Source organism: Zeimonas arvi (assembly GCF_008039575.1).
In the GTDB taxonomy this organism is placed as follows: Bacteria; Pseudomonadota; Gammaproteobacteria; order Burkholderiales; family Burkholderiaceae_E; genus Zeimonas; species Zeimonas arvi.
Genome location: NZ_VDUY01000004.1, coordinates 222658 through 276038, shown reverse-complemented (window position 1 = coordinate 276038; position 53381 = coordinate 222658). Strand labels below are relative to the sequence as shown.

General features: G+C 70.3%; 60 protein-coding genes (2 of these 60 only partly in view). 23 read left to right on the top strand and 37 right to left on the bottom strand.

Annotated features, from left to right (window positions below; translation table 11 throughout):
* Together FHP08_RS11620 and FHP08_RS11615 are read right to left on the bottom strand one after the other, a co-directional pair.
* A protein-coding gene (locus FHP08_RS11620; protein ID WP_147704799.1) for a M16 family metallopeptidase crosses the window boundary here: on the bottom strand, positions 1–776 show its 5' portion. 583 nt of this gene lie to the left of the window's left edge; 776 of the gene's 1359 nt are visible here — the first part of the coding sequence; it begins with the start codon at positions 774–776; its stop codon lies beyond the left edge, outside the window.
* Positions 777–808: 32 nt separating this feature from the next.
* Positions 809–2236: a M16 family metallopeptidase gene (locus tag FHP08_RS11615; RefSeq protein ID WP_225879115.1), complete on the bottom strand. Its 1428-nt coding sequence runs from the start codon at positions 2234–2236 to the stop codon at positions 809–811.
* A gap of 38 nt (positions 2237–2274) precedes the next feature.
* Here FHP08_RS11615 and ftsY point away from each other — a divergent pair, with 38 nt between their 5' ends.
* Together ftsY and FHP08_RS11605 are read left to right on the top strand one after the other, a co-directional pair.
* A complete protein-coding gene (ftsY, locus tag FHP08_RS11610; RefSeq protein ID WP_147704615.1) occupies positions 2275–3462 on the top strand; it encodes a signal recognition particle-docking protein FtsY in 1188 nt (395 codons plus the stop codon).
* A gap of 248 nt (positions 3463–3710) precedes the next feature.
* Positions 3711–4940, top strand: a complete 1230-nt coding sequence (locus FHP08_RS11605; RefSeq protein WP_147704614.1) for a GGDEF domain-containing protein — start codon at positions 3711–3713, stop codon at positions 4938–4940.
* Here FHP08_RS11605 and maiA read toward each other — a convergent pair.
* The gene (maiA, locus tag FHP08_RS11600) at positions 4891–5538 is read right to left on the bottom strand and encodes a maleylacetoacetate isomerase (RefSeq protein ID WP_147704613.1); all 648 of its coding nucleotides are present in this window, start codon (positions 5536–5538) and stop codon (positions 4891–4893) included. The two genes, FHP08_RS11605 and maiA, sit on opposite strands and share 50 nt — an antisense overlap.
* Positions 5539–5660: 122 nt before the next feature.
* On the opposite strand from maiA, the gene rpoH reads away from it, so the two are divergent.
* Entirely contained in the window at positions 5661–6557 is an 897-nt protein-coding gene (rpoH, locus tag FHP08_RS11595; RefSeq protein WP_147704612.1) for an RNA polymerase sigma factor RpoH, read from the top strand.
* 91 nt (positions 6558–6648) lie between these two features.
* Complete coding sequence (locus FHP08_RS11590; RefSeq protein WP_225879114.1) at positions 6649–7518, top strand: DMT family transporter; 870 nt, start codon at positions 6649–6651, stop codon at positions 7516–7518.
* A gap of 35 nt (positions 7519–7553) precedes the next feature.
* Here FHP08_RS11590 and FHP08_RS11585 read toward each other — a convergent pair whose 3' ends face one another.
* The 5 genes from FHP08_RS11585 to FHP08_RS11565 all read right to left on the bottom strand — a co-directional run bounded on the left by FHP08_RS11585 (position 7554) and on the right by FHP08_RS11565 (position 11604).
* Positions 7554–8111 carry an SCO family protein gene (locus FHP08_RS11585; protein ID WP_147704797.1) on the bottom strand — a complete coding sequence of 186 codons (558 nt, stop codon included), beginning with the start codon at positions 8109–8111 and terminating at the stop codon, positions 7554–7556.
* A 115-nt stretch (positions 8112–8226) separates the two neighbouring features.
* Positions 8227–9126, bottom strand: coding sequence for a heme o synthase (cyoE, locus tag FHP08_RS11580; protein WP_147704610.1), 900 nt, complete (start codon positions 9124–9126; stop codon positions 8227–8229).
* Positions 9127–9130: 4 nt separating this feature from the next.
* Positions 9131–10177 carry a COX15/CtaA family protein gene (locus tag FHP08_RS11575; RefSeq protein ID WP_147704609.1) on the bottom strand — a complete coding sequence of 349 codons (1047 nt, stop codon included), beginning with the start codon at positions 10175–10177 and terminating at the stop codon, positions 9131–9133.
* Position 10178: 1 nt separating this feature from the next.
* Positions 10179–10805, bottom strand: a complete 627-nt coding sequence (locus tag FHP08_RS18635; RefSeq protein WP_225879113.1) for a cytochrome C oxidase subunit I — start codon at positions 10803–10805, stop codon at positions 10179–10181.
* A 7-nt stretch (positions 10806–10812) separates the two neighbouring features.
* Positions 10813–11604: an SURF1 family protein gene (locus tag FHP08_RS11565; protein WP_187272274.1), complete on the bottom strand. Its 792-nt coding sequence runs from the start codon at positions 11602–11604 to the stop codon at positions 10813–10815.
* Between the two features lie 72 nt (positions 11605–11676).
* On the opposite strand from FHP08_RS11565, the gene FHP08_RS11560 reads away from it, so the two are divergent.
* The gene (locus FHP08_RS11560) at positions 11677–11898 is read left to right on the top strand and encodes a twin transmembrane helix small protein (RefSeq protein WP_147704607.1); all 222 of its coding nucleotides are present in this window, start codon (positions 11677–11679) and stop codon (positions 11896–11898) included.
* Between the two features lie 148 nt (positions 11899–12046).
* Here the strand turns inward: FHP08_RS11560 and FHP08_RS11555 are convergent, their stop codons facing one another.
* The 8 genes from FHP08_RS11555 to FHP08_RS11525 all read right to left on the bottom strand — a co-directional run bounded on the left by FHP08_RS11555 (position 12047) and on the right by FHP08_RS11525 (position 18233).
* Positions 12047–12913, bottom strand: coding sequence for a cytochrome c oxidase subunit 3 (locus FHP08_RS11555; RefSeq protein WP_147704606.1), 867 nt, complete (start codon positions 12911–12913; stop codon positions 12047–12049).
* A 31-nt stretch (positions 12914–12944) separates the two neighbouring features.
* Positions 12945–13157 (bottom strand): DUF2970 domain-containing protein, encoded by a 213-nt coding sequence (locus tag FHP08_RS11550; protein WP_187272273.1) that lies wholly within the window; start codon positions 13155–13157, stop codon positions 12945–12947.
* Complete coding sequence (locus FHP08_RS11545) at positions 13157–13750, bottom strand: cytochrome c oxidase assembly protein (protein ID WP_147704604.1); 594 nt, start codon at positions 13748–13750, stop codon at positions 13157–13159. The genes FHP08_RS11550 and FHP08_RS11545 overlap by 1 nt, the downstream gene beginning before the upstream one ends.
* 1 nt (position 13751) lies before the next feature.
* The gene (locus FHP08_RS18565) at positions 13752–13865 is read right to left on the bottom strand and encodes a cytochrome oxidase small assembly protein (protein WP_222707875.1); all 114 of its coding nucleotides are present in this window, start codon (positions 13863–13865) and stop codon (positions 13752–13754) included.
* Positions 13866–13903: 38 nt separating this feature from the next.
* On the bottom strand, positions 13904–15493 hold the full coding sequence (ctaD, locus tag FHP08_RS11540; RefSeq protein ID WP_147704603.1) for a cytochrome c oxidase subunit I: 1590 nt from the start codon (positions 15491–15493) through the stop codon (positions 13904–13906).
* Between the two features lie 70 nt (positions 15494–15563).
* A complete protein-coding gene (gene coxB, locus FHP08_RS11535; RefSeq protein WP_407704021.1) occupies positions 15564–16721 on the bottom strand; it encodes a cytochrome c oxidase subunit II in 1158 nt (385 codons plus the stop codon).
* Between the two features lie 25 nt (positions 16722–16746).
* On the bottom strand, positions 16747–17241 hold the full coding sequence (locus FHP08_RS11530; RefSeq protein WP_147704602.1) for a DUF2244 domain-containing protein: 495 nt from the start codon (positions 17239–17241) through the stop codon (positions 16747–16749).
* Between the two features lie 107 nt (positions 17242–17348).
* Positions 17349–18233, bottom strand: a complete 885-nt coding sequence (locus FHP08_RS11525) for a methyltransferase domain-containing protein (RefSeq protein ID WP_147704601.1) — start codon at positions 18231–18233, stop codon at positions 17349–17351.
* Positions 18234–18255: 22 nt separating this feature from the next.
* Here FHP08_RS11525 and FHP08_RS11520 point away from each other — a divergent pair, with 22 nt between their 5' ends.
* Together FHP08_RS11520 and trmL are read left to right on the top strand one after the other, a co-directional pair.
* Positions 18256–19062, top strand: a complete 807-nt coding sequence (locus tag FHP08_RS11520) for a ComF family protein (protein ID WP_187272272.1) — start codon at positions 18256–18258, stop codon at positions 19060–19062.
* On the top strand, positions 19050–19520 hold the full coding sequence (gene trmL, locus FHP08_RS11515) for a tRNA (uridine(34)/cytosine(34)/5-carboxymethylaminomethyluridine(34)-2'-O)-methyltransferase TrmL (RefSeq protein WP_147704599.1): 471 nt from the start codon (positions 19050–19052) through the stop codon (positions 19518–19520). Before FHP08_RS11520 ends, trmL begins: the two co-directional genes overlap by 13 nt.
* 1 nt (position 19521) lies before the next feature.
* Here the strand turns inward: trmL and FHP08_RS11510 are convergent, their stop codons facing one another.
* From FHP08_RS11510 to FHP08_RS11485, 6 genes are read right to left on the bottom strand one after another with little or no spacing between them, the layout of a single operon-like run.
* On the bottom strand, positions 19522–20088 hold the full coding sequence (locus tag FHP08_RS11510; protein ID WP_147704598.1) for an LOG family protein: 567 nt from the start codon (positions 20086–20088) through the stop codon (positions 19522–19524).
* Entirely contained in the window at positions 20081–21094 is a 1014-nt protein-coding gene (locus FHP08_RS11505) for an NAD(P)H-dependent glycerol-3-phosphate dehydrogenase (protein WP_147704597.1), read from the bottom strand. The genes FHP08_RS11510 and FHP08_RS11505 overlap by 8 nt, the downstream gene beginning before the upstream one ends.
* A gap of 7 nt (positions 21095–21101) precedes the next feature.
* Complete coding sequence (locus FHP08_RS11500; RefSeq protein WP_147704596.1) at positions 21102–21548, bottom strand: SH3 domain-containing protein; 447 nt, start codon at positions 21546–21548, stop codon at positions 21102–21104.
* A gap of 2 nt (positions 21549–21550) precedes the next feature.
* Entirely contained in the window at positions 21551–22036 is a 486-nt protein-coding gene (secB, locus tag FHP08_RS11495; protein WP_147704595.1) for a protein-export chaperone SecB, read from the bottom strand.
* Positions 22037–22088: 52 nt separating this feature from the next.
* Complete coding sequence (gene grxC / locus FHP08_RS11490) at positions 22089–22346, bottom strand: glutaredoxin 3 (RefSeq protein WP_147704594.1); 258 nt, start codon at positions 22344–22346, stop codon at positions 22089–22091.
* 46 nt (positions 22347–22392) lie between these two features.
* Complete coding sequence (locus FHP08_RS11485) at positions 22393–22794, bottom strand: rhodanese-like domain-containing protein (protein WP_147704593.1); 402 nt, start codon at positions 22792–22794, stop codon at positions 22393–22395.
* Between the two features lie 90 nt (positions 22795–22884).
* Between FHP08_RS11485 and gpmA the strand changes: the two genes are divergently transcribed.
* From gpmA to recQ, 4 genes are all read left to right on the top strand, one after another.
* Entirely contained in the window at positions 22885–23634 is a 750-nt protein-coding gene (gene gpmA, locus FHP08_RS11480; protein ID WP_147704592.1) for a 2,3-diphosphoglycerate-dependent phosphoglycerate mutase, read from the top strand.
* A 112-nt stretch (positions 23635–23746) separates the two neighbouring features.
* Positions 23747–25165 (top strand): S41 family peptidase, encoded by a 1419-nt coding sequence (locus FHP08_RS11475; protein WP_147704591.1) that lies wholly within the window; start codon positions 23747–23749, stop codon positions 25163–25165.
* A gap of 4 nt (positions 25166–25169) precedes the next feature.
* Entirely contained in the window at positions 25170–25922 is a 753-nt protein-coding gene (locus FHP08_RS11470) for a HesA/MoeB/ThiF family protein (RefSeq protein ID WP_147704590.1), read from the top strand.
* Between the two features lie 35 nt (positions 25923–25957).
* Positions 25958–27838 (top strand): DNA helicase RecQ, encoded by a 1881-nt coding sequence (gene recQ / locus FHP08_RS11465; protein ID WP_147704794.1) that lies wholly within the window; start codon positions 25958–25960, stop codon positions 27836–27838.
* Here recQ and FHP08_RS11460 read toward each other — a convergent pair.
* The 4 genes from FHP08_RS11460 to argB all read right to left on the bottom strand — a co-directional run bounded on the left by FHP08_RS11460 (position 27807) and on the right by argB (position 32316).
* A complete protein-coding gene (locus FHP08_RS11460) occupies positions 27807–29201 on the bottom strand; it encodes a DEAD/DEAH box helicase (protein ID WP_147704589.1) in 1395 nt (464 codons plus the stop codon). The two genes, recQ and FHP08_RS11460, sit on opposite strands and share 32 nt — an antisense overlap.
* Before the next feature lie 259 nt (positions 29202–29460).
* Complete coding sequence (gene slmA, locus FHP08_RS11455) at positions 29461–30111, bottom strand: nucleoid occlusion factor SlmA (RefSeq protein WP_147704588.1); 651 nt, start codon at positions 30109–30111, stop codon at positions 29461–29463.
* A complete protein-coding gene (locus FHP08_RS11450) occupies positions 30108–30806 on the bottom strand; it encodes a pyrimidine 5'-nucleotidase (RefSeq protein WP_147704587.1) in 699 nt (232 codons plus the stop codon). Before FHP08_RS11450 ends, slmA begins: the two co-directional genes overlap by 4 nt.
* Before the next feature lie 604 nt (positions 30807–31410).
* A complete protein-coding gene (argB, locus tag FHP08_RS11445; RefSeq protein ID WP_147704586.1) occupies positions 31411–32316 on the bottom strand; it encodes an acetylglutamate kinase in 906 nt (301 codons plus the stop codon).
* 114 nt (positions 32317–32430) lie between these two features.
* On the opposite strand from argB, the gene FHP08_RS11440 reads away from it, so the two are divergent.
* The 11 genes from FHP08_RS11440 to FHP08_RS11390 all read left to right on the top strand — a co-directional run bounded on the left by FHP08_RS11440 (position 32431) and on the right by FHP08_RS11390 (position 42292).
* Positions 32431–32688, top strand: coding sequence for a cysteine-rich CWC family protein (locus FHP08_RS11440; RefSeq protein WP_147704585.1), 258 nt, complete (start codon positions 32431–32433; stop codon positions 32686–32688).
* Between the two features lie 23 nt (positions 32689–32711).
* Positions 32712–34211 carry a M81 family metallopeptidase gene (locus FHP08_RS11435; RefSeq protein WP_147704584.1) on the top strand — a complete coding sequence of 500 codons (1500 nt, stop codon included), beginning with the start codon at positions 32712–32714 and terminating at the stop codon, positions 34209–34211.
* Between the two features lie 31 nt (positions 34212–34242).
* Entirely contained in the window at positions 34243–35361 is a 1119-nt protein-coding gene (locus FHP08_RS11430) for a 4-oxalomesaconate tautomerase (protein ID WP_147704583.1), read from the top strand.
* Positions 35358–36386, top strand: a complete 1029-nt coding sequence (locus FHP08_RS11425; RefSeq protein WP_147704582.1) for an amidohydrolase family protein — start codon at positions 35358–35360, stop codon at positions 36384–36386. Before FHP08_RS11430 ends, FHP08_RS11425 begins: the two co-directional genes overlap by 4 nt.
* 70 nt (positions 36387–36456) lie before the next feature.
* Positions 36457–37140: a 4-carboxy-4-hydroxy-2-oxoadipate aldolase/oxaloacetate decarboxylase gene (ligK, locus tag FHP08_RS11420; protein ID WP_147704793.1), complete on the top strand. Its 684-nt coding sequence runs from the start codon at positions 36457–36459 to the stop codon at positions 37138–37140.
* 7 nt (positions 37141–37147) lie between these two features.
* A complete protein-coding gene (locus tag FHP08_RS11415) occupies positions 37148–38077 on the top strand; it encodes an NAD(P)-dependent oxidoreductase (RefSeq protein WP_187272271.1) in 930 nt (309 codons plus the stop codon).
* A gap of 11 nt (positions 38078–38088) precedes the next feature.
* A complete protein-coding gene (locus FHP08_RS11410; protein WP_147704581.1) occupies positions 38089–39021 on the top strand; it encodes an amidohydrolase family protein in 933 nt (310 codons plus the stop codon).
* Positions 39022–39032: 11 nt separating this feature from the next.
* On the top strand, positions 39033–39422 hold the full coding sequence (gene ligA, locus FHP08_RS11405; protein WP_147704580.1) for a protocatechuate 4,5-dioxygenase subunit alpha: 390 nt from the start codon (positions 39033–39035) through the stop codon (positions 39420–39422).
* On the top strand, positions 39422–40279 hold the full coding sequence (locus FHP08_RS11400) for a class III extradiol dioxygenase subunit beta (protein WP_147704579.1): 858 nt from the start codon (positions 39422–39424) through the stop codon (positions 40277–40279). The genes ligA and FHP08_RS11400 overlap by 1 nt, the downstream gene beginning before the upstream one ends.
* Before the next feature lie 58 nt (positions 40280–40337).
* Positions 40338–41297, top strand: a complete 960-nt coding sequence (locus FHP08_RS11395; RefSeq protein WP_147704578.1) for a Gfo/Idh/MocA family oxidoreductase — start codon at positions 40338–40340, stop codon at positions 41295–41297.
* A complete protein-coding gene (locus tag FHP08_RS11390) occupies positions 41297–42292 on the top strand; it encodes a Bug family tripartite tricarboxylate transporter substrate binding protein (RefSeq protein ID WP_147704577.1) in 996 nt (331 codons plus the stop codon). Before FHP08_RS11395 ends, FHP08_RS11390 begins: the two co-directional genes overlap by 1 nt.
* A gap of 39 nt (positions 42293–42331) precedes the next feature.
* Here FHP08_RS11390 and minE read toward each other — a convergent pair whose 3' ends face one another.
* From minE to FHP08_RS11360, 6 genes are all read right to left on the bottom strand, one after another.
* Complete coding sequence (gene minE, locus FHP08_RS11385) at positions 42332–42601, bottom strand: cell division topological specificity factor MinE (protein ID WP_147704576.1); 270 nt, start codon at positions 42599–42601, stop codon at positions 42332–42334.
* A 4-nt stretch (positions 42602–42605) separates the two neighbouring features.
* Positions 42606–43421 (bottom strand): septum site-determining protein MinD, encoded by an 816-nt coding sequence (gene minD, locus FHP08_RS11380; RefSeq protein ID WP_147704575.1) that lies wholly within the window; start codon positions 43419–43421, stop codon positions 42606–42608.
* A gap of 26 nt (positions 43422–43447) precedes the next feature.
* The gene (gene minC / locus FHP08_RS11375) at positions 43448–44200 is read right to left on the bottom strand and encodes a septum site-determining protein MinC (protein ID WP_147704574.1); all 753 of its coding nucleotides are present in this window, start codon (positions 44198–44200) and stop codon (positions 43448–43450) included.
* Positions 44201–44284: 84 nt separating this feature from the next.
* Positions 44285–45607: an ATP-dependent protease ATPase subunit HslU gene (gene hslU, locus FHP08_RS11370; RefSeq protein WP_222707884.1), complete on the bottom strand. Its 1323-nt coding sequence runs from the start codon at positions 45605–45607 to the stop codon at positions 44285–44287.
* A 5-nt stretch (positions 45608–45612) separates the two neighbouring features.
* Positions 45613–46149, bottom strand: a complete 537-nt coding sequence (gene hslV, locus FHP08_RS11365; RefSeq protein WP_147704572.1) for an ATP-dependent protease subunit HslV — start codon at positions 46147–46149, stop codon at positions 45613–45615.
* 52 nt (positions 46150–46201) lie between these two features.
* Positions 46202–47647, bottom strand: coding sequence for an STAS domain-containing protein (locus FHP08_RS11360; RefSeq protein ID WP_147704571.1), 1446 nt, complete (start codon positions 47645–47647; stop codon positions 46202–46204).
* A gap of 138 nt (positions 47648–47785) precedes the next feature.
* Between FHP08_RS11360 and FHP08_RS11355 the strand changes: the two genes are divergently transcribed.
* Positions 47786–49864 (top strand): TonB-dependent receptor, encoded by a 2079-nt coding sequence (locus FHP08_RS11355; protein ID WP_147704570.1) that lies wholly within the window; start codon positions 47786–47788, stop codon positions 49862–49864.
* A gap of 26 nt (positions 49865–49890) precedes the next feature.
* Here the strand turns inward: FHP08_RS11355 and dksA are convergent, their stop codons facing one another.
* From dksA to FHP08_RS11330, 5 genes are all read right to left on the bottom strand, one after another.
* Positions 49891–50319 (bottom strand): RNA polymerase-binding protein DksA, encoded by a 429-nt coding sequence (gene dksA, locus FHP08_RS11350; RefSeq protein WP_147704569.1) that lies wholly within the window; start codon positions 50317–50319, stop codon positions 49891–49893.
* Between the two features lie 68 nt (positions 50320–50387).
* Entirely contained in the window at positions 50388–51365 is a 978-nt protein-coding gene (locus FHP08_RS11345; RefSeq protein ID WP_147704568.1) for a CobW family GTP-binding protein, read from the bottom strand.
* Positions 51366–51384: 19 nt separating this feature from the next.
* Positions 51385–51912 carry a Fur family transcriptional regulator gene (locus FHP08_RS11340; RefSeq protein WP_222707874.1) on the bottom strand — a complete coding sequence of 176 codons (528 nt, stop codon included), beginning with the start codon at positions 51910–51912 and terminating at the stop codon, positions 51385–51387.
* An 80-nt stretch (positions 51913–51992) separates the two neighbouring features.
* Positions 51993–53036, bottom strand: coding sequence for a tyrosine recombinase XerC (locus FHP08_RS11335; RefSeq protein ID WP_147704567.1), 1044 nt, complete (start codon positions 53034–53036; stop codon positions 51993–51995).
* A 41-nt stretch (positions 53037–53077) separates the two neighbouring features.
* On the bottom strand, positions 53078–53381 hold the 3' end of the coding sequence (locus tag FHP08_RS11330) for a DUF484 family protein (protein ID WP_147704566.1). Its footprint extends 371 nt past the window's final position; 304 of the gene's 675 nt are visible here — the last part of the coding sequence; its start codon lies beyond the right edge, outside the window; the stop codon is at positions 53078–53080.

Genomic DNA, 53381 nt, shown 5'->3' with positions numbered 1-53381 from the left:
TCGACCTTGGGCAGCGCCGGCCGCGCGGCGCCGGCCGGCAGGTTGCGGGTGACCCGCTCGGCGATCGCCTCGGCCTTCGCGCGGTCGATCGCGCCGATCATCGCGACCACCGCATGGGCGGCGTCGTACCGCTCGCGGTAGAAGCGCACCAGGTCGTCGCGACCGATCGCGGCCAGCGTGAGGTCGGTTGCCTCGCGCCCGTAGGGGTGCGCGCCGTAGGCCAGCTCGCCGAAGGCGCGCCGAGCGATCGTCTCGGGCCTGGTCTGCGCCTCGCGGGTCGCCTGGATCCAGCGCAGCTTCTCGCGCTCGAGCACCTCCTGCGGGAAGCTCGGCGCGGCCAGGATGCGTGCGAGCAGCGAGACCGCCTCGTCGAGCTCGGGCTGGCTGGTCAGCGTGCGCAGGGTCAGGCCGGCGCGGTCGTCGCCGGCCCCGCCGCCGCGCTGGGCGCCGATCCGCGCGAAGCGCTCGGCGATCTCGGCCTCGTCGAGCGCCGCGTCGCCGTTGGCGGCCTCGGTGCCGCGGGCCAGCATCGCGTTGGCGAAGGAGGCGAGCCCGGCCTTGTCGGCGGGATCGAAGCGCGAGCCCGCGTCGAACTCGACGCTCACGTCGAGCATGGGGATGGCGTCGGCCCGCACGAAATAGACGCGCGCGCCCGAGGAGGTCGTCCAGTGCTGGATGGGCAGCTCGGCCTGCGCGGCGCCCGCCACGAAGGCGAGCGCGAGCGCGGCCAGGCGGATCAGGCGCCAGGGCCCGGGCGACAGTCGAGCCGGCTGCATGGAGCGGAACGTCTGCATCGTGGCCTCCCGCCTCAGTGCCGCGTGGCCGGCGGCGGCCGGCGCTGCGCGTTCGGGTCGATCGGCTGGGGCAGCAGCGTGACCACGGTGAGCGAATCCTCGTCGAAGTACTTGCGCGCGACCGCCTGGATGTCGCCGGCCGTCACCGCGCGAATGCGCGCGAGGATACGGTCGGCGTCGCGGTGCGAGTAGCCGGAGACCTCGAGCCCGCCGATCTCCATGGCCTGGGCCATCACCGAGTCGCGCTTGTAGATCTGGCCGGCCACGTATTGCGCGCGGATGCGCTGCAACTCGTCCTCGCGCACGCCCTCTTCGGCGATGCGCCCGATCTCGGCCCGCAAGGCCTTCTCGAGCGCCGCGGTGTCCTGCCCTTCCGAGGGCGTGCCGTCGAGCACGAACAGCGCCGGCCCGCGGCCGGTCATGTCGTAGCCCGCGCCCACCTGATTGGCGACCCGGGACCCGCGCACCAGGTTGCGGGTGAGCCTGCCGTTCTCGTCGGCGTCCAGCACCGCCGCGAGCATCTCCAGCGCGTAGGGCTCGGTGTCCCGCTCGACGTCTTCCAGCCGCGGCACCTTGAAGCCCATCATCAGGTAGGGGTTCTCCGCAGGCGCCTTCACCGCCACCCGGCGCACGCCCCGCTGCGCGGGCTCGCGTTGCGGCTTGCGCTCGGGCAGCGGGGACGCCGCGATGCGGCCGTAGGTCTCCTGGGCGAGCTTCCAGACCTCGTCGGCGGACACGTCGCCCGCGACGACCAGGATCGCGTTGGATGGCGTGTACCAGCGGCGATACCAGTCGCGGACGTCGGCCGCGGTCATCGACTCCAGGTCGCTCATCCAGCCCACCACCGGCCGGCGGTAGGGCGAGGCGGTGAAGGCGGTGGCCATCAGCTGCTCGTAGACCAGCGACGGGGCCCGGTCCTCGGTGCGCCAGCGCCGTTCCTCCATGACCACCTTGATCTCGTTGGCGAACTCCTGGTCGTCGACGACCAGGTTGGCCATCCGGTCGGCTTCCAGCGTCATCATCTCGGCGAGATGGGCGCGGTGGATCTGCTGGAAGTAGCCGGTGTAGTCGCGCGAGGTGAAGGCATTCTCGCGGCCGCCGCGCTCGGCCACCCGGCGGGAGAACTCGCCCACCGCGAGCGTCTTCGTGCCCTTGAACATCATGTGCTCGAGCACGTGCGAGATGCCGGTCAGGCCGTTGATCTCGTCGACCGCACCGATCCGGTACAGCACCAGGTGAACCACGGTCGGCGCGCGGCGGTCCTCGCGGACCAGCACCTTCATCCCGTTGGGCAGCGTGCGCTCGAAGGTGGCGGCGACGGACTCGGCGGAAGCGGCAGCGGGCGCCGCCACGGCCGGCGGCGCCGGCTCGCGGGCCGCCAGCGGGGGAGACAGGGCCAGCATCGCCGCAGCGACGAGCGGGCGAGCGATCCGATGGGGCATCGTGTCCACAGGTAGAATCCGGGGCGCTGAGTGTAGCCATGTTCGGATTCCTTCGTCGAAAAAGACCCGTCCCGCCTCCCGGGGTCCCCGAGACACCGGAGGATCGCCCGTCGGCCGTCGAGCGGCCGGAGACGGTCGCGCCCGAACCTGTCGTCGCGCCCGAACCTGTCGTCACGCCCGAACCTGTCGTCACGCCCGAACCTGTCGTCACGCCCGAACCTGTCGTCGCGCCCGAGGCTGCCGCGGCTCCCGAACCTGCGGCAGCCCAGGAATCTTCCGCGGCGCCTGCGCCCGCCGCCGAGCCGCAGCCCGCTCCGGCCCGCGCCTCCTGGATGGCCCGGCTCAAGCAGGGTCTCTCGAAGACCCGCGGCAACCTGGCAGGACTGTTCTCCGGCGCGAAGATCGACGAGGCGCTCTATGAGGAGCTCGAGACCGCGCTGCTGATGAGCGATGCAGGCGTCGAGACCACGCAATACCTGCTCGAGTCGCTGCGCCAGAAGGTGCGCCGCGAGCGGATCGAGGACGCCGAGGGCGTGCGCAAGGCCCTGCGGGCCCTGCTCGCCGACCTGCTGCGGCCACTCGAACGCCCGATCGACATCGACGCGGCCCAGCCGCTGGTGATGATGATCGCGGGGGTGAACGGCGCCGGGAAGACGACCTCGATCGGCAAGCTGGCGCGCCACCTTCAGCGCGAGGGCAAGTCGGTGCTGCTGGCGGCCGGCGACACCTTCCGCGCGGCCGCGCGCGAGCAGCTGGTCGAGTGGGGCTCGCGCAACGGCGTCCAGGTCATCTCGCAGCAGGGCGGCGACGCGGCCGCCGTGGCCTTCGACGCGGTGAATGCCGGCCGCGCGCGGGGCATGGGCGTGGTGATGATCGACACCGCGGGGCGCCTGCCCACCCAGCTGCACCTGATGGACGAGCTGAAGAAGATCCACCGGGTGATCGGCAAGGCGATGCCCGGTGCGCCGCACGAAGTCATGATCGTCCTGGACGGCAACACCGGCCAGAACATGCTCGCCCAGGTGCGCGCCTTCGACGACGCGATCGGCGCCACCGGCCTGGTGGTCACCAAGCTCGATGGGACCGCGAAGGGCGGCACCCTGGCCGCGCTGGCCTACACCCGGCGCGACCGACCGATTCCGGTCTGCTTCATCGGCGTGGGCGAAGGCATCGACGACCTGCAAGGCTTCTCGGCCGACGAGTTCGCCTCCGCCCTGCTCGACTGACGGGCGGCGGCCCGCGGGACCCCGAAGGGCGCCCCGGGCCGACGAACGGCGGCCCGAAGGCTTGCCGGCGCCCGCCCTCCCCCCTGGTGGACCGGCGCCCGTGAACCCCTTCACGGCCTCCCGGCCTTTCGTCGGCCGCAACGACCGCCGGTTCCCGGCCGACTGCCCCCGGATCAAGCCCCCCCTAGCCTCGCAGTGACCGCCCAGCCCGCGTCCCGCGCGATGCGTATCCGCCCCGCTTGCCCAGCATGACAGGCTCCCTGAGTCTTGCCCTTCCCACGCTGTTCTTCACCGGTGCCGTCGCCGGCCTGCTGGCCGCGTTCATCGTGCTCGGATCGCGCGCGACCCGCGGCGAGGAGCGGGGCGCCACCCGGCTGTTCGGCTGGTCGATGGCAATGGGCGCCGCGTCGGCGGGCATCCTCTGGCTGGAGAGCCGGGACGCGGGCGGTCCGGTTCCCTTGGCGGGCCTGTTCGCGCTGGGCCAGGCCGCGCTGCTGCTGCAGGCGAGCCTGCGCCTGTTCGGGGGCCGGCAGCCGGACTGGCTGATTCCGGCAGTGCTCAGTGCCTCGGTGCCGGCCTACCTGGCCGCCTCGGCCTTCCTGCCCTCGCCGGCACCCTTCGTGGTGGCCGCCAGCGTGCACGCCGCCCTCAACGGCCTCGCGGCCTTCCACGCGTGGCGCGCCCGCGGCCGGACGGGCGCAGGCTTCAGGAACGCCTTCGCCGCGCTGTACGCCTTGCTCGGCCTGCTGACGCTGGCGCGCGTCGCCACGATCGTGGCAGCGAGCCCGCACGCGTCGCCGCTGGGCGTGTACACCGGCTCGCCGCTGCACGGGTCCGCCGCGCTGGTCTGGGCGCTGTCGCCGCTGCTCACTGCGCTGGCCGTGCTGGGCATGCTGAACGAGCGGATGGCGCGCCGGCTGCTGGATCGCGCCCAGACCGACGAACTGACCGGCGTGCACAGCCGCCGCTACCTGCTGGAGGAAGCGCCGCGAATGCTGGCCCGCCTGAGGGCGCAAGGACAGCGCAGCGCGGTGATGATGCTCGACCTGGACCACTTCAAGCGGATCAACGACGAGCACGGCCACCGGGTCGGCGACCTGGTCCTGCGACGGGCCGCCCAGGCGATGCGCAAGGCGATGCGCGCCGACTCGCTGCTGGCCCGCTACGGAGGCGAAGAGTTCTGCGCGATCGTGCCGGTCGACGACGAGGACGACGCGACGAGGGCCGCCGAGCGCATTCGCGCGATGCTGTCCCGGCTGGCGCTGAGCATCGACCAGCGCTCCTTGCGCCTCTCGGTGAGCATCGGGCTGGCGGTGCAGCGCGGCGATCTGCGCTTCGACGAGCTGCTGGCGATTGCCGACGAGGGCGTCTACCTGGCCAAGGAGCGAGGCCGGGACTGCGTGATCGCGCCCGGTTCGTCGCCGGAGATCAGCCGGCCCGGGCGGCCTCGGGCTGCGCCGAGGGTTCGGCCCGCCTGAAGGCCTCGAGGCGCATGCACTCGTCGAAGATCTTCATCGTGCGGGGGTAGCGCTCCACCCGGGTCTCGTAACGTCTCGCATTGAAGATCTGCGGCACCAGGCAGACGTCGGCCATCGTGACCGCATCACCGTGGCAATGGCGGCCGGCGCCGCCGTCCTCGAGCTGGCGCTCGAAGGCGGCCAGCCCCTCGTCGCACCAGTGCCGGTACCAGACGCCGATCTGCGCCTCGTCCTGCCCGAGCTCGCGCTTCAGGTACTTCAGCACCCTCAGGTTGTTCAGCGGATGGATCTCGGCCGCCACCAGCATCGACAGCGAGCGGACGCGTGCCCGCCCGGCCGGATCCGCCGGCAGCAGGCGCGGGCCCGGCCTGGTCTCGTCGAGGTACTCGATGATCGCCAGCGACTGGTTGAGCCGCAGCGTGCCGTCGACCAGCGTCGGCACCAGGGCCTGCGGATTGACGCCGATGTAAGGATCCCCGCGATGCTCCCCCTCCGGCAGCCAGATCACCTCCGGCTCCCAGGGCAGGCCCTTGAGGTTCAGCGCGATCCTGACCCGGAACGCGGCCGAGCTGCGGAAGTAGGTGTAGAGCTTGAGCATCGACTGCCCCCCCGAATCTGGCACTCTCGCCCGGAGAGTGCTAATCTAATGAAAAGCCCGAAACTGACCGATCGGTCATTTGCGATCGGCAGCACCCCGGGCGACAGGAGAAAGATACGCCAATGTCCAAGCGAACTTCGACCGCAATCGTGCCTGCCGCAGCTTCCAGCCTCACGCTGGCGGTGCCTGCCGTCGGAAACCTGGATGCGTACATTTCGGCGGTCAACCGCCTGCCCATGCTGACGGCCGAGCGCGAGAGCGAGCTCGCCCGCAATTTCCGCGAGCGCCAGGATCTGGACGCGGCCCGCGAACTGGTGCTGTCGCACCTGCGCCTGGTCGTGTCGGTGGCCCGCCAGTACCTGGGCTATGGCCTTCCCCATGCCGACCTGATCCAGGAAGGCAACATCGGCCTGATGAAGGCCGTCAAGCGCTTCGATCCCGAGCGCGGCGTCCGGCTGGTGTCTTTCGCGCTGCACTGGATCAAGGCCGAGATCCACGAGTACATCCTGAAGAACTGGCGCATGGTGAAGGTGGCCACCACCAAGGCCCAGCGCAAGCTGTTCTTCAACCTTCGCTCGATGAAGACCGGCTCGGGCACGCTGAGCGCCGGCGAGGTCGACGCGATCGCGCGCGAGCTGAATGTCCGCGAGAAGGACGTCGTCGAGATGGAGACCCGGCTGTCGGGCAAGGACCTGGCGCTCGAGGCGCAGACCGACGACGGCGAGGAGCAGTACTCGCCGGGCGCCTGGCTGGCCGCGCCGCAGGCCGATCCGACCCAGGTGATCGAGGCGCGCCAGCGCGACCGGCTCCAGGGCGAAGGCCTGGCCCGCGCGCTCGAGGCGCTCGACCCGCGAAGCCGGCGCATCATCGAGACCCGCTGGCTGCGCGACGAGGCCGAAGGCGGCACGCTGACCCTGCACGAACTGGCGGCCGAGTTCGGCGTGTCGGCCGAGCGGATCCGCCAGATCGAGGCCAAGGCCCTTCAGAAGATGAAAGGCCAGCTCGCCTCGTACGTCTAAGGGATCCGGGTGGCGCTTCGGCGCCCCCGTTTCTCGACCCCCTTTCCTCCTCCTCTTGGCCGCCAACGGGAAACCCGAGGCGGCATTTCTTTTGCCGGTCGCTCTGCTCGTCTTCAACGCCTTCATCTGGGGCGTTTCCTGGTGGCCCTTCCGGCAACTGAACGCGCTCGGGCTGCACAGCCTCTGGGCGACGGGCTTCGCCTTCGCGTTCGCCACGCTGCTGATCACGCTGTGGCGCCCGGGGGCCTGGCGCGCGCTGGCCGCGCGGCCCGGGCTGGCCTGGCTGGTGCTCGCCTCCGGCGTCACCAACGTGGCCTTCAGCTGGGGGGTGATGATCGGCGAGGTGGTCCGGGTCGTCCTGCTGTTCTACCTGATGCCGGTCTGGGCCGCGCTGCTGGCCCGCTGGCTGCTGGGCGAGCGGATCACCGCCGCGATCCTCGGGCGGATCGTGCTGGCGCTGGCCGGCGCGGCGATCGTGCTGTACCAGCCGGGCATGGGCCTGCCCCTGCCATCGGGCCTGGCCGACTGGCTGGGACTCTCGGGCGGGGTGGCCTTCGCGACGGTCAACGTGCTGCTGCGCAGGAACGCGGCCGCCTCCGACGAGGCGCGAACGCTGGCGCTGTTCGTGGGCGGCGGCGCGGTGGCGCTGCCGCTGGCCGCCCTGCTGGCATCCTCGGGCGCGATCGCCGCCGTGCCCGCGCCAGCGCCGGCCTGGATCGCCGGCGCAGCAGCGCTGGCCCTGGCGCTGCTGGCCGGCAACGTGGCCCTTCAGCACGCGGCCGCGCGGTTGCCCGCCTCGGTCACCGCGCTGGTCATGCTCTCGGAGATCGTGTTCGCGGCGCTGTCGTCGGTGTGGCTGGGTGGCGAACCGCTCGAACCCCGCACGCTGGCCGGCGGCGCCATGATCGTGCTCGCCGCGGCGCTGGCGGCCGTGCTGCAACGGGGGCGGATCGGCGACTGATCGTCGGCCGGGCGCCCGCCGAAGCGCGCGCGGCCCTAGTCGGCCAGGAGCTGGCCGATGTCGTCGGCCAGCGCCTGCGCGCCCACGCCGTAACGGGTGAACAGGCGCAGCCGGCCTTCCTCGTCGAAGATGTAGCTGCCGGCCGTGTGGTCGATCGAGTACGACCCGGTCGAGGACTGCTGGCCCTTCTGGTAGAAGACCTTGAAGTCCTTCGCCACGCGGGCGATGCGCTCGGGATCGCCCCACAGGCCCACGAAGCGCGAATCGAAGGCCGGCACGTACTTGGCCAGCAGCTCGGGCGTGTCGCGCTCCGGGTCCACGGTCACGAACAGCACCTGCACCTTGTCGGCCCTGGCCCCGAGCAGCTTCATCGCCTCGGCGGTCTCGACCATCGTGGTCGGGCAGACGTCCGGGCAGTGCGTGAAACCGAAGAACACCACGACGACCTTGCCGCGATAGTCGGCCAGCGTGCGCGTGGCACCGGTGTGATCGGTGAGCGTGAACCCGTCTTTCGCGATGCCCGAACCGGTGACATCGGTGTTGTGGAACTTCGGCCCGCCCCGATCGCAGGCCGCCAGGCCGACGCCTAGCATCGCCGCGACCGACAGCGCGCCCGCCGCGCGGAGCAGGCCGCGCCGCGGGGCGGCGTGAACCGCCGAGGCGGTCCGGAGCGTCGATGCGAGGCGGTTCGTCGTGCGCACGTCGTGCTCAGCGGGTGTAGTGATCCACCAGCAGCGCGCCGAACAGCGCGGCCAGGTAGAAGATCGAGTAGCCGAAGGTCCGCCGGGCCAGCGCATCGGAATAGTTGCGCCACAGCCGCCAGGCGTAGCCGACGAAGACGCCGCCGAGCGCCAGCGCGCAGGCCAGGTAGAGCCAGCCGCTCATGCGGATCAGGAAAGGCAGCAGCGAGGTGGCCACCAGCAGCAAGGTGTACAGGAAGACGCTCAGCCGCGTGAACTCGGGTCCGTGCGTGACCGGCAGCATGGGCAGGCCGGAGCGGCGATAGTCCTCGACCCGATAGAGCGCCAGCGCCCAGAAGTGCGGCGGCGTCCAGACGAAGATGATCAGGAAGAGCACCAGCGCCTGGGCCGTGACCTCGTTGGCCACCGCGGCCCAGCCGAGCACCGGCGGCATCGCGCCGCTGGCTCCGCCGATGACGATGTTCTGCGGCGTGGCCGGCTTGAGCAGCACGGTGTAGACCACCGCGTAGCCCACGAAGGTGGCCAGCGTGAGCCACATCGTGAGCGGGTTCACGAAGGCATACAGCAGCCCCGCGCCCACGCCGGCCAGCAGGCCGGCGAACACGATCGTGCCGGTGGCGCCGAGCTCGCCGCGCGCGAGCGGGCGCGCGCGGGTGCGGGCCATCCGCGAATCGATGCCCCGTTCGATCAGGCAGTTGAAGGCGAAGCCGGCCGCCGCGAGCAGCGAAATGCCGGCGAGTCCGGCCAGCATGGTGATCGGCGGCACCCAGCCGTCGGACGCGAGCAGCATGCCGATGAGCGCGCAGAACGCGGCCAGCATGACGATCCTCGGCTTGGTCAGCGCGAGGTACTGGGCAGCGACATGACGCCAGCCCGGGGCAGGGGAATCGAGGCGGGTAGCTTGCATGCGCTCAGATCTGAAGACGTGCGCGGCGAGCGCGGAAGTTTAGCACCACGAGCAGCGCCAGCAGCAGCGCGGCACCGCCGTTGTGCGCCACGGCCACCGGCAGCGGCAGGCTCCAGTACACGTTGGACAGGCCCAGCGCCCACTGCACGGCCAGGACCGCGAGGATCGCCGCACCGAGGCCCTGCAGGCCCTCGGTGCGCATCACCCGCAGGCCCAGCCAGCCTACCACCCCCAGCACCACGACCGCGCCGATACGGTGCATCAGGTGGATCGCGGTGAGCGCCTGCATCGGCAGGTTCTCGCCGTCGCCGGTCTTGCCCAGTTCCCGGAAGATGTGGAAGGCGTCGGCGAAGTTCGCCTCGGGCCACCAGGCGCCCTGGCAGGTGGGCAGGTCGGTGCAGGCCAGCGCCGCGTAGTTGGTGCTGGTCCAGCCACCGAGGAAGATCTGCACGGCCGCCGCCACCAGCCCGAGCAGGGCCGGACCCGAAAGCGCCGCGACCGGTTCCGCGTCGACGTAGCGCGGTTGCGGCAACTGCCTGAGCCAGAGCCAGAGCAGCAGCGAGAAGGTGATCAGCCCGCCCAGCAGGTGGCCGGTCACGATCGCCGGCTTGAGCAGCAGGGTGACCGTCCACATCCCGAACAGCCCCTGCAGGATCACCACGCCGACCAGCCAGATCGGCAGGGCCGGGGACTGTCCGAGTCGTTCGCGCTCGCGCCAGGCGACGATCGCGATCGCGATGATCAGCAGCCCGAGGATCTTCGCGATGTAGCGGTGGACCATCTCGCGCCAGGCCTTGCCCATGGATACCGGACCGTGCTCGCCGCCCTGCTCGGCGACCGCCTGCGCGATCTGCTCCTTGGCCTGGGTGGGAAACAGCTCGCCGTAGCAGCCGGGCCAGTCGGGACAGCCCAGGCCGGCGTCCGTGAGCCGCACGTAGGCGCCCAGCATGATCAGGCACAGGGTGAGGATGACCGTGAAGCCGATCAGCCTGCGGAACCAGAGCGGCGAGCGACTGGGGATCGGCGCCGGAGACGGGAAACTCTGCGACATGTCAGCCGATCCTCGAGGCTTTCAGCAGTTTGAGAAGGTCCTTCTTCATCCGGCTCGGATCGGGGTCGACCGGGTAGCGCATCACCAGGTTGCCCAGCGGATCCACGATCCAGACGTGCGACTCGGGCGCGTCGCCGCCCTCGGACGGGAAGCCGGCGGCGGCCATCGCCCCGGCCCGGGCGCGGATCACCACCAGGCCCTCGTGTTCGGCCAGCAGGCGAGCCGGCACTGCGGTGCCCGGCCCCACGATCCAGGCCCGTTCGACCCGGTCGCGATCCTTGCCTGTGGTGAGCCGCAGCTGCCTGAGCAGGTAGAGCCTGTGCTCGCAGGCTGCGTCGCAGCGGGATCCGGCGCCGGTGACCAGCAGCCACTTGCCGCCCAGCTGCTTCAGCCCGGTGGGCGCGCCATCGAGGCCCGCGCCGGCGAGCCCGGTCACGTCCGGCAGCGGCTGGAGCAGCGTGCCGTAATTGGTCCGCCCCTCGGGCCGGATCACGTAGTAGGTGAAGTACGACGCGATGACCGGCGCCGCGCAGACCAGCAGGATGGCCAGCATCTTCAGCCGCCCGCGGCGGGTGCGCTGCCGGAGTTCTTCCGGCGAGAGGCTGTCGGACACGATGGAAGCGCTCATTCTCGATTCAGTTTCCGCGGCCCGCCGCTCCGGCGCGTCGCCTCAGCGGCCGCCACACGACGAACCAGATCCACAGCGCGGCGGTCGCGGCCGCCAGCGCATACCACTGGAAGGCGTAACCCCGATGCTTGTCGACATCGAGGCCAGGTCGAGGCCAGTCCCTCACCAGGCCGTCGTCGAAGTCCCCCTCGGGACCGCGCGCCGGCTCGGTCTGCCTGATCAGCATGGGCTGCAGATCCAGCCCCGACCAGCGGCGGTAGCCCGCCACGGTCAGGTTCTGCCAGATTCGCTGCTCGGGCCCCGGCGGCGCCGAAGCCGCGAGTTCCAGCGCCTGGGCCAGTTCGCGCTGCGCGATGCCGGTCACCGTGACCGGCCCCGCAGGAGCCGGCGCGACCGGCAGGCGCGTCCGCTCGTGCGGATCGCGCGCAATCCAGCCGCGCAGGACCAGCACGTGCACCGGCCGCGCCCCCTGTCCACCCGAACCTGCTATTTTAATCGGAGTGACCAGGTGGAAGCCGGCAATGCCCCCGTGGGTCCGGTTGTCGATGTAGACGCTCCGATCGGCCAGCAGCTCGCCGGTCACGCTGGCCCGCCTTCCTTCCAGCGCCTGCACGTCGGCGTCCGCCAGCAGCACCGGCGGCACCCGGGCCGGCGCAGACCGGTCGGCCGCCTCCCGCTGCTGCTGCAGTAGCTGCTTCTCCTGCGCGCGCCGCGTCTGCCAGTTGCCCAGCGACAGGGTGAGCGCAACCACCGCAATGGCCGCCACGGTCGGCACGACGCGGCGAACGATTTTCCTCACCATGCGCACCGGCCGGACCGGCGCACTACAATCCGGGCCTCGCCTCCTTGCGCCGCCCCGCCGGAGAATCCCTTGAAGTGGATCATCGTCGTTGCATTCATCCTGATCATCGGAAGCCTCGCCTCGGCGATGTTCTTCCTGATCCGTGACCGCGGCCGAACCCGCAATACCGCGCGCGCGCTCGGGTTTCGGGTGGGATTCTCGATCGCGCTGTTCCTGCTGATCCTGTTCGCCAACCGGATGGGCTGGATCGAGAGCACCGGAGTGCCGATCACCCGGAACGTGCCGCGCTGAAACGGCGCCCCCCTCGAGGCCGCGCACCGGGGCGCGCGGCGCCCGCCGGGCCGGGCCATCAAGCCGAAGGGGCCGCGCGTCGCGCGGCCCCTCTTCATTTCCCCCGCCGTCCCCGGATGCGTGCGCACCGGGCCGGCGCGGTTCTTTCTTACAGCCAGTAGACGACGACGTACAGGCCCAGCCAGACGACGTCGACGAAGTGCCAGTACCAGGCTGCCGCCTCGAAGGCGAAGTGGTTCTCCGAGTCGAAGTGCCCCTTCAGCACGCGGAACAGCACCACCGACAGCATGATCGCGCCAACCGTCACGTGAAACCCGTGGAAGCCGGTGAGCATGAAGAAGGTCGAACCGAAGATGCCGGAGTCGAGACGCAGGTTCAGGTCCTTGTACGCATGCATGTACTCGTAGGCCTGGAAACCCAGGAAGATCACGCCGAGCAGCACCGTCAGGAACAGCCAGAAGGTCAGCGGGCCACGCTTGTTGTCCTTGATCGCGTGGTGCGCGATGGTCAGCGTGACACCGGACGTGAGCAGCAGCAAGGTGTTGATGGTCGGGATCGGCCACGGGCCAATGGTCTGGAAGGGCTCGACCACGCCGGCCGGGCCGGCATGCGGCCACACGGCCTGGAAGTCGGGCCACAGGATGCTGCGGTGGTCCAGGTCGCCGAGCCACGGCATCGTGATCGAGCGCGCGTAGAAGAGCGCACCGAAGAAGGCCGCGAAGAACATCACCTCCGAGAAGATGAACCAGCTCATCGACCAGCGGAAGGACACGTCGACCCGGTCGCTGTACAGGCCGCCCTCGGACTCGCGGGCCACCTGGGAGAACCAGCCCACCATCATGTAGGCGAGGATGGCGAGGAAGATCGCGAACAGGTAGGGGCCGAAGGAGGCGCCGTTGAACCAGCTCGCCAGGCCGAACCCGAAGAAGGTCAGCGCAATGCCTCCGACCAGCGGCCACTTGGACGGGCCCGGCACGAAGTAGTAAGGCGCATGAGCGCGCGCACCCGAAGCCATTTTTCTCTCTCTCCCTAAGTATTCTCGTGCGTCAGCCCACGACCAGATTGACGATGATCACCAGTGTGACCACGAACAGCGCCGCAAGAAGCAGCCCGATGATGATCACGTGCAGCGGATTGAGCTGGGCGAGGTCCCGCTCGTAGCCCTTTCCGCCGCGAACTCCAAAGAAGGCCCAACCGATCGCCTTGAGGGTGCCGAGGAAGGTGCCCTTGCGGCGACTGGCTTCCTGCAACTCCTTCATCATCCGCCTCGTCCCCCGCTTGCCACCGAGGCGGTGGCGCCCTTCCCGCCCACTTCGAAGAAGGTGTACGAGAGGGTGATCGTGTTCACGTCCTTCGGCAGCTTGGGGTCGAGGACGAACACGACCGGGAACTTGCGGGTCTCGCCGGCGCCCAGCTCCTGCTGCTCGAAGCAGAAGCACTCGAGCTTGTGGAAGTACTGGCTGGACACCATCGGCGCGTAGCTGGGAATCGCCTGGCCCGTGGTGGGGACGTCCTTGGTGTTGACCAGGTCGTAGACCACGGTGACCAGCTGGCCGGGGTGGACCTCCAGCGAGCCGGTCTCCGGGCGGAACTGCCAGGCGCCGCGCCCGTTGGCGTCGAACTCGACGACGACCTTTCGGCTGGTGTCCACCTGCGTGTTGCGGGCGAATTCCTCGGCCTGGCGGTCACGCTTGGTCAGCTGGTTGATGCCGGTGACCTCGCAGATCTTCTCGTAGAGCGGCACGAGCGCGAAGCCGAAGCCGAACATCGCCAGCGTGACGACGATCAGCTTGCCGAACATCTGCCAGTTCTGCTGGCGCCCGGGCAGGTTCTCGCGGGGAGCTTCCGACATGTCAGCCGTCTCCGAACAACAGGCGGTTGAGGATCACGCCGAGGAAGAACACGAGGGCGATCGACAGCAGGATCAGCGCGGTGCGCAGGTTCCTGGACTTGTTCGGATCGCTCATCGTGGTCCCCATGGCGCGACCGGCTCGGCAGGCGTGCGTCACTTGACGACCGGGGGCGTCTCGAACGAATGCCACGGCGCCGGCGACGGCAGCGTCCACTCGAGGCCCTCGGCGCCTTCCCAGGGTTTGTCGGCCGCCTTCTCGCCACCCTTGATGCACTTGATGACCGCCCACAGGAAGACCAGCTGCGACAGGCCGAAACCGAAGGCGCCGACCGTGATGATCGCGTTGAAGTCGGCGAACTGCATCGGGTAGTCGGCATAGCGGCGCGGCATGCCGGCCAGCCCGAGGAAGTGCATCGGGAAGAAGGTGATGTTGAAGGTGATCAGCGACAGCCAGAAGTGCGCCTTGCCGAGCTTCTCGTCGTACATGTGGCCGGTCCACTTGGGCAGCCAGAAGTAGGCGCCGGCGAACAACGCGAACAGCGAGCCCGCCACCAGGACATAGTGGAAATGCGCCACCACGTAGTAGGTGTCGTGCAGCTGGATGTCGAGCGGAGCCACGGCCAGGATCACGCCGGTGAAGCCGCCCAGCGTGAACACGAAGATGAAGCCGATCGCGAACAGCATCGGGGTCTCGAAGGTCATCGAGCCCTTCCACATCGTGGCGGTCCAGTTGAAGATCTTCACGCCCGTAGGCACCGCGATCAGCATCGTGGCGTACATGAAGAACAGCTGGCCGGTCACCGGCATGCCGGTGGTGAACATGTGGTGCGCCCACACGATGAAGGACAGGATCGCGATCGACGCGGTGGCGTAGACCATCGAGCTGTAGCCGAACAGCTTCTTCCGGGCGAAGGCCGGGATGATCTCGCTCACGATGCCGAAGGCCGGCAGGATCATGATGTAGACCTCGGGGTGCCCGAAGAACCAGAAGATGTGCTGGTACATGACCGGGTCGCCGCCGGCGGCCGCGTTGAAGAAAGCGGTGCCGAAGTGGCGGTCGGTGAGCAGCATGGTGATGGCGCCCGCCAGCACCGGCATGACCGCGATCAGCAGGTAGGCGGTGATCAGCCAGGTCCACGCGAACATGGGCATCTTCATCAGCGACATGCCCGGCGCCCGCATGTTCAGGATGGTCGTGATGATGTTGATCGAACCCATGATCGACGAGGCGCCCAGGATGTGGACGGCGAAGATCGCCAGATCCTGGCCCGGACCCATCTGGGTCGACAGCGGCGCGTACAGGGTCCAGCCGGCGGCGGTGGCGCCGCCCGGCACGAAGTAAGACACCACCAGCAGCAGCGCCGCGGGAGGCAGCAGCCAGAAGCTGAAGTTGTTCATCCGCGCGAAAGCCATGTCGGACGCGCCGATCATCAACGGCAACTGCCAGTTCGCGAAACCCACGAAGGCCGGCATGATCGCGCCGAAGACCATGATCAGCCCGTGCATCGTGGTGAGCTGGTTGAAGAACTCCGGCCGCATGATCTGCAGGCCCGGCTGGAACAACTCGGTGCGCAGCAGCAGCGCGTTGATGCCGCCCACGAAGAACATCGTGAACGAGAACCACAGGTACAGCGTGCCGATGTCCTTGTGGTTGGTGGCGAACACCCAGCGACGCCAGCCCGTGGGATGGTCGTGCGCGTGATCGTGGGCGTGGTCGCCGTGATGGTCGAGTACTGCGCTCATTTGCCTTGGCTCCTGCGAACTCTCTGCATTCTTCCTGTCTGCGATCCGGTCTTGCGCGCGGATCGCCGGATCACTTCCGGGCGGCCTTGACCTCGGCGGGCTGGACGATGCCGTCCTCGGCCTTGTTGCCCCAGGCATTGCGGGTGTAGGTGAGGACCGCCGCCAGCTCGACATCGGACAGCTGCTTGAACGAGGCCATCGCGGTGCCTTGCTTGCCGTTGAGCACGATGCCGATCTGGCCGTCCTGCGGGCCGAGCACCACCTTGGAGCCCTCGAGCGGCGGGAATGCCGGCGGAACGCCCTTGCCATTGGCCTGGTGGCAGGCCACGCAGTTGGCCTGGTAGACCTTCTCGCCGCGAGCGACCAGATCGGCCTGCGACCATTCCTTGTTCGGATCGTCCATCTTGGCGAGCATCGCCTTCTGCTGCTCGTCGACCCACCTGGCGTAGTCTTCCTGGGACTTGACCTCGACCACGATCGGCATGAAGGCGTGGTCCTTGCCGCACAACTCGGTGCACTGCCCGCGGAAGGTCCCGACCTTCTCGGCCCTGAACCAGGTGTCGCGGATGAAGCCCGGGATCGCGTCCTGCTTGACGCCGAAGGCAGGCACCATCCAGGAGTGGATCACGTCGTTGGCGGTGAGCACCACGCGGACCTTGGTGTCGACCGGCACCACCAGCGGGTTGTCGACCTCGACCAGGTAGGTGTCGGTCTTGGCCTCGCGACCCTCGATCTGGGCCCGCGGCGTGGACAGCGTGGACAGGAAGGAGATGCCCTCGCCCTGGCCCTTAAGGTAGTCGTAGCCCCACTTCCACTGGTAGCCGGTGACTTTCACCGTCAGGTCGGCGTTCGAGGTGTCCTTCTGCTCGACCACCATGCGGGTGGCGGGCAGCGCCATGCCGACCACGATCAGGAAGGGGACGATGGTCCAGGCGACCTCGACCGCGGTGCTCTCGTGGAAGCTGGCGGGCTTGTGGCCCTTGGACTTCCGGTGCGCCCAGATCGAGTAGAACATCGCGCCGAAGACGACGATGAAGATGCCGGTGCAGACCCAGATCAGGAACCAGTGGATCCAGTGCAGGTCGGCAGCGATCTTCGTGGCCGGATCCTGCAGGTTGAGCCCGTTGACCTTGGGCCCGCCCGGCATGTCGCCGACCGCGTTGGCCACCGAGATCCATCCGCCCAGAACCGCCGTCGCCAGTGCGCCTGCCGCACGCTTGAATTTCATGCTGCCCATCCGTAGTCGTTCTTCGTCAACTCTGGACGCCCCCGGCCGCGCAATGCGACGCGAGCACGCCTCTCAATTCCTTCGCCAGCGCTGCGCGGCGATCGTCGGGCACCAATCCGCCTACTTCGATCGCCTTGCCCGACGACACGATCCGGATCGGGTCGCGCCGCGCGCCGCCGTACTCCACCCTCACCCATGCGGGCCGATGCTCGACCCTGCTCAGGCGCTCCCCGCTCGAAGTCTCGACGCGAAGCATGCCCGAACCGACCACGATGCGCTCGTAGTCGGTCGCGTGCCTGCTCCACCAGACGAACGCGACACCCAGCGCGGCGATCTCGATCAGCGTGAACGGAACGACGAGCCAGGCGCCCTTTGCCGCGAAGAAGACCGCCAGCAGCAGCGAGACCGCTGCCAGCGAGCCGAACCAGCAACCGAGCTGCCGGGGCGACATCGCGCAGTTGCGCTTCATCACCCACTGGTGCGTGTCCTGGTCTGCGGCGTAGCTCCACCGGTACTGCATGCGAACTGGCGCCGTTCGCGACGAACCAGCGTCTTTTTCGAAGCGGATTTGCTTCAACTCAAGGATTATAGGCAGCGACCGCGGGGGCCAGCAAATCGGGGGGCGATTCAAGGCCTGCGTCTGGGCATGAATTCGACACGTGCCAGCCCGCCCGGCAGCCGCTTCTTCGCAGGGCACCAGGCGTGGCCGAAGATCAGTTCGACGCTCAGGCGGAGCATCCCGTCGGGGCCGCGGCCCCGCTCCAGCGCGGCCAGCCACTCGCGCCGGTGGCCTCGTCCGAGCAGGCCCCGGAAGCGACCCGCCAGCGCATTGCCGCCCAGCGCGCGGGCGTCGGCGAGCAGCGCCGCGGCCTCGCGATAGGTCAGCGTGATCCGCTCGACGTCCATCACCGGCTCGGCGAAGCCGGCGCCGACCAGCAGGTCGCCGATGTCGTGCATGTCGGGGAAACTCATCATCCGCGCGCCGGCCTCCCTCAGCTCGACCAGGCTGTCGACGCCGAGCGCGGTGAAGGTGAGCAGGCCGTCCGGACGGATCACGCGGTGCCACTCCTCGACCGCCCGGGGCGGATCGGCGAACCAGTGGAAGGCCAGGTTCGACCAGACGAGGTCCACGCTCGAGGCGGCCAGCGGCAGGGCATGGGCGTCGGCCGCGAAGACCGAGGCCACCGGCTGCCCGCTCCCCTTGCGCAGCCGCGCGAGCAGCCCGCGCGGCTGCGGCGCCAGCGCTCGCCTCGCCTGCGCCGCGACCTGCCAGGCGAGGTCGCAGCCGCGCACCGAGGCCTGCGGGTAGCGCTGCGCCAGGGCCGCCAGGCTGTGGCCCAGGCCGCAACCGACGTCGAGGATGGCCGAGGGCTGCAGGCGGACGATCCCGAGGCGCTCCAGCAGGCGCCGCTCGGCCTCGCGCAGCAGGAAGTCGGCCCGGTGCAGGGCGCCCGCGCGCCGCGCGAACTGCCGGCGCACGGCCTTCGGATCTAGGTCGGAAGTGGTGGGCATCGGGCGGCAGTATATGCCCCCGATGCGCTTCAATCTGGGGATGAACCCGGTCGCCGACAGGCTCGCCCGACACACCGCCTCGGCCGCGGCGCTGCTGCTCGACTGGTTGCTGCCCACCGTCTGCGTGGCCTGCGAGCGTCCGCTGCCCGCCGGCCTGCCGAACCCCGATCACGATCCGCCGCGCGGCTGGTGCGCGGCCTGCGCCGGCAGCCTGCCGGGGCTTTCGTCGCCACGCTGCCCGGTGTGCGGCGAACCCGCCCGGAGCCTCGTGCCGGGCCCCTGCCCGGCCTGCCGGGCGCGGCCGCCGGCCATCGATCGCACGATCGTGCTGGCCGACTACGCGCGCCCGCTCGACCACCTGATCCAGGCGATCAAGTTCGGCCGCCAGTCGGCGCTCGCGCCGCCGCTCGGTCGCCTGCTGGCGCGCGCCGCGGCGCGCGGCTGGGACTGGCCCATGCCCCCCGACGCGGTGGTCGCGGTGCCGATGACGCCGGCCAGGCTGGCCGGCCGCGGCTTCAACCAGGCGCTGCTGCTGGCCCGCCCGGTGGCGGCCGCCTTCGGTCTTCGGCCGGCCGGCGCGCTGATCGCCCGGGTCCGTCAGGGGGCGCCGGCCTCGTCGCTCGGCGCCTCCCAGCGGCGCGGCGCGCTTGCCCACGCCTTCGCCGCCGATGGCGTGACGCGCGGGGCCAGTGTCCTGGTCGTGGACGACGTGATGACCACCGGCGCGACGCTGCAGGCCGCCGCGGCCGCGCTGAAGTCGGCGGGCGCGGCGCGCGTGATAGCCTGCGTGGCCGCGCGCACGCCGCCGCCCGACACATGCTCAACGTAGTCCTGGTCCATCCCGAGATCCCGCCGAACACCGGCAACGTGATCCGCCTGTGCGCGAACACCGGCGTGGCCCTGCACCTGGTCGAGCCACTCGGCTTCGCGCTCGACGCCGCGAAGCTGCGCCGCGCCGGCCTCGACTACCACGAGTACGCGCGCCTGAAGGTCCACGCCTCCTGGGCGGCGCTGCTGGCCGCCGAGCAGCCGGCGCGCATGTTCGCGCTGACCACCGGCGGCAGCCGCAGCCCCTTCGACGTCCGCTTCGAGCGCGGCGACTGGCTGGTGTTCGGCTGCGAGACCCGCGGGCTGCCGGCCCAGGTGCTCGCGCAGTTCGCGCCGGACGGGCGCCTGCGGCTGCCGATGCGCCCGGACAACCGCAGCCTGAACCTGTCGAACGCGGTCGCGGTGACCGTGTTCGAGGCCTGGCGTCAGTTCGGTTTCGAGGGCGCCGCGGCCCGGTGACTCAGCGAACCATCGCGTCGAGCAGTCGCTCGATGTCCGCGTCGACCGCGAGGCAGTCGAGGTCGGCTGCCGTCACGAAGCCCGCCTCGACCATGCCGCGACAGGCGCCGAGCAGCGGGTCCCAGTAGCCAGCCTGGTTGAGCAGGCCCATCGGCTTGGCGTGGTAGCGGGTCTGCCGCAGCGTGAGCACCTCGAACAGCTCGTCGAGCGTGCCCAGCCCACCGGGCAGCGCCAGGAAGGCGTCGGAGAGCTCCACCATGCGGACCTTGCGCACCGCCATGTCGGGCACGACCTCGAGCCGGGTCAGGCCGCGGTGGCCCACTTCGCGCGCGAGCAGCGCCTGCGGGATGATGCCGACGACCTCGCCGCCAGCCGCCAGCGCGGCGTCGGCCAGCTCGCCCATCAGCCCCACGCGACCGCCGCCGTAGACCAGGCGCCAGCCTCGTCCGGCGATCGCCCGCCCCACCGCGCGAGCGCCTTCGACCCAACGCGGATCGAAGCCCGGCTTGGCCCCGCAGAAGACGCAGATCGCGGGCGTCGCGCCCGGCGCCGCGCAGGACTCAGCCATTGTCGTCCTCGTCCCGAGGTTCGCGCGAGAGCAGCTCGCGCACCGCTTCGGCCGGCGAGCGCTCGCCATCGAGCACCGACTGCACCGCGGCCACGATCGGCAGCTCGACCCGGTGGCGCGCCGCGAGCGTGAGCGCCGCGGCGGCGCAGGGCACGCCCTCGGCGACGTGACCGAGCCGGGCCACGATCTCGGGCAGCGGCCGCCCCTCGGCCAGGGCGAGCCCGACCCGCCGGTTGCGCGACAGGTCGCCGGTGCAGGTGAGCACCAGGTCGCCCAGGCCGGTCAGCCCGGTGAAGGTGCCGGCGCGCGCGCCCAGCGCCACACCCAGCCGGGCGGTCTCGGCCAGCCCTCGCGTGACCAGCGCGGCCCGCGCGTTGTGGCCCAGCTTCAGGCCGTCGCAGGCGCCGGCGGCGATCGCCATCACGTTCTTGAGGGCGCCGCCCAGTTCCACGCCGATCACGTCGTCGCTGCCGTAGATGCGCGCCGCGCCGTGGTGCAAGGCCTGCTGAACCGCGCGCCGGAGGAACTCGCTGCGAGAAGCCACGGTGAGCGCCACCGGCAGGCCCGCGGCCACCTCCTGCGCGAACGAAGGGCCCGAGAGCACTGCATGCCCGTGCCCCGGCAGCGCCTCGGCCGCCACCAGGTGGGGCAGCGAGCCGGTCTCCCGCTCGATGCCCTTGCACAGCCACACCATCCCCGCGATGCCGGGGCGCAGGCGACCCGACAGCTGGCCGAGCACCGGACGCATCCCGGCCACCGAAGTCGCGAGCACCGCCAGCGCGCCGCGCCCGTCGCCCAGCCATTCGCAGGCCTGGTCGATGTCCGCGGTGGACTCGATGCCGCCGGGCAGCGCGGCTTCCGGCAGGTAGCGCCGGTTGCGGCGGGTCTCGCGGATTTCGAGGGCCTGGGACGGGTCGCGCGTCCAGAGCATGACCGGATGCCGGCGAGCCGCGTGGATCGCCAGCGCGGTGCCCCAGGCGCCGGCCCCGAAGACCGCGATGCGCATGCGGGTCTCAGCGGCCCCAGACTTCGTCGGCGCTGACGAAACCCGTCGCGCCGTCGCGATGGCGCACGCGCAGCCAGCCCGCCGGCGCCGGCTCGTCGACGACCTCGAGCAGCACGCCGCGCTCGGCCTGGAACACCAGCTCGCCCACGCTGCCCGGCGTCTTGCGCACCGAGGCGAGAGCCCGCGAGACCGCCACGTGGCGCGGCGGCACCAGATCGGCCTGCGAGATCCAGAACACGTCGCCCGCGTAGTCGCGGACCTTGGCCCAGGCGCCGAGCGAGGAAACCACCTCGAGCGGCGTGCCGCGGACCACGATGAAACGCTTCTGCGCCCGCTCGGAGGGACCGTCGTAGAGCACCGACGCGGCGGCCCCGACCTCGCGGAACTCCTGCGCCAGCACCGGCAACGCCGGCGCCAGCAGCGCGGCGAGCGCCAGGGGCGCCAGCGCGCGCATCGTCAGTGGGTGCCCGGCACGATGATGCCGGAGCCCTGGTTCTGCGCCTGTTCCTGCTGGTGCTGCGCCAGCCGCTGCTGGTACAGCGCCTCGAAGTTGATTTCCGCCAGGTGGATCGGCGGGAAACCGGTGCGCTGGACGGCATCGGCGACGTTCGAGCGCAGGTAGGGATAGATGACGTTCGGGCACACGACGTTCATCAGCAGGTCCATCTGCTCGTCGGGCACGTTGCGGATCTCGAAGATCCCGCCCTGCTTGGCCTCGACCAGGAAGGCGACCTTCTCGCCGACCTTGGTGGTGACGGTGACCGTGACGGTGCTCTCGTAGATGCCGTCGGCGACCTGCTGACCGGTGACGTCGAGCCCGACCTCGACCGTCGGCTGCTTGGTCTCGAGGAAGATCTGCGGCGCGTGGGGGATCTCCAGCGACAGGTCCTTCAGGTACATGCGCTGGATCGCGAATACGGGGGCTTGCGCCTGCTCGGTCATGGATGGGTCCTTCGGTGGTCGGGAGAGGTGCGTGGCCCTGGGGCGAACGCGGTCAGGAAAGCAGCGGCGCGAGCCCGCCTTCGCGGTCGAGCGCGGACAGGTCGTCGAAGCCGCCGACGTGGCGCTCGCCGATGAAGATCTGCGGCACGGTGCGCCGACCTGTCTTCTCGATCATCTCGTCGCGGCGGACGGGATCGAGGTCGATCCGGATCTTCTCGATCTGCTCGACGCCGCGCTGCTTCAGAAGCATCTCGGCGCGCTGGCAATAGGGGCACACCGCGGTGGTGTACATGACGACCTTGTTGCTCATTCGGGCTCCTGGGTGGCGAGCCGGCGGCGCCGGCCGGGCCGGGGAATCACTTGACGACGGGCAGGCCGGCCTGCTGCCAGGCCTGGAGGCCCCCGGCCAGGTTGAAGACGTCCTGGCGGCCGCCGCGGCGCAGCAGCGCGCTTGCGCGGCCGGAGGTGCCGCCGCTGTTGCAGCAGACGAGAACCGGCTTGCCGGCCGGCAGTTCGCCCACGCGCTTGTCGAGCTCGGCCAGCGGGATGTTGCGGGCGTTCGGCAGGTGGCCGGCCGCGAAGTCGGCGGGCGAACGCACGTCGAGCACGACGGCGCCCGTGTCGTTGATCAGCCGCGTGGCGCCCAGCGTGTCGAGCGCCGGCCCGGAGGCCTTGCCCATGACCAGCGGGTACAGCAGCATCCCGCCGGCGGCGAACGCGATGGCGATCAGGACGATGTTCTCGGTGATGAAATCCACTTGAGGGAATCCGCGTGGGGTCGGTGTCGTAAACCGCAAATTATAGAATAGCGGCCTCGCACTCCCCCGGTTGCCCACACCCTCGTCGACATGACCCACACGCTCGTACTGCTGCGCCACGGCGAAAGCCAGTGGAACCTGGAAAACCGATTCACCGGCTGGACCGACGTGGACCTCACGCCGAACGGCCTGCGCGAGGCCCGCCGCGCCGGCGAGCTGCTGAAGGCCGAAGGCTACGACTTCGACCTCGCCTTCACCTCGGTGCTCAAGCGGGCGATCCGCACGCTCTGGACCGTGCTCGACGAAATGGACCGGATGTGGCTGCCCATCGCCCACTCCTGGCGCCTGAACGAGCGGCACTACGGCGCGCTGCAGGGCCTGGACAAGGCCGAGACCGCGAAGAAGTACGGCGACGAGCAGGTGCTGGTCTGGCGCCGCGCCTACGCGATCGCGCCCGAGCCGCTGCCGCCGGGCGACCCGCGCGAGGCCGATGCCGATCCCCGCTACGTGGGCCTTCGACCGGGCGAGATCCCGCGCACCGAGTGCCTGAAGGACACGGTCGCCCGGGTCGTCCCCTACTGGAACGAGGCCATCGCGCCGGCGATCCGCTCGGGCAAGCGCGTGGTCGTGGCCGCCCACGGCAACTCGCTGCGGGCGCTGGTCAAGCACCTCGACGGCATCGGCGACGAGGAGATCGTGCAGCTGAACATTCCGACCGCCCGCCCCCTGGTCTACGAACTCGACGACTCCCTGAAACCGATCCGCAATTTCTACCTCGGCGACCAGGCCGAGATCGAGGCGGCGAAAGCCGCCGTGGCGGCGCAGGGAAAGGCCCGCTGAGCGCTGCGCCGCGGTTTATACTGGGTCGGACTACCCGGGCGAACGCCACGCCCGGGGTGAATTCCACTGACACGCGGTGCGGGCTGCTGGCTCCCCACAGGACTTCGCGAAGATGGGCAAGCTCAAATCCCTAGGCCTGGTTTCGGTCGGCGCGATCGCCGGAATCCTGGTCAGCATCGGCCTGACTGCGGTCGCCCAGCGCGAGACCCGCGCCACGCTGCCGCTGGACGAACTGCGGCAGTTCACCGACGTGTTCGGGGCGATCAAGGCCAACTACGTCGAGCCGGTCGAAGACAAGAAGCTGATCACCGAGGCGATCAGCGGCATGCTGTCGGGCCTCGACCCGCATTCCGCCTACCTCGACGCCGACGCCTACCGCGAGTTGCAGGTGGGCACCCAGGGCGAGTTCGGGGGGCTGGGCATCGAAGTCGGCACCGAAGATGGCTTCGTGAAGGTCGTCTCGCCCATCGAGGACACGCCGGCCGCGCGCGCCGGCGTCAAGGCCGGCGACCTGATCATCAAGATCGACGAGAAGCCCACCAAGGGCATGTCGCTGGGCGACGCGGTCAAGCTGATGCGGGGCAAGCCCAAGTCGAAGATCGTGCTCACGATCTCCCGCAAGGGCGAGACGCAGCCGCTGGTCATCCCCATCATCCGCGACGTGATCCGCGTGCAGTCGGTCAAGTCGAAGATGATCGAGCCTGGCTACGCCTGGGTCCGGGTCACCCAGTTCCAGGAGCACACGGTCGAGAACCTGGTGCGCCACATCGAGAACCTCTGGAAACAGGGGCCGGTGAAGGGCTTCGTGCTCGACCTGCGCAACGACCCGGGTGGCCTGCTGCACGGCGCGGTCGGCGTGTCGGCCGCCTTCCTGCCGCCGGGCACGCTGGTGGTCAGCACCGATGGCCGCACCGAAGACGCGAGCCGCAAGTACATCGCCAGCCCCGAGGACTACCTGCGCGGCACTCGCGACGACGTCCTCAGGCGCCTGCCCGCCTCGGTGCGCACCGTGCCGATGGTGGTGCTGGTCAACGGCGGCTCGGCCTCGGCCTCGGAAATCGTGGCCGGCGCGCTGCAGGACCACAAGCGGGCGGTGGTGCTCGGCACGCAGACCTTCGGCAAGGGCTCGGTGCAGTCGATCCTGCCCCTGTCCAACACCACCGCGATCAAGCTGACCACCGCGCGTTATTACACGCCCAGCGGCCGCTCGATCCAGGCCAAGGGCATCACGCCGGATTACATCGTCGAGGAAACCCCTGAAGGCGACCTGAGCAGCTTCCGGGTGCGCGAGGCCGACCTGACCCGCCACCTGAGCAATGGCCGCGAGCCCGAGGGCAAGCCTGCGGCGCCGCGCGGCCAGGAAGAGGTGGACCCCAAGCTCCGCGACCGCAAGCCGATCGAGTTCGGCTCGGCCGACGACCACCAGCTGCGCCAGGCGCTCAATCTCCTGCAAGGCCGGCCCGTGGAGGTCGCCAAGGCGAAGGACGAATCCGGCAGCGCGCCGAACGGCGCGGACAAGGCCGCCAAGTAAGCCGTTGAACGACGAACAGCTTCTTCGCTACAGCCGGCACCTGCTGCTCGACGAAATGGGCGTCGAGGCGCAGGAGCGCCTGCTGGCGAGCACCGTGCTGGTCGTGGGCGCCGGCGGCCTCGGATCGCCGGCCTCGCTGTACCTGGCCGGGGCCGGGGTGGGGCGGATCCTGCTCGCCGACGACGACGAGGTCGACCTCACCAACCTGCAACGGCAGATCCTGCACCGCCAGGACCGTATCGGCGAACCCAAGGCCGAGTCCGGCCGGCGCAGCCTGCTCGAGCTCAATCCCGGCATCGAGGTCCTGGCGCTGCCCCGGCGGCTGGCCGGCGACGACCTGCTGCGGCAGGTCGCGCGCGCCGACGTGGTGCTCGACTGCTGCGACAACTTCGAGACACGTCACGCGATCAACCGGGCCTGCGTGCAGGCCGGCGTGCCGCTGGTCTCGGGCGCCGCCATCCGTTTCGACGGGCAACTCGCGGTCTTCGACCCGCGCAGGCCCGAGTCGCCCTGCTACCACTGCCTGTTTCCGGAAGGCGAGGATGTCGAGGAGGTCCGCTGCGCCACGATGGGCGTCTTCGCGCCGCTGACCGGCATCGTCGGCACGATGCAGGCGGCCGAGGCGCTGAAGATCGCCGGCGGCTTCGGCAAGCCCACCGTCGGCCGCCTGATGCTGCTCGACACGCGCGAGATGCAGTGGCACGCGATCGCCGTGCCGCGCGATCCGGACTGCCCCGTCTGCGGCCACCGCCCGTGACCCGCGAGCAGCCGGCTTCCGGGCGCGGGCACGCGATGGCCGATCGCGCCCGCGAGATCCTCCATCGCGTGTTCGGCTACGACGACTTCCGCGGCCTGCAGGCCGAGATCGTCGCGCAGGTGGCCAAGGGCGGCGACGCACTGGTGCTGATGCCCACCGGCGCGGGCAAGTCGCTTTGCTACCAGGTGCCGTCGCTGCTGCGCGAAGGCACCGGCGTGGTGGTGTCGCCGCTGATCGCGCTGATGCAGGACCAGGTCGACGCGCTGCGCGAGCTCGGCGTGCGCGCGGCCTTCCTGAACTCCACGCTCGGCGCCCGCGAGGCGCGCGAGGTGGAGCGGCAGCTGGTCGCTGGCGAGCTCGACCTGCTCTACGTCGCGCCCGAGCGCCTGGTCACCGACCGCTGCCTGGACCTGCTCGACCGCTCCCGAATCGCGCTGTTCGCGATCGACGAGGCGCATTGCGTCTCGCAGTGGGGCCACGACTTCAGGCCGGAGTACCTGCAGCTCGCCGTGCTTCACGAGCGCTTCGCGCACGTGCCGCGGATCGCGCTGACCGCGACCGCCGACGCGATGACCCGCGACGAGATCGTCGATCGGCTGTCGCTGCACGACGCACGCCGCTTCGTCTCGAGCTTCGACCGTCCGAACATCCGCTACCGGATCGTCGAGAAGACCGAGCCGCGCCGGCAACTGCTCGAGTTCATCGAGGGGGCGCATGCCGGCGAGGCCGGGATCGTCTACTGCGCCTCGCGCGCCAAGGTCGACGAGACCGCCGACTGGCTCGCCGCCCACGGCGTGCCGGCGCTCGCCTACCACGCGGGCATGGACACCGCGAGCCGGGCCGCCCACCAGGCCCGATTCCTGAGGGAAGACGGCCTGGTGATGGTCGCCACGATCGCCTTCGGCATGGGCATCGACAAGCCCGACGTGCGCTTCGTCGCGCATCTCGACATGCCGCGCAGCGTCGAGGGCTACTACCAGGAGACCGGCCGCGCGGGGCGCGACGGCCTGCCGGCCGAGGCCTGGATGGCCTACGGGCTGGCCGACGTCGTCCAGCAGCGCCGCTTCATCGAGCAGTCGGAAGGCAACGAAGCGCACAAGCGCGTGTCCTCCGGAAAGCTCGACGCGATGCTCGGCCTGGCCGAGACCATCGAGTGCCGGCGGGTTCGGCTGCTCGCCTATTTCGGCGAGGCCAGCGGCCCCTGCGGCAACTGCGACAACTGCCTGGAGCCGCCCGAAGCCTGGGACGCCACCGAGCCGGCCCGCAAGCTGCTGTCGTGCATCTGGCGGATCCGCGAGGCGAGCGGCTTCGGTTTCGGCTCGCAACACGTGATCGCCGTGCTGCGCGGCCAGGACAATCCCAAGGTGCAGCAGTTCGGCCACGACCGGCTGAGCACCTTCGGCATCGGCGCCGGCCTGGGCGAACAGGAATGGCGGGCGGTGCTGCGCCAGCTGATCGCGCAGGGGCTGGTGGTGGTCGACCACGAGCGCCACCAGGTGCTGGCGCTCGCGCCCGAGAGCCGCGCGCTGCTGCGCGGCGAGCGCACGCTGCAGATGCGGCGACCGCGCACGTCGGCCCGCGCGCGGGCGGGCAAGCGCGCGCGCGGCTCGGCCGGCTCAGGCGCCGGGGCGCGGATTTCGGCGGGGCGTGGCGGACCGGGCGCAGCCGACGGCGATTCGCGCCTCGACCCGGCGGCCGAGGCCCTGTTCGAACGGCTGCGCGAATGGCGCCGCGCGGTGGCCTCGGAGCGGCAGCTGCCGCCCTACGTGATCTTCCACGACGCCACGCTGCGCGAGATCGCGCAGCAGCGGCCCGGGTCGCTCGATGCGCTGGCCGGCGTTTCGGGCGTCGGCCAGCGCAAGCTGGAGGCCTGGGGTCAGGCGATCATCGACCTGATCGCGGCGCCCGGCTCCTGAAGCCGGCGGCGTTGCTGCCGCCGAAGCTGCGCGAGGTCGGGCTGGTGCGGCCGGCAGGCGCGCCGCCGCGCGACTCGGCGCTGCCCGAGCGGCCGTGTCCGCCACCCGCGCCCGGCGTCGCGCTGCGACCGGCCGGCGCGCTGGCGCGGAAACCGGATCGGCCGCGCGGCGGGCGCGGCGGACGATCGTCGACCTCGGGCTCGTTGCGCGCATTCGGATCCGGCTCGAAGCCGGGGACCCGCTCGCGCGGCAGCTGCTGCTTGATCAGCCGCTCGATGTCGCGCATCAGGCCGCGATCGTCGGACGACAGCAGCGACAGCGCCTCGCCGCTCGCGCCGGCCCGGCCGGTGCGGCCGATCCGGTGCACGTAGTCCTCGGGCACGTTGGGCAGGTCGAAGTTCACCACGTGCGGCAGTTCGACGATGTCCAGCCCGCGCGCGGCGATGTCGGTGGCGACCAGCGCCTGCAGCTCGCCGCTCTTGAACTCCGCCAGCGCGCGGGTGCGCGCGTTCTGGCTCTTGTTGCCGTGGATGGCGAGCGCCGGGATGCCGTCCTTCTGGAGCTGCTCGGCCAGCCGGTTCGCGCCGTGCTTGGTCTTGGTGAAGACCAGCACCTGGAACCAGTTGTTGTCGCGGATCAGCTTCGACAGCAGCTCGCGCTTGCGGCCGCGGTCGACCTCGATGACACGCTGCCTGACCAGCTCGGCGGTCGTGTTGCGGCGCGCGACCTCGATCAGCTTCGGATTGTCGAGAAGGCCGTCGGCCAGCGCCTTGATCTCGTCGGAGAAGGTGGCCGAGAACAGCAGGTTCTGGCGCTTCGCCGGCAGCAGCTTCAGCACGCGCTTGATGTCGTGGATGAAACCCATGTCGAGCATCCGGTCGGCCTCGTCGAGGACCAGGACCTCGACGGTCGACAGGTCGACCGTGCGCTGCTGCGCGTGGTCGAGCAGGCGGCCCGGCGTGGCGACCAGGATGTCGACGCCGCGGCGCAGCCGCTCGATCTGCGGATTGATGTTCACGCCGCCGAAGATCGTCGTCGACGACACCTTCACGTGCTTCGAGTAGTCGCGCACGCTTTCCTCGACCTGGGCCGCGAGCTCGCGGGTCGGGGTGAGGATCAGCGTGCGGATCGGGCGCTTGCCCGCCGGCGCGGGGCGCTGCGGCGTGGTGGTCGACAGTCGCTGCAGGATGGGCAGCACGAAGCCGGCGGTCTTCCCCGTGCCGGTCTGGGCGCCGGCGAGCAGGTCGCCGCCGGACAGCACGGCCGGGATCGCCTGCAGTTGAATCGGGGTGGGTTCGGAATAACCGCGCTCGGATACGGCACGGACGATGGCCTCGGAAAGGCCAAGGGAAGCAAAGGACATGAAACTCCAGCGACATCGGCCTCGGTCACCGGGCTGCGGCCTTGCGCAGTCGGTTGCGACGCCAGTCGCGGGCAGACGAAACAGGGGATTGACTTCGAGACCGGCGGGTGCCGGGAAGATGCGACGCAGAGACTGGCTGTCGACGCCGCCATGCACCGCACGGGAACCATCCCGGTTTGATGCAACGCACAATGATACGCGAGCCGGCGCTCGCTGTCGATGGGCCGCCCGTCGGACGGCGGCAGACCACCGCGCGCCGTCAGCCGATGAGAAAAGGGAGTTGCTGCTCGAACATCTCGCTGGGCGACTTGCGGAAGCCGCTCTTGGCGAAGCGAAGCCAGCGTCCCTGGACGAAGGCCAGCACGATCCCGGCGCGCGCCGCGGCGTCGGTGTCGGCCGGCAAGGCGCCCTGCGCGACCGCGGTGCGAAAGGACTGCCGCACCGAAGCCTCGAGCCGCTCGATCAGCTGGTTGATGCGCGCCTGCAGGCGATCGTCCTCGGTGACCAGCGCGTCGCCGATCAGCACACGGGTCATGCCCGGATTCTTTTCGGCGAAGGACAGGAGCATGGCCAGGATCCCGCGCAGCTGCCGCAGGCCGTCCTCGTGCTGGGTCGTGATCTGGTTGACAAGGCCGAAGACCGTGGACTCGATGAACTCGATCAGGCCCTCGAACATCTGGGCCTTGCTCGCGAAATGCCGGTAGAGCGCGGCCTCGGAGACCTGCAGCCGGCCGGCGAGCGCTGCGGTGGTCACCCGCTCGCCGTCGGGCTCCTGGAGCATCGACGCGAGGGTCTGCAGGATCTGCAGCCGGCGCTCGCCCGGCTTCGGACGCGCCGCCCGGCGCGCGGGCGCCGAACCCTGCGCAGGGGCTGCGGGAATCGATGCTGCGGGAGTCGTCGAATCGTTCATCGGGCTCGGTGCGGCGTCCGGACAGCCTTGCGCGGAAGGTGCTCGAACGATTGTACTTGAACGTCCATCCGCCGACCGAGCCCCGCGCGCGGCCGCTCCGCCGGATGCCGGTGCCCGTGCCCGATGCCGGTGACCAGCACCGTGCGCATCCCCACCGCGCGGGCACTGTCCAGGTTCTCGACCGAGTCCTCGACCAGCACGCAGCGGTGCGGCGGCACCCGGAGCCGCGCCGCCAGCCGGCGCAGCATCGCCTTCGAAGGCTTGGGCTGGATGCGTCCCGCGAACTTCATCGATTCGATCGTCACCAGGCCGTCGACCAGCCGCCCGATGCCCAGCGCGTCGACCACCCGCGCCGCGTAGTGCATCGGCGCATTGGTCACGATCACGCGCCGCCCCTTCAGGCGCCGGACCGCCTGCACCAGACGATGGTCGCGCCGCACGATCCGGTGGATGTCCGGAAACGGATGCGTCTCGCGCAGGAAGTCGCGCGGGTCCACGCCGTGGTGCCGGACCATTCCCAGCAGCGTGGCGCCGTACTTGCGCCAGTAATGCACGCGCAGCTCGCTGGCCTCCTCGTGAGGCAACCCGACGGTCCGCGCCACGTATTCGGTCATCGCCAGATTGATGCGCGGGAACACGACCGGCATGGCGTCGTGCAGCGTGTTGTCCAGGTCGAGGAGCCAGACGGTGCTCACGGCGCCTCGCGCCTTGCGGCGGCCCGCGCCGGTCGGTGCCGCGGCGCGGGGCGGGCCCGGCTCTCCGCTTCGCGCCGCACGGTGCTGCGGCCCCCGCTGCGCGGGGGCTTCCCTCGTCTTCCTCGTACGCGCGGGGGCGCGCAGAACTCGGATCGCCTGCGGCGATCCTCAGACATGCTGCGCGCCTTTTCCCGCGCTCCCTTCGGAAGCACTCGGCTGGCACAGTGCGGCGCGAAGCGGAGAGCCGGGCCCGCCCTTCGGAGAGGCGCGGCGTGCCGCCACGCTTTGCGGTTTCTGGCAGACAGCGCCCGCCGCAAGCTCACGAAGGGCGAGGGCCGGGGGCCCGCGTGCCGGCGCCCTGTGCAAGCCGAGCGCCACCGAAAGGAATTTCGCGGGACCCGCTCATCCGCGCGCAGCGCGTATGAGGCGGGTGCGAAATTCCGAGGTGGGCGAGGGCAGCCCCGCCGCAGGCGGGGCCGCAGCACCGGGTGCCGGCACGCGGGCCCCCGGCCCTCGCCCCGCACCGACAGCCCGACCGGCGCTGTCTGCCGGAAGCCGCAACGCGTCATGCCGACGGCCGCATGACTCCAAAGGGTTGGACGGATCAGTGGCTCCGGATCATGGTGCCGACCCCGTGGTCGGTCATGATCTCGAGCAGCAGGCAGTGGTCCACGCGGCCGTCGACGATGTGCACCGCGTTCACGCCGCCGCGGGCGGCTTCGAGCGCGGACGAGATCTTCGGCAGCATGCCGCCGGAGATCGTGCCGTCGGCGAACAGCTCGTCGATCTCGCGCGCGCTCAGGCCGGTGAGCAGCTTGCCGCTCTTGTCCAGCACGCCCGGCGTGTTGGTGAGCAGCACCAGCTTCTCGGCCTTCAGGACCTCGGCCACCTTGCCGGCCACCACGTCGGCGTTGATGTTGTAGGTCTCGCCCTCGGCGCCCGAGCCGATCGGCGCGATCACCGGGATGAAGCCGCTGGCGGTCAGCGTCTCGATGATCGACGGGTCGATCGACTCGATCTCGCCGACCTGGCCGATGTCGATCTGCTCGTCGGGCTTGTCCTTGGACGAGATCCTGAGCCGGCGGGCGCGGATCAGGCCGCCGTCCTGGCCGGTGAGGCCCACCGCCCGGCCGCCGGCGGTGTTGATCAGCTCGACGATCTCCTTGTTCACCTGGCCGGCCAGCACCATCTCGACGATGTCCATGGTCTCTGCATCGGTCACCCGCATGCCCTGGATGAACTCGCCCTTCTTGCCGACCTTGGCCAGCAGCTGCTCGATCTGCGGGCCGCCGCCGTGCACGACCACCGGTTTCAGGCCGACCAGCTTGAGCAGCACCACGTCGCGCGCGAAGCTCTGCTTGAGCTTCTCGTCGGTCATCGCGTTGCCGCCGTACTTCACGACGACGATCTTGCCGTGGAAGCGGCGGATGTAGGGCATCGCCTCGGCGAGGATCGCGGCCTGCTGGGCGGGGGTGATCCGGACGGTCTGTTCGGCGGAAGCTTCGCTCATGGGGGTCCTCGGACCGGCGCGGCGCGCCCGGGCGGTTGATTGGACTAAGCTTGCGGTGAACCAAGCCTGCGAGTGCAGGCGAGGATTTTAACCGAGCCCCTTCCCGCCCCGTCGATGCAGCCTGACGCGCCCCCGCCCGAGTCCTCCGCCGCAGCGACCCGCTGCTTCCGCTGCGGCGCGAGCTTCGGCTGCGGCGCCGGCACCGATGCTTGCTGGTGCACCGGACTGCCCCCTATCGACCCGGCGAGGCTCGCTGCGCTGCCCGCCGAGACCCGCGCGGCGCTCGGCCTGCCGCCGGGCGCGCCACCCGCATCCTGCCTGTGCCCGACCTGCCTGGCCGCCGTGTCGGCCGGCCTCACGCCCCCTTCCTGACCCACGATCCACGGAGACCCTGCATGGCCCGCAAGTTCGTCATCGCCTCGATGCTGCACGAGACCAACACCTTCTCGCCGCTGCCCACGCCGATCGGCGCCTTCGGGCCCGGCGGGCCGCTGCGCGGCGAGCAGGCGATCGCCGAGCTCGCCGACACCAACTACGGGATCGGCGGCTTCATCGGCCTGGCCCGCGAGGCCGGCGCCGAGTTCGTGGTGCCGCTCGCCGCCAACGCCAATCCGTCCGGGCTGGTCACCCGCGAGGCCTACGAGGAGATGGCGGGCGCCATCCTCGATGCGGTGCGCAGGGGTTGCGACGCGGTGATGCTCGACCTGCACGGCGCGATGGTCTGCGAGCACCTCGACGACGGCGAGGGCGAGTTGCTCGCGCGCGTCCGGGCGCTGGCCCCGGGCCTGCCGATCGCGGTGGCCCTCGACTTCCACGCGCAGATGACCCAGCAGATGGTCGACAACGCCACGGTCATCACCGGCTATCGCACCTATCCGCACGTCGACATGCGGCTGACCGGCGAGCGCGCGGGCCGCACGCTGCTGCGCGCGCTGGCCGGCGAGGTCAGGCCGCGCACCCTGTGGGGACGCCGACCCATCCTGAGCAGCACGCTGTCGCACACGCCCTCGCGCAACCCGATGAAGGACATCATGGATCGCGCGATCGCGGCCGAGGCGGCGGGCGCGGTGCTCAACGCCTCGGTCTTCGGCGGATTCCCGCAGGCCGACATCCCGCACCTGGGACTGTCGGCCGTCGTCGTCGTCGATCTGGCGAAGGCCGAGGGCGAGAAGCAGGGCATCGCCTTGCGCGACTCCCTGCTCGACCAGGCCTGGGACCGCCGCGAGGACTTCATGTACCGCGGCGAGCCGCTCGCCGACTCGATCGCGCGCGCCCGCCAGATGACCGAAGGGCCGGTCATCCTGGTGGACCACGGTGACAACACCGCCTCGGGCGGCACCCAGGACGTCATGAGCGTGCTCGAGGAGGTCGTGAAGCAGCAGCTCGACGACGTGGTTGCCGGCCCCTTCTGCGACCCGCAGGCGGTCGCCCGGATGATCGAGGCCGGCATCGGCGCGAACGTGAGCATCGAGGTCGGCGGCCGCGTGGACATGCCGGCGCTGAACCTGAAGGGCAAGCCGATGCGACTGGACGGCAAGGTGCGTGCGATCACCGACGGCGAGTTCACGGTCACCGGGCCGATGGCCACCGGCGCCCGGATCCGCATGGGCCGCACCGCGGTGCTCGACACCGGCCGGGTGCAGGTGGTGGTGTCCGAAGGCCGCAGCGAGCCCTTCGACCTGGGCGTGTTCACCCACTGCGGCATCGACCCGCGCCGCAAGCGCTACGTGCTGATCAAGTCGCGCCAGCACTTCCGCGCCGGCTTCGAGCCGATCGCCAGGCAGATCGTCGAATGCCAGGGCCTGGGCGTGACCGCCTCCGACATCGCGCTGTTCGACTACAAGCGCCGGCCGACGCCGCTGTACCCGTTCGAGAAGGACGCGCAGCCCTGCTGATTCCGGCGGGGCAGCGTGCCAGAATGGCGGGATGCAGACTGCCATCCCCTGCCTGTTCATGCGTGGCGGCACCTCGCGCGGCCCCTTCTTCCGCGAGGACGACCTGCCCGTCGACATCGCCACCCGCGACCGGGTGCTGCTCGCCGTGATGGGCTCGCCCGACAAGCGCCAGATCGACGGCTTGGGCGGCGCCCATCCGCTCACCAGCAAGGTGGGCATCGTGCGGCGCAGCAAGAGCCCGGGCGTCGATCTCGACTTCCTGTTCGCGCAGCTCCAGCCCGACAAGGACACCGTCGACACCACGCCGAACTGCGGCAACATGCTGGCCGCGGTGGTGCCCTTCGCGCTGGAAACCGGCCTGGTCGCGCCGCAGGGCGACACGACCACGCTGCGGGTGCTCACGCTGAACACCGACATGCAGTGCGACATCACGGTGCTCACGCCCATGACGCCGGCCGGCCGCCGCGTGAGCTACGCCGGCGACGCGCGCATCGACGGCGTGCCCGGCGTCTCGGCGCCGATCACGATCAACTTCCTCGACACCGCCGGCTCGGTCTGCTCCGGCCTGCTGCCCACCGGCCGCGTGCGCGACACCGTCGAGGTGGAAGGCCTGGGAAGCATCGAGGTCACCTGCATCGACAACGGCATGCCGATGGTGCTGTTCCGCGCCGCGGGCCTGGGCCGCACCGGCTACGAATCGGTGGCGGAGCTCAATGCCGACACCGAGCTGAAGGCCCGCATCGAGGACCTGCGGCTGAAGGCCGGCCACCTGATGGGCCTGGGCGACGTCTCGAAGAAGACCTACCCGAAGATGTGCCTGGTCGCGCCGCCCCGTGCCGGCGGCAGCGTGGCCACCCGCTGCTTCATCCCGCACGTGTGCCACGACGCGATCGGCGTGCTGGCCGCGGTCACCGTGGGCACCGCCTGCGTGCTCGACGGTTCCGTCACCGAGGGCATGGCGGCGCTGCCCGAGGGCCTGGTCAAGACCGTCTCGGTGGAGCACCCGAGCGGCGAGTTCAGCGTCGAGCTCGCGCTCGACCCCGCCAACCCGCAGAGCGTGACCCGGGCGGCGCTGCTGCGCACCGCGCGCCTGATCATGCGCGGCGAAGTCATGATCCCGGCCTCGGTCTGGGAAGGAAAGCACGAATGATCATCGACATCCACGGCCACTACACCACCGCGCCCAAGGCGCTCGAGGACTGGCGCAACCGGCAGGTCGCCGGGCTGAAGGACCCGTCCGTGGCGCCGAAGGCCTCGGAGCTGAAGATCGGCGACGACGACATCCGCGAGTCGATCGAGAAGAACCAGCTCGCCAAGATGAAGGAGCGCGGCAGCGATCTCACCGTGTTCTCGCCGCGGGCGAGCTTCATGGCGCACCACATCGGGAACTTCGAGACCAGCGCCACCTGGGCGGCGATCTGCAACGAGCTCTGCCACCGGGTCAGCCAGCTGTTCCCGGACCACTTCATCGGCGCGGCGATGCTGCCCCAGTCGCCCGGCGTCGACCCGAAGACCTGCCTTCCCGAGCTCGAGAAGTGCGTGAAGGAATACGGTTTCGTGGCCATCAACCTGAACCCGGACCCCTCGGGCGGCCACTGGACTGCGCCGCCGCTGCCCGACCGGCACTGGTACCCGATCTACGAGAAGATGGTCGAGCTCGAGATCCCGGCCATGATCCACGTGAGCACCAGCTGCAACGCCTGCTTCCACACCACCGGCGCCCACTACCTGAACGCCGACACCACGGCCTTCATGCAGTGCCTGACCTCGGATCTGTTCAAGGACTTCCCCACGCTGAAGTTCGTGATCCCGCACGGCGGCGGCGCGGTGCCCTATCACTGGGGGCGCTTCCGCGGCCTGGCCCAGGAGCTGAAGAAGCCGCTGCTGCAGGAGCACTTGCTGAACAACATCTGGTTCGACACCTGCGTGTACCACCAGCCCGGCATCGACCTGCTGACCAAGGTGATTCCGGTCGAGAACGTGCTGTTCGCCAGCGAGATGATCGGCGCGGTGCGCGGGATCGACCCCGAGACCGGCCACCACTTCGACGACACGAAGCGCTACCTCGAGGCCTCGACGATCCTCTCCGACGAGGACCGCTACAAGATCTACGAAGGCAACGCGCGGCGCGTGTATCCGCGCATGGACCGGGCGCTGAAGGCGCGCGGCCGCTGATCGCGGAATCGCGCGCGCATCCCTCGGCCTTCACCGTACCTACCGGACTTACACGATGAGCAATCCCCCGATGAACGAACTGGGCATCGTCAGGCGCAACATCGCGCGCGCCGACCGAGCGGCGGTCGACAAGCTGTCGCGCTTCGGCTCGGCCACCATCCACGAGGCGATGGGCCGGGTCGGGCTGATGAAGCCCCACATGCGACCGGTCTACGCCGGCGCCCATGCCTGCGGCACCGCGGTCACCGTGCTGCTGCATCCGGGCGACAACTGGATGATGCACGTCGTGGCCGAGCAGATCCGCCCCGGCGACTTCGTGATCGCGGCGGTGACCGCCGACTGCACCGACGGCTTCTTCGGCGACCTGCTGGCCACCAGCTTTCGCGCCCGCGGCGCGGTGGGCCTGGTCATCGACGCCGGCGTGCGCGACGTGAGGGACCTGACCGAGATGCGCTTCCCGGTCTGGAGCCGGGCGATCAGCGCCAAGGGCACCGTCAAGGCCACGCTGGGCTCGGTCAACGTGCCGGTGGTCTGCGCCGGCGCGATCGTGAACCCGGGCGACGTGGTGGTGGCCGACGACGACGGCGTGGTCGTGGTGCCGGCCGCGGTGGCGCGGCAGGCGGCCGACGCCGCCCAGGCGCGCGAGGCCAACGAGGCCGACAAGCGCGCCCGCCTGGCGGCCGGCGAGCTCGGCCTCGACATGTACAAGATGCGCGAGGCGCTCGAGAAAGCCGGGCTCCGGTACATCGACTGATCCCCCGATGAACATCCCCTCCGATCCCCTGCAGTGGCGCGTCGGCCTCGTCGGCTACGGCGAGGTCGGCCGCATCCTGGCCGAAGACCTGCGCGCGAAGGGCGTCGCCGTGTCGGCCTTCGACCTGAAGCTCGCCGGCGAGCAGGCCGCGCCGCTGCGCGAGCACGCCGCGGCGCACGGCGTCGCGCTGGCCGGCTCGCACGCCGCGCTGGCCCGTGAAGCCGGCCTCATCGTCTCGGCCGTCACCGCCAGCCAGGCGGTGCCGGTGGCGCAGGCCTGCGCGCCGGCGGTGCGGCCCGGCGCCTTCTTCCTCGATTTCAACTCGGCCTCGCCCGGCGCCAAGCAGCGCGCGGCCGCGCTGATCGACGCGGCCGGCGGGCGCTACGTCGAGGGCGCGGTGATGACCTCGATCCCGCCCTACCGGATCCGCGTGCCCTTGCTGCTGGGCGGCGCCAGCGCCGCCGTGCTCGAGCCGCTGGTCAGGCTGCTCGGCTTCGATGCCAAGGTGGCCAGCGAGCGCCTGGGCGTGGCCTCGGCCACCAAGATGTGCCGCAGCGTGATGATCAAGGGCCTGGAGGCCATGGTCATCGAGAGCTTCACCGCCGCGCGCGCCTACGGCGTGGAAGACGCGGTGATCGCCTCGCTGTACGAGACCTTCCCCGGCATCGACTGGGAGAAGCAGGGTGCCTATTTCTTCCAGCGGGTCGTCGAGCACGGCCGCCGCCGCAGCGAGGAAGTCCGTGAAGTGGCGCAGACGGTGCGCGAGATCGGGCTCGAGCCCTGGTCGGCCGGCGGCACCGCCGAGCGCCAGGCCTGGGTGGCCGACCTGGCCGACGCGGGCCTGTTCGGCGCGCGCGACAGCAAGGAATTCGCGCGCAGCCCCGACTGGCGCACCGAGGCCGATCGCATCCTGGCCCGCGTGAAGCCGAAGGCGTGACGGAGGCGAGGATGGACTTCCAGAAGACCCCCGGCTGGCTCGACTGGTACGCCGGCCCATCGAAGCCGCGGTTCCGGGTACCGCCCGGCAGCGTCGACGCGCACTGCCACGTGTTCGGGCCGGGCGCCGAGTTCCCCTACGCGCCCGAGCGCAAGTACACGCCCTGCGACGCCTCGAAGCACCGGCTTTACGCGCTGCGCGACCACCTCGGCTTCGAGCGCAACGTGGTCGTGCAGGCCACCTGTCACGGCGCCGACAACCGGGCGATGGTCGACGCGCTGGTCCACTCGAACGGCCGCGCGCGCGGCGTGGCCACCGTGCGCCGCAGCGTGAGCGACGAGGAGCTGCGCGCGATGCACGAGGCCGGCGTGCGCGGCGTGCGCTTCAATTTCGTCAAGCGCCTGGTCGACTTCACGCCCAAGGACGAGCTGATGGAGATCGCCGCGCGGATCGCGCCGCTCGGCTGGCACGTGGTGATCTACTTCGAGGCGGCCGACCTGCCCGAGCTGTGGGACTTCTTCACCGCGCTGCCCACCACCGTGGTGGTCGATCACATGGGCCGGCCCGACGTGACGAAGCCGGTGGACGGCCCCGAGTTCGAGCTGTTCGTGAAGCTCATGCGCGACTACCCGAACGTCTGGTCCAAGGTCAGCTGCCCGGAGCGGCTGAGCGTGTCGGGCCCGCCCGCGCTGAACGGCGAGCGCAAGGCCTATCGCGACGTGGTGCCGTTCGCGCGGCGCATCGTCGAGACCTTTCCGGACCGCGTGCTGTGGGGCACCGACTGGCCGCACCCGAACCTGAAGGACCACATGCCCGACGACGGCCTGCTGGTCGACTTCATCCCGCACATCGCCACCACGGCCGAGCTGCAGCGCAAGCTGCTGGTCGACAACCCGACGCGGCTCTACTGGCCGGAGCTCGCCTCCGCCGGCCCCGCGCGCTGAGGAGCGAAGCCATGCCGCTCGACAAGCCGTACAAGGACATTCCCGGCACCACGATCTTCGACGCCGAGCAGTCGCGCAAGGGCTATCACCTGAACCAGTTCTGCATGTCGCTGATGAAGGCCGAGAACCGCGCGCGCTTCAAGGCGAACGAGCGCGCCTACCTCGACGAGTGGCCGATGACCGAAGCGCAGAAACAGGCGGTGCTGGCGCGCGACCTGAACCGCTGCATCGAGCTGGGCGGCAACATCTACTTCCTGGCGAAGATCGGCGCCACCGACGGCAAGAGCTTCCAGCAGATGGCGGGCAGCATGACCGGCATGACCGAAGAGGAATACCGCGACATGATGGTCCGCGGCGGCCGCTCGATCGAGGGCAACCGCTGCATCGGGGAGAAGTCGTGATGGCCTGGGTCACCGCAAGCGTCTACACCTCGCACGTGCCGGCCATCGGCGCGGCGCTCGACCTGGGCAAGACGCACGAACCCTACTGGCAGAAGGTCTTCGCCGGCTACGACTTCTCCAGGCAGTGGCTGAGCGACAACCGGCCGGACGTGATTTTCCTGGTCTACAACGACCACGCCAATGCCTTCAGCCTGGACATCATCCCGACCTTCGCGATCGGCTGTGCGGCCGAGTTCCAGCCGGCCGACGAGGGCTGGGGCCCGCGGCCGGTGCCCAAGGTGATCGGTCATCCGGAACTGGCCGCGCACATCGCGCATTCGGTGATCCAGGAGGACTTCGACCTGACGGTCGTGAACCGGATGGACGTCGACCACGGCCTTACCGTGCCGCTGTCGCTGATGTGCGGCCAGCCCGAAGCCTGGCCCTGCCCGGTGATCCCCTTCGCGGTCAACGTGGTCCAGTACCCGGTCCCATCGGGGCGGCGTTGCTTCCAGCTGGGCCAGGCGGTCCGCCGCGCGGTCGAGTCCTACGACGAGCCGCTGAAGGTCCAGGTCTGGGGCACGGGCGGCATGAGCCACCAGCTGCAGGGGCCGCGCGCCGGGCTGATCAACCGCGAGTTCGACAACGCCTTCCTGGACAGGCTGATCGCCGACCCGAAGGGGCTGTCCGAGATGCCACACATCGACTACGTGCGCGAGGCAGGTTCCGAGGGTATCGAGCTGGTCATGTGGCTGATCGCCCGCGGCGCGATGGCCGACCTGGCCGGCGGCAGGCCGCCGACGGTGGCGCACCGCTTCTACCACGTGCCGGCGTCGAACACCGCGGTCGGCCACCTGATCCTCGAGAACCCGCATTGAGGCGCCTCGCGCGAGGAACGCCGAAGCGTCCCGGGCGAAGAACGAGCATGGAGCGAACATGAAGACGATCAAGGTCGCGCTGGCAGGCGCCGGCGCATTCGGCATCAAGCACCTGGAAGGCATTCGCAACATCGACGGCGTCGAAGTCGTGTCGCTGGTCGGTCGCCAGCTCGACAAGACGAAGCCGGTCGCCGAGAAGTTCGGCATCGGCCACGTGACCACCGACCTGGCCGAGAGCCTGGCGCTGAAGGAAGTCGACGCGGTCATCCTGTGCACCCCCACGCAGATGCACGCCTCGCAGGCGATCGCCTGCATGAAGGCCGGCAAGCACGTTCAGGTCGAGATCCCGCTGGCCGACAGCCTGGCCGACGCCGAGGCGGTGGTCGCGCTGCAGAAGCAGACCGGGCTGGTGGCCATGTGCGGTCACACCCGCCGCTTCAACCCGAGCCACCAGTGGCTCCACCGCAGGATCGCCGCCGGCGAGCTCGCCATCCAGCAGATGGACGTGCAGACCTACTTCTTCCGTCGCACGAACATGAACGCGCTGGGCCAGCCGCGCAGCTGGACCGACCATCTGCTGTGGCACCACGCCGCGCACACGGTCGACCTGTTCGCGTACCAGGCGGGCGGCGAGATCGTGGCAGCCAATGCGCTGCAGGGCCCGATCCACCCGGGGCTCGGCATCGCGATGGACATGTCGATCCAGCTCAAGGCGAGCACCGGCGCGCTCTGCACGCTGAGCCTGTCCTTCAACAACGACGGGCCGCTGGGCACCTTCTTCCGCTACATCTGCGACAAGGGCACCTACATCGCCCGCTACGACGACCTGGTCGACGGCAAGGAGCAGAAGATCGACGTGTCGAAGGTCGACGTGTCGATGAACGGCATCGAGCTGCAGGACCGCGAGTTCTTCGCCGCGATCCGCGAGAGCCGCGAGCCGAACGCGAGCGTGGCCAAGGTGCTGCCCTGCTACCGCACGCTGCACCAGCTCGAGCAGCAACTCGCGCACAGCGCCTGATGCGCGACGCGCCGGACAGCGATTCCCGCCGTGCGCTGCTGCGTGCGGCCGCCGCCGGCGCGGCCTCGGCCCTGGCATGCGACGTCGTGGCGCAGCCGGCCTGGCCATCGCGGCCGCTCACGCTGATCGTCCCCTTCGCCCCCGGCGGCGTGGCCGACCTGACCGCCCGCGCGGTGGCCACCGCCATGTCGGAATCGCTCGGCCAGCCCATCGTCGTCGACAACCGCCCCAGCGCGGGCGGCATCGCCGCCACCGGCGCCGCGGTGCGTGCAGCCCCCGACGGCCACACGCTGCTGCTGCTGAGCAACGCCAATGCGATCAGCGCGAGCCTGTTTCGCAAGCTGCCCTACGACGTCTCGCGCGATCTCGCGCCGGTGGGCACGCTGGGCTTCTTCGACCTTGCGTTGTCCGTGAGCGCCGGTTCGCGCTTCCGCACGCTGGGCGAGCTGGTCGCCAATGCGCGCGCCCGGCCCGGCGAGCTCACCGTCGGCACGGTCGCGATCGGGTCCACGCAACACCTGGCGGCCGAGATCTTCCTGCGGCGCGCCGGCATCGAGGCGATCGTCGTCCCGTACAAGGGCACGCCGGCGGTGCTCACGGCGCTGCGCGCCGGCGTGATCGACCTCGCCTTCGAGATCCTCGCGCCCTTGCTGCCCCAGCTCGAGGCGGGCACGCTGCGTGCGCTCGCGGTCGGCGCAGCCCGCCGCAATCCCGCCCTGCCGGCGGTGCCGACGGTGCAGGAGGCAGGCATTCCCGACTACGAGGTCGCGTCCTGGAACGCGCTGGCGGCCCCGGCGGGCACCCCCGCCCCGGTCATCGCCCGGCTCGAGGCGGCAGCCCGACAAGCGCTGGCCCATCCCGCCGTCCGGCAACGCCTGCAGGGCCTCGGCGTGCGCCCGCAGGCGGGCGGCCCGGCCGAACTCGCGGCCCTGCTCGAACGCGAGACCCGGCGCTGGGGCGAGGCGATCCGCGGGGCCGGGATCGGCCCCCGATGACCCCGGCGGCTCAACTCATCGGGCTGGACTTCCTGCGTGTCAGCGGGCGGGCGCGCGCTCGGGCATCTCGATCTTGACTTCGAGCACCTCGAGATCGTCCTGCCGCTCGAAGTTCACCTTGATGTCCTCGGGCTGCACCGACACGTACTTCGAGATGACCGCCACCAGCTCGCGCTGCAGCTGGGGCAGGTAGTCGGGCCTGCCCTCGCCCCGGCCCACGCGCTCGTGCGCCAGGATGATCTGCAGGCGCTCCTTGGCCACGTGGGCCGACTTCTTCTTCTCGCCGAGAAAGAACGACAACAGCGACATCTCGTCATCTCCCGCCGAAGAGGCGCTTGAAGAAGCCCTGCTTCTGCGCTTCCACGAAGCGCAGCGGCCGGTCCTCGCCCAGGAAGCGCGCGATCACGTCGGAGTAGGCCTCGGCCACGTCCGAGCCCTTCATGTGGATCGCCGGCACGCCCTGGTTCGAGGCCTGCAGCACAGTCTCGGACTCGGGGATCACGCCGATCAGCGGGATCCGCAGGATGTCCTGGATGTCCTCAAGCGACAGCATCTGCCCGTCCTCGACCCGGTTGGGGTTGTAGCGGGTGATCAGCAGGTGCTCCTTGATCGGCTCGCCGCCGTCGATCGCGCGCTGGGTCTTGGAGCCGAGCATGCCCAGGATGCGGTCGGAGTCGCGCACCGAGCTGACTTCCGGGTTGGTGACCACCAGCGCCTCGTCGGCGTAGTGCATCGCGGTGAGCGCGCCGGTCTCGATGCCTGCCGGCGAGTCGCAGACGATGTAGTCGAAGCCCATGCCCGCCAGATCGTCGAGCACGCGCTTGGTGCCCTCCATGGTGAGCGCTTCCTTGTCGCGGGTCTGCGAGGCGGCCAGCACGTAGAGGTTGTCGCACTGCTTGTCGCGGATCAGCGCCTGGTTCAGCGTCGCTTCCTTCTGGATGACGTTGATCAGGTCGTAGACCACGCGGCGCTCGCACCCCATGATCAGGTCGAGGTTGCGCAGGCCCACGTCGAAGTCGATGACCGCGGTCTTGAAGCCGCGCAGGGCAAGGCCCGCGGCGAAGCTGGCGCTGGTCGTGGTCTTCCCGACCCCGCCCTTGCCGGACGTCACGACGACGATTCTTGTCATGGAAAATTCCTTCGGTATCCGGTGTTTCAGAGAGGTTCGATGACCAGGCTGTCGCCCACGCGACGGACCTGGGCCGGCTTGCCCGCCACGTCGGCGGGCAACGGTGTCTCGATGGTGCGGTAGACGCCCGCAATCGCCACCAGCTGCGGGTCGAGGCAGGTGCTGAAGATCCGCGCGTCGACGTTGCCGCGCGCGCCCGCCACCGCGCGCCCGCGCAACGGCGCGTAGACGTGGATGTTGCCGTCCGCGAAGACTTCGGCGCCGAAGCTCACCACCTCGAGCACGACCAGGTCCGCGCCCTTGGCGTAGACCCGCTGGCCGGAGCGCAGCGGCTTGTCGATGACCACGGTCTTCGCGAGGGCGGGCGACTTCTGCGCCGACTCGGCCGGCTTCTGCGCGGGTTCCGCCTGCTGGGCCGTGGCCGACTTCGCCATCGACTTCGCGGCCGACACCTCGGGGGTGGTCACCAAGCCCGCCGCCGCCGCCGCCGCCATCTGCTCGGGGCTGCCGCCGTGGACGCCGATCGGCTGCACCCGGTAGCTGCGCAGCAGCGCCACGAGCGCGCGGAAGTCGATCGGCGACGCCTCGTCGCGAACCGCGGCCAGGTTCACCACCAGCAGGTCCTGGTCGAAGAAATCCGGGGAATCGCCCAGCCGTTCGTGCAACTCGCGCTGCAGCTCCGAGATGTCCGGAGTCCTCAGCACGAGCGAGACGAGGGGAAAGGTCGTTCGCTTGAAATCGAAACTCGCGCGCGCGCGGGCGGGCGTGTCGGCTGGCATCGGGGCGAGGTCACGGAGCGGCGGAAGCGGGCATTCTATCGAAGCCCGCCGCCGACGCCGAAAACCGGCCGCCGGAGCCCCTCATCAGAGGATGTAGCGCGACAGATCCTCGCTCCTGGCCAGCGCGCCGAGCCGCTCGTCCACGAAAGCCGCGTCGATGCGGATCGTCTGGCCGGTTCGGCGCGAGGCGCCGAAGGACACCTCCTCGAGCAGGCGCTCCATGACGGTGGACAGCCGCCGCGCGCCGATGTTCTCGGTCTTCTCGTTGACCGAGAAGGCGGTCTCGGCGAGCCTGCGCACGCCGTCATGGGTGAACTCGAGCGCAACGCCTTCGGTCTCGAACAGGGCCTGGTACTGCTTGACCAGGCTCGCGTCGGTGTCGGACAGGATGCGCACGAAGTCGTCGGCGGTGAGCGAGTCGAGCTCCACCCGGATCGGCAGCCGGCCCTGAAGCTCGGGAATCAGGTCCGAGGGGCGCGACAGGTGGAAGGCGCCCGAGGCGATGAACAGGATGTGATCGGTGCGCACCACGCCATAGCGGGTGTTGACCGCGGTGCCTTCGACCAGCGGCAGCAGGTCGCGCTGCACGCCCTGGCGGGAGACGTCGGCGCCGTGGCTGTCGCTGCGCGAGGCGACCTTGTCGATCTCGTCGATGAACACGATGCCGTTCTGCTCGACCGAGGCCAGCGCCTTGGTCTTGATCTCGTCGTCGTTGACCAGCTTGGCCGCTTCCTCGTCGGCCAGCAGCTTCATCGCGTCGCGGATCTTCAGCTTGCGCTCGCGCTTGCGCCCCGGCAGGTTGGAGAAGAGCGACTGCAGCTGCTGCGTCATCTCCTCCATGCCGGCCGGCCCGGCCAGCTCCACCGTGGGCATTGCCGAGGCGAGCTCGATGTCGATCTCGCGGTCGTCGAGCTCGCCTTCGCGCAGCTTCTTGCGAAACTTCTGGCGGGTGGCGGAGTCTGCAGTCTCGCCAGCCGAGTCGGAGAAGCCCACGTTGCGCGGCGGCGGCAGCAGCGCGTCGAGCACCCGGTCCTCGGCGGCGTCGAGCGCGCGCTGTTCGACCTTCTTCTTCTCCTGCTCGCGGGTCTGCTTGACCGACACTTCGGCCAGGTCGCGGATGATGGTGTCCACGTCGCGGCCCACGTAGCCCACCTCGGTGAACTTGGTCGCCTCGACCTTGATGAAAGGCGCATTGGCCAGCCGCGCCAGCCGGCGCGCGATCTCGGTCTTGCCCACGCCGGTGGGCCCGATCATCAGGATGTTCTTCGGCGTGATCTCGTGGCGAAGCGGCTCGGCCACCTGCTGGCGGCGCCAGCGGTTGCGCAGGGCGATGGCCACCGCGCGCTTGGCCGCCACCTGCCCGACGATGTGCTTGTCGAGCTCGGAAACGATCTCTTCGGGGGTCATCCAGGTCATCGGAGCGTCTCGACCGTGTGCTGGTGGTTGGTGTAGATGCAGATGTCGCCGGCGATCGACAGCGACTTTCGAACGATGGTCTCCGCGTCGAGCTCGGTGTTCTCCAGCAGCGCGCGGGCCGCGGCCTGCGCGTAGGAGCCGCCGCTGCCGATCGCGATCAGCCCGTGCTCGGGTTCGAGCACGTCGCCGTTGCCGGTGATCACCAGCGAGGCCTCGCGGTCGGCCACCGCCAGCATCGCCTCGAGCCGACGCAGCATCCGGTCGGTGCGCCAGTCCTTGGCCAGCTCGACCGCCGCGCGTACCAGGTGGCCGGAGTGCTTGTCCAGCTTGGCCTCGAAACGCTCGAACAGCGTGAAGGCGTCGGCGGTTCCGCCGGCGAAGCCGGCCAGCACGCGGTCGTGATGGAGGCGCCGTACCTTGCGCGCGCCCGCCTTGATGACGACCGAGCCCAGGGTGACCTGTCCGTCGCCGCCCAGCGCGACCATGTCGCCGCGGCGGACCGACACGATCGTGGTTCCGTGAAATTGTTCCATCGTGCGGATATGGGGCCGGATCGGGCCGGCTCAAGAGTGCCCTGAGGGGGCCTCAGATTTTACGCTTGCGGATCTCGGCGAGTTCCTGCAGGCCCATCACCAGCATCAGCGCCAGCACCAGCCGGTTGGGCTCGGCGAACAGTACCTGCTTGCCGGCCGAGCGCAGATTCACCACCTCGTTCAGCAGTTCGCCGACCGTCAGGAACTCGAGGCGGCGCAGGTTCCGGCAATCGACGACGACGTCGGAGCGTCCGGCCGAGAAGGCCTTCAGGGCGCGGAGCTCCGCGGCCGCGCGGCCGGTGACTTCGCCGGAGAGCACGAAGGCGTTCGGCTCGACCGGCGGCGAGGCGCTCGCGCGGGTCTTCGCCCCGCCGGCGCCCGGCCCGCCGCCCTCGGCTGCGCGGATCGCCGCCGGCAAGGGCTCCCAGGACGGCGGCGAGACCTCGTAGGTCACGCAATACTCGATGCCGAGGTCCTCGAAGGCCTGTTCCTGGCCAAGCAGTCGCAGGGCGAACAGCGCGAGCATCCAGCAGGCGTCGCCGTCGTCCCGCCGACCGGGCTCGATCGCCGCGCGAGCCGCGTCGAAGAGCTTCTGCGCACCGCGCACCACCAGCACGTGGCGCCCTGCGGCCTTGCCGGCCTGCGCGAACAGCGCCAGCATCCGGGCCGCGCCGGCCGCGTCGGCATGCTGCAGCGGCCCGCAGTCGACGATGGTCTCGCGCCGCCGCTCCATGCCCCGTTCGATCAGGTCGATGCGGTTGCCCACCGAGTCGTCGAGCCGGGCCGGCAGCGCGACCACGGCGCCCACGGCCTGGCGCGCATCGGCGCCGCCCGCCTCGGCCGCCTCGGCCCAGGCGGGCGGCGAGGACTCGAAGCGCGCGGCGTAGTCGAGCGCAAGCGACTCGAATGCGGCCTTGTCGCCAGTGAGCTGGTAAAGGTCGAGCAGCATCAGCCAGCCCAGCTGCTGGTATCCGCCCAGTTCGGATTCGGCAAGCGCCTGCTTGAGCGCTGAGGCCGCAGCGCCCGCCTGGCCGTTGGCGTAGAGGATTGCGGCTTCTTCGAGCGCGCCGGGCAGCGACGAGGCGTTGATGTCGATCGCCATGGCGTTCGACGGGTCGCCCAGCGCCACCGAAGTCGTGCCCTGCATCAGGTCGGTGACCGGCCGCGAAGGCGGCGCCACCACGGCCACCGGCACCGGCATGGTCTCGGCGGCCAGCGGCGGCGCCGATGTCGCAGACGGCCGGACGCCGTCGGCGATCATCTCGGATTCGATCCGGTCGATCTTCTCGGCGGTGAGCCGGGCGGCCTCGCGGCGCGCGGCAAGCGTGTCGGGCGCCGGCGGGCGTTCGCCCGCCTGGCGCTCGCCCTCGAATGAGCGATCGGCCGGCTGCTCCTGCGAGCCGGCGGATCGGTCGCGCCGCGAGGGGTGCTTTCCTTTCCGGCTGAAGATCGAGAACACCACGGGCTGGGGAACGCTTCCTGAGGAGTCGTTGCTCACGTTGGCACGGAACGGACCAGTCTAGCACGCACCCTTAAGTGGGGAACCTGCGCCGAGAACCGCGGGTCGGCGCGCCGCAGCCTGTCGTCGCGTGTCGTGATATCTTTCGCATCCAAGTTGCATTTACAACAACATGGCATGAAAGCATCGAACTCCCGCGCGAGCCTTCGGGCCCTCCCCTTCGTCGCCCTGCTGATCGCGCCGACATCGCCGAATGCCCAGCCCCAACCTGAGGCTGGGGGCACGTCCGCCACGGTCGCGGCGGAGACCCTGCCCGAGGTCACCATCACCGCGTCGCCGCTTCAGACCCCCTTGGTCGACACGGCCCAACCGGCATCCGTCCTGACCGGGGCCAGACTGAAGCAGCGCACGGCGCCAAGCTTGGGCGCCACGCTCGCGGGCGAGCCCGGCGTGCACGACAGCGGATTCGGGCTCTCGGCCGGGCGCCCGGTCATCCGCGGCTTCGATGGCCCACGCGTGGGCATTGCCCGCAACGGGCTCGATCTGTTCGATGTCTCGGCGTCGAGTCCCGATCACGCGGTCGCCGACGACCCGCTCACCCTGCGCAGCGTGGAGATCCTGCGCGGACCGGCAACGCTGCCCTACGGCGGCTCGGCGATCGGGGGGCTCGTCAATCTGGTCGGCGACGAGATCCCGGTTTCCCGGCTGGACGGCCTCTCGGGCGAAGCCCAGGCCTCGGTCGACAGCGGCGCGACGGGTCGACAGGCCGCGGCGGCCCTTCGAGCAGGCAAGGACGGCTGGAACTGGACGGTGTCCGGCTTCGCGCGCCGAAGCGAGGACTACCGCTTTCCCGGCGTCGCGGTCGTCGGCGACCCGACCAGCGCCTCCGGACGCCTGCCGAACAGCGCCACCCGGGCCCGAGGTGCGTCGGTGGGCGCTTCGCGCGTGGCCGACTGGGGCATGCTGGGCATGTCGCATTCGAGTTACGACTCCCGCTACGGGATTCCTGCCGAGGAAGACGTCTTCATCCGGATGTCGCGCGAGCGCTCGGAGTTGCTCGGCGAGTTCGACACGCCGATCCCCGGCCTCGAGATGCTGCGCCTGAAGTACGCCGACAGCCGCTATCGCCACGACGAGGTCGAGGCGCCCGGCGGCGAGGTCGGAACCAGCTTTCGCAGTCGCGGACGCGAGGCGCGCATCGAGCTGCTGCACGCGCCAGTTGCCGGACTGCGGGGCGCTTTCGGCCTGCAGTGGCGCGAGCGCTCGCTGCGGGTGAGCGGCGAGGAGGCCTATCTGCCCGACAACGACGACACGATGCGGGCGCTGTTCTGGGTGGCCGAGCGAAGGATCGGCAAGGTCCGGCTCGAACTCGGCGCCCGGCACGAATCGACGCGACTGCGGCCCGACGGCGACTGGGGCAGCCCGGGACGCGACTTCTCGATGAACTCGCTCTCGGTCGCCGCGACGCTCCCCCTGAGAACCGGTTACGAAGCGTCGATCGTGCTCGGCCTCGCCGCCCGGGCGCCGGTCGCCGACGAGCTCTACGCCAACGGCCCCCACGCCGCGACCGGCACCTTCGAGATCGGAAACCCGGGCCTTCCGCACGAGCGCTCGACGAATCTCGACCTGTCCCTGCGCAAGACGGAAGGGATCCTGCGCTGGAAGGCGGGCGTCTACGCCAATCGATTCGGCGACTATCTGTACGGGCGTGCCTCCGACTTGAACGGCGACGGCCTCGCAGACCGGGTCGACGAAACCGGCGCGATCGCCAACGCAGCCCTGTCGCCGGGAGCCGGCGAGCTGCTCAGGATCGAATACGACCGGGCGAAAGCCCGATTCCACGGTGTCGAGGCCGAGGTCGTCCTGAAGCCGGAAGGATCGGCGCTGCAGTGGCGCGCCTTCGCGGACGTCGCCCGCGGACGCATCGAAGACGGCGGGAACCTGCCGCGGATGGCCCCGGCGCGAGTCGGCCTTGGCGCCGAGTGGGCGCAAGGCGACTGGTCGGGGTTCGTGAACTGGCTATCGGTGCGCCGGCAGGAACGGATCGCCGCCCTCGAGACGCCCACCGACGGCTACCAGCGCCTGGATGCCGAGATCGCCCGGCGCATCCGGCTGCCGTCGGGCGCCGAGGCCACGCTGTTCCTGCAGGGGCGCAACCTGCTGGATGCGCCGATCAGGCTGCACACCTCGTTCGTGAAGGACTCGGTGCCGATGCCGGGGCGCAGCCTGGTCGCCGGCGTTCGCGCGCGGTTCTGACGCGCGGCTCCGGCCGAGGCGCGCTCTCAGTCGCCGTACAGCTTCTGGCGCAGCTCGCGACGCTGCTGCGCCTCGAGCGAGAGCGTGGCGGTGGGCCGGGCCAACAGGCGCGGAATGCCGATCGGCTCGCCGGTCTCCTCGCAGTAGCCGTACTCGCCCGAATCGATGCTGGCCAGCGCCTGCTGGATCTTCTTCAGCAGCTTGCGCTCGCGATCGCGGGTGCGCAGCTCGAGCGCGTGCTCTTCCTCGATCGTGGCCCGGTCGGCCGGATCGGGCACGATGACCGTCTCGCGCAGGTGCTCGGTGGTCTCGCCGGCATTGACGAGAATCTCCTTCTCCATCTGCTGCAGGCGCGCGCGGAAGAAGGCCAGCTGGGCCTCGTTCATGTAGTCCGACTCGGGCATCTTGAGCAGTTGCTCCTCGGTCGGGATCTTCAGTTCTTTCGTTGCGGCCATCTGTCGTACCGGTGACTTGCTGCTTGGTGAAACGGTGGCGCCGGGCGGGGCGTCGAAACGCCGGCCGCTCAGGCCAGGCACTGCTCCAGGCCCTTGACGATCATGTCGCGGGGGAGGTTCCGTCCGATGAAAACCATCTTGCTCGACGGTTTTTCTCCAGGCTGCCAGCGGCGCCCGGTGTCCGCGCCCATCATCATGTGGACGCCCTGGAAGACGGTCTGGCGGTCGGACCCCTTCATGAAAAGCACGCCTTTATACCGCAAGAGGTCCGGGCCGTAAACCTGGATCACACCCGACAGGAAATCCTCGAGCTTCGCCGGGTCGAAGGGCTTCTTCGATCGGAAGACGAAGGACTGGATCGCGTCGTTGTGCTCGTGCTCGTCGCTGGTCAGGAACTCCGGATCGATCTCGAGGATCGCGTTCAGGTTGAAGCCCCGAATGTCCAGGATCTCGGCGATCGGCGCATTGCCAAAATTCACGGGCTTGATCGGCGCGCGCGGGTTGATTCGCATCAGCCGCTCGCGCAGGCGCTCCTGCGCGGCCGGGTCGGCCAGGTCGACCTTGGACATCAGGATCCGGTCGGCGAAACCGACCTGCTCCTGGGCCTCGGTGTGCTCGTCGAGCTGCTTGTCGCCGTGCACCGCGTCGACCACGGTGATCACCGCGTCGAGCAGGTAGCGATCGGCGATCTCGTCGTCGATGAAGAAGGTCTGCGCCACCGGGCCCGGATCGGCCATGCCGGTGGTCTCGATGATGACCCGGTCGAAGGCGATTTCGCCCGCCTCGCGGCGCTCGGCGAGGTCGCCCAGGATCCGGATCAGGTCGCCGCGCACGGTGCAGCAGATGCAGCCGTTGTTCATCTCGACGATCTGCTCGTCGCGCTCCTGAAGCAGGAGGTCGTTGTCGACGCCCTCTTCGCCGAACTCGTTCTCGATCACCGCGATGCGGTGGCCGTGGTCTTCCTTGAGGATCCGGTTCAGCAGCGTGGTCTTGCCGCTGCCCAGAAACCCGGTGAGGATGGTCACCGGAACCTGATTGCCCGCCATTCCGTCCTGCTCCGTTCTGTCAATGGGCTGGCGCGCAGTCGGCGCACAGCCCGGAAACCGTCACTTCCACCCGCTGCTCGGTGAACCCGTCGGGCAGCGTGGCCAGCACGCTGCGCGCGAGATCGGCCGAGGCGCCGAGACAATACATGCGGCCGCACTGCACGCAACGAAAGTGCCCGTGCGGCGTTTCGGTCGATCGCGCCGAAAACCTGAAGACCCTGTCAGGCCCTGCGACCCGGTGCGCCAGCCCATTGTCGGCCAGCCAGTCGAGCACCCGGTACAGCGTCACCCGGTCGATGGCCTCTGCGCCGTCCTCGACCCGCCGCTGCAGGTCCAGGTGGGTGAGCGCCTGGTCCGCGCGCAGCAGTTCGCTGAGCACGCGCAGGCGGGGACCGGTCAGCCGAGCGCCGACCCCGCGGATCATCGCGCGGGCCCGCGCCTGTGCCTGGCCGACCGCGGCCAGCGAATCCGCCGGCGAATCGACCGCGGCCGGCGGGTCGCCCGCCACGAGCTGCTCGATCGACTTCCGCTGACTTGCCTGGCTCATCGACTGCTGGCCTCCAGGTTTCTGACATTCGATTGCATTTGTCCGAACGCCCTGGCGAAGTTTACAGCTGCCGGCAAGGATCAGCGTTTTCGGGCCCTGGGGTGCGCAGCGTCGTAGACCGCGGCAAGCCGCTGGAAATCCAGCGAGGTGTAGATCTGCGTGGTCGCGATGCTCGCGTGGCCGAGCAGTTCCTGGACCGCACGCAGGTCGCCGCTGGACTGCAGCAGGTGGCTGGCGAACGAATGCCTGAGCACGTGCGGGTGCACCTTGGCGGGGATGCCCCGCTCGATCGCCAGCCGGCGCAGCCGCGCCTGCACCGTGCGATTGGCCAGCCGGCGCCCCTGGGCCGACAGGAACAGTGGCCGCGGGTCGGCGGCCGGATGCGCGGCCAGCCAGTCGGCGCGGGCCGCGATCCAGCGGCCCAGCGCCTCGCGGGCCAGGGCGCCGACGGGCACCGTGCGCCGCCGCCCGCCCTTGCCGGTGACGGTGACTTCGGACTCGCTGGCCGCGTACCAGCTGGCCGAGGGCGCTGCCGGGGCGTTCGGCGCCGGCGCCCCGGCGACGGCGCCGCGGTCGTCCGATTCGCGGCCTTCGAAGTAGCGCACATCGAGCGAAGTCAGCTCGGACAGGCGCAAGCCCGAGGAATAGAGAAGCTCGAGCATGGCCGCGTCGCGCAGCGACTCGAAGTCGTCGGACGGCGCGGCCTGCATCAGGCTGGCCGCCTGGTCGGGCGACAGCGCCTTGGGCAGGCGCTTCGAGGCGCGCGGCGCCCGCACCCCGCGCGCCGGGTTCGCGGCCGCCAGCCCCTCGGCGGACAGCCAGTCATAGAAACCACGCCACGCCGACAGCCGGCGCGCGATCGACCTGGGCGCGCGTCCCGCGCGCGACTCCGCGGCGATCCAGCGGCGCAGCGCATGCTCGCCGACCGAGGTCCAGCGCGGCTCCGCAGGGGGCGGGCGGGCCGCCTCGGGCGCGGCAGCCGCGGCAGTCGCGACGGCGGCGCTCGGCCCTTTTTCGGCCAGCCGGGCCAGGATGGCCAGGTCGGCCCGGTAGCCGGCGATCGTGCGCGGCGAGCAGCCACGCTCGGCGGCGAGGCGCAGGAGGTAGCGGTCGACCTGGCTCATGGTCCACCTGCGCCGATCGCCCGATCCCGTCTGCGATCCGATCAGTCGGCCAGCCGCGACAGCGCCGCACTCGCCATCTCGGCGATGCGCTCGAGATACGCGGTGCCCATGCCGCTGCGGAAGCGGTCGGCGTCGGCCGAGCCCAGCACCAGCAGGCCGAAGGCCTTGGGATCGACGCCCTTGCGCAGCGGCAGCAGCGCGATCGACCGGGTGTCGCGCCCGCCCTCGGGCAGCCAGGTGGCGGCCTGGAAATCGGAGTTCGGCCCGCAGAAGGGCTGGGGCATGCTGTTGGCCAGCGTGATCACGTCGACCGGCACCGGCTGGGCGCACTCGAGATTCGCCCAC

Bases quoted from the DNA above. Each gene is read 5' to 3' on its own strand.
- FHP08_RS11615 (WP_225879115.1), bottom strand. From the start codon at position 2,236: ATGCCCCATCGGATCGCTCGCCCGCTCGTCGCTGCGGCGATGCTGGCC.
- ftsY (WP_147704615.1), top strand. From the start codon at position 2,275: ATGTTCGGATTCCTTCGTCGAAAAAGACCCGTCCCGCCTCCCGGGGTC.
- FHP08_RS11605 (WP_147704614.1), top strand. From the start codon at position 3,711: ATGACAGGCTCCCTGAGTCTTGCCCTTCCCACGCTGTTCTTCACCGGT.
- maiA (WP_147704613.1), bottom strand. From the start codon at position 5,538: ATGCTCAAGCTCTACACCTACTTCCGCAGCTCGGCCGCGTTCCGGGTC.
- rpoH (WP_147704612.1), top strand. From the start codon at position 5,661: ATGTCCAAGCGAACTTCGACCGCAATCGTGCCTGCCGCAGCTTCCAGC.
- FHP08_RS11585 (WP_147704797.1), bottom strand. From the start codon at position 8,111: ATGCTAGGCGTCGGCCTGGCGGCCTGCGATCGGGGCGGGCCGAAGTTC.
- cyoE (WP_147704610.1), bottom strand. From the start codon at position 9,126: ATGCAAGCTACCCGCCTCGATTCCCCTGCCCCGGGCTGGCGTCATGTC.
- FHP08_RS11575 (WP_147704609.1), bottom strand. From the start codon at position 10,177: ATGTCGCAGAGTTTCCCGTCTCCGGCGCCGATCCCCAGTCGCTCGCCG.
- FHP08_RS18635 (WP_225879113.1), bottom strand. From the start codon at position 10,805: ATGAGCGCTTCCATCGTGTCCGACAGCCTCTCGCCGGAAGAACTCCGG.
- FHP08_RS11555 (WP_147704606.1), bottom strand. From the start codon at position 12,913: ATGGCTTCGGGTGCGCGCGCTCATGCGCCTTACTACTTCGTGCCGGGC.
- FHP08_RS11550 (WP_187272273.1), bottom strand. From the start codon at position 13,157: ATGAAGGAGTTGCAGGAAGCCAGTCGCCGCAAGGGCACCTTCCTCGGC.
- FHP08_RS11545 (WP_147704604.1), bottom strand. From the start codon at position 13,750: ATGTCGGAAGCTCCCCGCGAGAACCTGCCCGGGCGCCAGCAGAACTGG.
- FHP08_RS18565 (WP_222707875.1), bottom strand. From the start codon at position 13,865: ATGAGCGATCCGAACAAGTCCAGGAACCTGCGCACCGCGCTGATCCTG.
- ctaD (WP_147704603.1), bottom strand. From the start codon at position 15,493: ATGAGCGCAGTACTCGACCATCACGGCGACCACGCCCACGATCACGCG.
- coxB (WP_407704021.1), bottom strand. From the start codon at position 16,721: ATGAAATTCAAGCGTGCGGCAGGCGCACTGGCGACGGCGGTTCTGGGC.
- FHP08_RS11530 (WP_147704602.1), bottom strand. From the start codon at position 17,241: ATGCAGTACCGGTGGAGCTACGCCGCAGACCAGGACACGCACCAGTGG.
- FHP08_RS11525 (WP_147704601.1), bottom strand. From the start codon at position 18,233: ATGCCCACCACTTCCGACCTAGATCCGAAGGCCGTGCGCCGGCAGTTC.
- FHP08_RS11520 (WP_187272272.1), top strand. From the start codon at position 18,256: ATGCGCTTCAATCTGGGGATGAACCCGGTCGCCGACAGGCTCGCCCGA.
- trmL (WP_147704599.1), top strand. From the start codon at position 19,050: ATGCTCAACGTAGTCCTGGTCCATCCCGAGATCCCGCCGAACACCGGC.
- FHP08_RS11510 (WP_147704598.1), bottom strand. From the start codon at position 20,088: ATGGCTGAGTCCTGCGCGGCGCCGGGCGCGACGCCCGCGATCTGCGTC.
- FHP08_RS11505 (WP_147704597.1), bottom strand. From the start codon at position 21,094: ATGCGCATCGCGGTCTTCGGGGCCGGCGCCTGGGGCACCGCGCTGGCG.
- FHP08_RS11500 (WP_147704596.1), bottom strand. From the start codon at position 21,548: ATGCGCGCGCTGGCGCCCCTGGCGCTCGCCGCGCTGCTGGCGCCGGCG.
- secB (WP_147704595.1), bottom strand. From the start codon at position 22,036: ATGACCGAGCAGGCGCAAGCCCCCGTATTCGCGATCCAGCGCATGTAC.
- grxC (WP_147704594.1), bottom strand. From the start codon at position 22,346: ATGAGCAACAAGGTCGTCATGTACACCACCGCGGTGTGCCCCTATTGC.
- gpmA (WP_147704592.1), top strand. From the start codon at position 22,885: ATGACCCACACGCTCGTACTGCTGCGCCACGGCGAAAGCCAGTGGAAC.
- FHP08_RS11475 (WP_147704591.1), top strand. From the start codon at position 23,747: ATGGGCAAGCTCAAATCCCTAGGCCTGGTTTCGGTCGGCGCGATCGCC.
- recQ (WP_147704794.1), top strand. From the start codon at position 25,958: ATGGCCGATCGCGCCCGCGAGATCCTCCATCGCGTGTTCGGCTACGAC.
- FHP08_RS11460 (WP_147704589.1), bottom strand. From the start codon at position 29,201: ATGTCCTTTGCTTCCCTTGGCCTTTCCGAGGCCATCGTCCGTGCCGTA.
- slmA (WP_147704588.1), bottom strand. From the start codon at position 30,111: ATGAACGATTCGACGACTCCCGCAGCATCGATTCCCGCAGCCCCTGCG.
- argB (WP_147704586.1), bottom strand. From the start codon at position 32,316: ATGAGCGAAGCTTCCGCCGAACAGACCGTCCGGATCACCCCCGCCCAG.
- FHP08_RS11440 (WP_147704585.1), top strand. From the start codon at position 32,431: ATGCAGCCTGACGCGCCCCCGCCCGAGTCCTCCGCCGCAGCGACCCGC.
- FHP08_RS11435 (WP_147704584.1), top strand. From the start codon at position 32,712: ATGGCCCGCAAGTTCGTCATCGCCTCGATGCTGCACGAGACCAACACC.
- FHP08_RS11430 (WP_147704583.1), top strand. From the start codon at position 34,243: ATGCAGACTGCCATCCCCTGCCTGTTCATGCGTGGCGGCACCTCGCGC.
- FHP08_RS11425 (WP_147704582.1), top strand. From the start codon at position 35,358: ATGATCATCGACATCCACGGCCACTACACCACCGCGCCCAAGGCGCTC.
- ligK (WP_147704793.1), top strand. From the start codon at position 36,457: ATGAACGAACTGGGCATCGTCAGGCGCAACATCGCGCGCGCCGACCGA.
- FHP08_RS11415 (WP_187272271.1), top strand. From the start codon at position 37,148: ATGAACATCCCCTCCGATCCCCTGCAGTGGCGCGTCGGCCTCGTCGGC.
- FHP08_RS11410 (WP_147704581.1), top strand. From the start codon at position 38,089: ATGGACTTCCAGAAGACCCCCGGCTGGCTCGACTGGTACGCCGGCCCA.
- ligA (WP_147704580.1), top strand. From the start codon at position 39,033: ATGCCGCTCGACAAGCCGTACAAGGACATTCCCGGCACCACGATCTTC.
- FHP08_RS11400 (WP_147704579.1), top strand. From the start codon at position 39,422: ATGGCCTGGGTCACCGCAAGCGTCTACACCTCGCACGTGCCGGCCATC.
- FHP08_RS11395 (WP_147704578.1), top strand. From the start codon at position 40,338: ATGAAGACGATCAAGGTCGCGCTGGCAGGCGCCGGCGCATTCGGCATC.
- FHP08_RS11390 (WP_147704577.1), top strand. From the start codon at position 41,297: ATGCGCGACGCGCCGGACAGCGATTCCCGCCGTGCGCTGCTGCGTGCG.
- minE (WP_147704576.1), bottom strand. From the start codon at position 42,601: ATGTCGCTGTTGTCGTTCTTTCTCGGCGAGAAGAAGAAGTCGGCCCAC.
- minD (WP_147704575.1), bottom strand. From the start codon at position 43,421: ATGACAAGAATCGTCGTCGTGACGTCCGGCAAGGGCGGGGTCGGGAAG.
- minC (WP_147704574.1), bottom strand. From the start codon at position 44,200: ATGCCAGCCGACACGCCCGCCCGCGCGCGCGCGAGTTTCGATTTCAAG.
- hslU (WP_222707884.1), bottom strand. From the start codon at position 45,607: ATGACCCCCGAAGAGATCGTTTCCGAGCTCGACAAGCACATCGTCGGG.
- hslV (WP_147704572.1), bottom strand. From the start codon at position 46,149: ATGGAACAATTTCACGGAACCACGATCGTGTCGGTCCGCCGCGGCGAC.
- FHP08_RS11355 (WP_147704570.1), top strand. From the start codon at position 47,786: ATGAAAGCATCGAACTCCCGCGCGAGCCTTCGGGCCCTCCCCTTCGTC.
- dksA (WP_147704569.1), bottom strand. From the start codon at position 50,319: ATGGCCGCAACGAAAGAACTGAAGATCCCGACCGAGGAGCAACTGCTC.
- FHP08_RS11345 (WP_147704568.1), bottom strand. From the start codon at position 51,365: ATGGCGGGCAATCAGGTTCCGGTGACCATCCTCACCGGGTTTCTGGGC.
- FHP08_RS11340 (WP_222707874.1), bottom strand. From the start codon at position 51,912: ATGAGCCAGGCAAGTCAGCGGAAGTCGATCGAGCAGCTCGTGGCGGGC.
- FHP08_RS11335 (WP_147704567.1), bottom strand. From the start codon at position 53,036: ATGAGCCAGGTCGACCGCTACCTCCTGCGCCTCGCCGCCGAGCGTGGC.